Source organism: Streptomyces sp. NPDC055632 (genome assembly GCF_053618675.1).
Genome location: NZ_JBSHHY010000010.1, coordinates 1 through 56,488, shown reverse-complemented (window position 1 = coordinate 56,488; position 56,488 = coordinate 1). Strand labels below are relative to the sequence as shown.

Annotated in this window: 50 protein-coding genes, 1 pseudogene and 1 riboswitch (1 of these 52 cut by a window edge); of the genes and pseudogenes, 37 read left to right on the top strand and 14 right to left on the bottom strand. The window is 73.9% G+C overall.

What is annotated here, in order from left to right:
• From ACWGSR_RS15755 to ACWGSR_RS15730, 6 genes are all read left to right on the top strand, one after another.
• Positions 1-278, top strand: partial view of an ATP-binding protein gene (locus ACWGSR_RS15755; RefSeq protein WP_376238818.1) — the 3' portion only. Its footprint begins 157 nt before the window's first position; the window shows 278 of its 435 coding nt (coding positions 158-435); the start codon falls outside the window, past its left edge; its stop codon occupies positions 276-278.
• Between the two features lie 155 nt (positions 279-433).
• Positions 434-1,000, top strand: coding sequence for an ECF RNA polymerase sigma factor SigK (gene sigK, locus ACWGSR_RS15750; RefSeq protein WP_376238816.1), 567 nt, complete (start codon positions 434-436; stop codon positions 998-1,000).
• Positions 997-1,776 (top strand): anti-sigma factor, encoded by a 780-nt coding sequence (locus tag ACWGSR_RS15745; protein WP_453566864.1) that lies wholly within the window; start codon positions 997-999, stop codon positions 1,774-1,776. The genes sigK and ACWGSR_RS15745 overlap by 4 nt, the downstream gene beginning before the upstream one ends.
• A gap of 300 nt (positions 1,777-2,076) precedes the next feature.
• The gene (locus ACWGSR_RS15740; protein ID WP_376238811.1) at positions 2,077-2,748 is read left to right on the top strand and encodes a carbonic anhydrase; all 672 of its coding nucleotides are present in this window, start codon (positions 2,077-2,079) and stop codon (positions 2,746-2,748) included.
• A gap of 350 nt (positions 2,749-3,098) precedes the next feature.
• The gene (locus ACWGSR_RS15735; RefSeq protein WP_453566862.1) at positions 3,099-3,452 is read left to right on the top strand and encodes a hypothetical protein; all 354 of its coding nucleotides are present in this window, start codon (positions 3,099-3,101) and stop codon (positions 3,450-3,452) included.
• A gap of 66 nt (positions 3,453-3,518) precedes the next feature.
• Complete coding sequence (locus ACWGSR_RS15730; RefSeq protein ID WP_453566860.1) at positions 3,519-4,199, top strand: DUF3710 domain-containing protein; 681 nt, start codon at positions 3,519-3,521, stop codon at positions 4,197-4,199.
• Between the two features lie 192 nt (positions 4,200-4,391).
• Here the strand turns inward: ACWGSR_RS15730 and ACWGSR_RS15725 are convergent, their stop codons facing one another.
• On the bottom strand, positions 4,392-6,128 hold the full coding sequence (locus tag ACWGSR_RS15725; protein WP_453566858.1) for an amidase: 1,737 nt from the start codon (positions 6,126-6,128) through the stop codon (positions 4,392-4,394).
• A 178-nt stretch (positions 6,129-6,306) separates the two neighbouring features.
• Between ACWGSR_RS15725 and ACWGSR_RS15720 the strand changes: the two genes are divergently transcribed.
• The gene (locus ACWGSR_RS15720; protein WP_453566856.1) at positions 6,307-7,032 is read left to right on the top strand and encodes a TetR/AcrR family transcriptional regulator; all 726 of its coding nucleotides are present in this window, start codon (positions 6,307-6,309) and stop codon (positions 7,030-7,032) included.
• A gap of 163 nt (positions 7,033-7,195) precedes the next feature.
• Here the strand turns inward: ACWGSR_RS15720 and ACWGSR_RS15715 are convergent, their stop codons facing one another.
• Both ACWGSR_RS15715 and ACWGSR_RS15710 read right to left on the bottom strand, forming a co-directional pair.
• The gene (locus tag ACWGSR_RS15715; protein ID WP_453566854.1) at positions 7,196-8,359 is read right to left on the bottom strand and encodes an agmatine deiminase family protein; all 1,164 of its coding nucleotides are present in this window, start codon (positions 8,357-8,359) and stop codon (positions 7,196-7,198) included.
• Between the two features lie 267 nt (positions 8,360-8,626).
• On the bottom strand, positions 8,627-9,208 hold the full coding sequence (locus ACWGSR_RS15710) for a TetR/AcrR family transcriptional regulator (RefSeq protein WP_376238795.1): 582 nt from the start codon (positions 9,206-9,208) through the stop codon (positions 8,627-8,629).
• Positions 9,209-9,439: 231 nt separating this feature from the next.
• Between ACWGSR_RS15710 and ACWGSR_RS15705 the strand changes: the two genes are divergently transcribed.
• The 17 genes from ACWGSR_RS15705 (at position 9,440) to ACWGSR_RS15625 (ending at position 27,430) form a co-directional block, all read left to right on the top strand.
• On the top strand, positions 9,440-10,972 hold the full coding sequence (locus tag ACWGSR_RS15705) for a serine/threonine-protein kinase (RefSeq protein ID WP_453566852.1): 1,533 nt from the start codon (positions 9,440-9,442) through the stop codon (positions 10,970-10,972).
• Between the two features lie 156 nt (positions 10,973-11,128).
• The gene (locus ACWGSR_RS15700; RefSeq protein WP_376238790.1) at positions 11,129-11,722 is read left to right on the top strand and encodes a TetR/AcrR family transcriptional regulator; all 594 of its coding nucleotides are present in this window, start codon (positions 11,129-11,131) and stop codon (positions 11,720-11,722) included.
• Between the two features lie 368 nt (positions 11,723-12,090).
• Positions 12,091-13,104 (top strand): agmatine deiminase family protein, encoded by a 1,014-nt coding sequence (locus ACWGSR_RS15695; protein WP_453566850.1) that lies wholly within the window; start codon positions 12,091-12,093, stop codon positions 13,102-13,104.
• A 77-nt stretch (positions 13,105-13,181) separates the two neighbouring features.
• On the top strand, positions 13,182-14,843 hold the full coding sequence (locus ACWGSR_RS15690; RefSeq protein WP_453566848.1) for an ABC transporter substrate-binding protein: 1,662 nt from the start codon (positions 13,182-13,184) through the stop codon (positions 14,841-14,843).
• Entirely contained in the window at positions 14,840-15,799 is a 960-nt protein-coding gene (locus ACWGSR_RS15685; protein ID WP_453566846.1) for an ABC transporter permease, read from the top strand. The genes ACWGSR_RS15690 and ACWGSR_RS15685 overlap by 4 nt, the downstream gene beginning before the upstream one ends.
• The gene (locus ACWGSR_RS15680; protein ID WP_453566844.1) at positions 15,796-16,650 is read left to right on the top strand and encodes an ABC transporter permease; all 855 of its coding nucleotides are present in this window, start codon (positions 15,796-15,798) and stop codon (positions 16,648-16,650) included. The genes ACWGSR_RS15685 and ACWGSR_RS15680 overlap by 4 nt, the downstream gene beginning before the upstream one ends.
• Positions 16,647-17,624 carry an ABC transporter ATP-binding protein gene (locus ACWGSR_RS15675; RefSeq protein WP_453566842.1) on the top strand — a complete coding sequence of 326 codons (978 nt, stop codon included), beginning with the start codon at positions 16,647-16,649 and terminating at the stop codon, positions 17,622-17,624. The genes ACWGSR_RS15680 and ACWGSR_RS15675 overlap by 4 nt, the downstream gene beginning before the upstream one ends.
• Positions 17,617-18,414, top strand: coding sequence for an ABC transporter ATP-binding protein (locus ACWGSR_RS15670; RefSeq protein ID WP_376238773.1), 798 nt, complete (start codon positions 17,617-17,619; stop codon positions 18,412-18,414). The genes ACWGSR_RS15675 and ACWGSR_RS15670 overlap by 8 nt, the downstream gene beginning before the upstream one ends.
• Positions 18,415-18,488: 74 nt before the next feature.
• Entirely contained in the window at positions 18,489-19,628 is a 1,140-nt protein-coding gene (locus ACWGSR_RS15665; RefSeq protein WP_453566839.1) for an agmatine deiminase family protein, read from the top strand.
• Between the two features lie 244 nt (positions 19,629-19,872).
• Complete coding sequence (locus ACWGSR_RS15660) at positions 19,873-20,535, top strand: hydrolase (RefSeq protein ID WP_376238768.1); 663 nt, start codon at positions 19,873-19,875, stop codon at positions 20,533-20,535.
• Between the two features lie 5 nt (positions 20,536-20,540).
• Positions 20,541-21,062 carry a DoxX family protein gene (locus ACWGSR_RS15655; RefSeq protein WP_376238766.1) on the top strand — a complete coding sequence of 174 codons (522 nt, stop codon included), beginning with the start codon at positions 20,541-20,543 and terminating at the stop codon, positions 21,060-21,062.
• A 135-nt stretch (positions 21,063-21,197) separates the two neighbouring features.
• Positions 21,198-21,776, top strand: a complete 579-nt coding sequence (locus ACWGSR_RS15650) for a Dps family protein (RefSeq protein ID WP_453566837.1) — start codon at positions 21,198-21,200, stop codon at positions 21,774-21,776.
• A gap of 89 nt (positions 21,777-21,865) precedes the next feature.
• Positions 21,866-22,027 carry a hypothetical protein gene (locus ACWGSR_RS15645; RefSeq protein ID WP_453566835.1) on the top strand — a complete coding sequence of 54 codons (162 nt, stop codon included), beginning with the start codon at positions 21,866-21,868 and terminating at the stop codon, positions 22,025-22,027.
• A gap of 17 nt (positions 22,028-22,044) precedes the next feature.
• Entirely contained in the window at positions 22,045-23,910 is a 1,866-nt protein-coding gene (locus ACWGSR_RS15640) for an amidohydrolase (protein WP_453567050.1), read from the top strand.
• Positions 23,911-23,946: 36 nt separating this feature from the next.
• Positions 23,947-24,684, top strand: a complete 738-nt coding sequence (locus ACWGSR_RS15635) for a GPR1/FUN34/YaaH family transporter (protein WP_376238758.1) — start codon at positions 23,947-23,949, stop codon at positions 24,682-24,684.
• A 40-nt stretch (positions 24,685-24,724) separates the two neighbouring features.
• Complete coding sequence (locus ACWGSR_RS15630; RefSeq protein WP_376238756.1) at positions 24,725-25,039, top strand: GNAT family N-acetyltransferase; 315 nt, start codon at positions 24,725-24,727, stop codon at positions 25,037-25,039.
• 132 nt (positions 25,040-25,171) lie between these two features.
• A complete protein-coding gene (locus ACWGSR_RS15625) occupies positions 25,172-27,430 on the top strand; it encodes an ATP-binding protein (RefSeq protein ID WP_453566832.1) in 2,259 nt (752 codons plus the stop codon).
• Positions 27,431-27,454: 24 nt separating this feature from the next.
• Here ACWGSR_RS15625 and ACWGSR_RS15620 read toward each other — a convergent pair whose 3' ends face one another.
• Together ACWGSR_RS15620 and ACWGSR_RS15615 are read right to left on the bottom strand one after the other, a co-directional pair.
• Complete coding sequence (locus ACWGSR_RS15620) at positions 27,455-28,450, bottom strand: alpha/beta hydrolase (protein WP_453566830.1); 996 nt, start codon at positions 28,448-28,450, stop codon at positions 27,455-27,457.
• A 47-nt stretch (positions 28,451-28,497) separates the two neighbouring features.
• Positions 28,498-29,505 carry an AraC-like ligand-binding domain-containing protein gene (locus tag ACWGSR_RS15615; RefSeq protein WP_453566828.1) on the bottom strand — a complete coding sequence of 336 codons (1,008 nt, stop codon included), beginning with the start codon at positions 29,503-29,505 and terminating at the stop codon, positions 28,498-28,500.
• Positions 29,506-29,899: 394 nt separating this feature from the next.
• On the opposite strand from ACWGSR_RS15615, the gene ACWGSR_RS15610 reads away from it, so the two are divergent.
• Positions 29,900-30,736: an alpha/beta fold hydrolase gene (locus ACWGSR_RS15610; RefSeq protein ID WP_376238746.1), complete on the top strand. Its 837-nt coding sequence runs from the start codon at positions 29,900-29,902 to the stop codon at positions 30,734-30,736.
• Between the two features lie 282 nt (positions 30,737-31,018).
• Positions 31,019-33,274 (top strand): ATP-binding protein, encoded by a 2,256-nt coding sequence (locus ACWGSR_RS15605; protein ID WP_453566825.1) that lies wholly within the window; start codon positions 31,019-31,021, stop codon positions 33,272-33,274.
• A gap of 301 nt (positions 33,275-33,575) precedes the next feature.
• Here the strand turns inward: ACWGSR_RS15605 and ACWGSR_RS15600 are convergent, their stop codons facing one another.
• A complete protein-coding gene (locus tag ACWGSR_RS15600) occupies positions 33,576-34,994 on the bottom strand; it encodes a DUF2252 domain-containing protein (RefSeq protein WP_453566823.1) in 1,419 nt (472 codons plus the stop codon).
• Between the two features lie 389 nt (positions 34,995-35,383).
• Here ACWGSR_RS15600 and ACWGSR_RS15595 point away from each other — a divergent pair, with 389 nt between their 5' ends.
• The 3 genes from ACWGSR_RS15595 (at position 35,384) to ACWGSR_RS15585 (ending at position 36,519) form a co-directional block, all read left to right on the top strand.
• The gene (locus ACWGSR_RS15595; protein WP_376238738.1) at positions 35,384-35,854 is read left to right on the top strand and encodes a DUF6325 family protein; all 471 of its coding nucleotides are present in this window, start codon (positions 35,384-35,386) and stop codon (positions 35,852-35,854) included.
• 107 nt (positions 35,855-35,961) lie between these two features.
• Positions 35,962-36,240: an SHOCT domain-containing protein gene (locus ACWGSR_RS15590; protein ID WP_376238736.1), complete on the top strand. Its 279-nt coding sequence runs from the start codon at positions 35,962-35,964 to the stop codon at positions 36,238-36,240.
• 93 nt (positions 36,241-36,333) lie between these two features.
• A complete protein-coding gene (locus ACWGSR_RS15585; protein ID WP_376238733.1) occupies positions 36,334-36,519 on the top strand; it encodes a CsbD family protein in 186 nt (61 codons plus the stop codon).
• Here the strand turns inward: ACWGSR_RS15585 and ACWGSR_RS15580 are convergent.
• Both ACWGSR_RS15580 and ACWGSR_RS15575 read right to left on the bottom strand, forming a co-directional pair.
• Positions 36,500-37,873 carry a chloride channel protein gene (locus ACWGSR_RS15580; protein WP_453566820.1) on the bottom strand — a complete coding sequence of 458 codons (1,374 nt, stop codon included), beginning with the start codon at positions 37,871-37,873 and terminating at the stop codon, positions 36,500-36,502. The two genes, ACWGSR_RS15585 and ACWGSR_RS15580, sit on opposite strands and share 20 nt — an antisense overlap.
• 542 nt (positions 37,874-38,415) lie before the next feature.
• Positions 38,416-38,604, bottom strand: coding sequence for a hypothetical protein (locus ACWGSR_RS15575; RefSeq protein ID WP_453566818.1), 189 nt, complete (start codon positions 38,602-38,604; stop codon positions 38,416-38,418).
• A gap of 385 nt (positions 38,605-38,989) precedes the next feature.
• Here ACWGSR_RS15575 and ACWGSR_RS15570 point away from each other — a divergent pair, with 385 nt between their 5' ends.
• From ACWGSR_RS15570 to ACWGSR_RS15560, 3 genes and pseudogenes are all read left to right on the top strand, one after another.
• Positions 38,990-39,547, top strand: a complete 558-nt coding sequence (locus ACWGSR_RS15570) for an isochorismatase family cysteine hydrolase (RefSeq protein WP_453566816.1) — start codon at positions 38,990-38,992, stop codon at positions 39,545-39,547.
• 183 nt (positions 39,548-39,730) lie between these two features.
• Positions 39,731-42,004 (top strand): catalase, encoded by a 2,274-nt coding sequence (locus tag ACWGSR_RS15565; protein WP_453566814.1) that lies wholly within the window; start codon positions 39,731-39,733, stop codon positions 42,002-42,004.
• Between the two features lie 255 nt (positions 42,005-42,259).
• A pseudogene (locus ACWGSR_RS15560) lies at positions 42,260-42,457 on the top strand (potassium-transporting ATPase subunit C); the annotation flags it as partial.
• A 24-nt stretch (positions 42,458-42,481) separates the two neighbouring features.
• Here ACWGSR_RS15560 and ACWGSR_RS15555 read toward each other — a convergent pair.
• Both ACWGSR_RS15555 and ACWGSR_RS15550 read right to left on the bottom strand, forming a co-directional pair.
• On the bottom strand, positions 42,482-44,041 hold the full coding sequence (locus ACWGSR_RS15555) for a glycerol-3-phosphate dehydrogenase/oxidase (RefSeq protein WP_376238717.1): 1,560 nt from the start codon (positions 44,039-44,041) through the stop codon (positions 42,482-42,484).
• Positions 44,038-44,676, bottom strand: coding sequence for a TetR/AcrR family transcriptional regulator (locus ACWGSR_RS15550; RefSeq protein ID WP_376238714.1), 639 nt, complete (start codon positions 44,674-44,676; stop codon positions 44,038-44,040). The genes ACWGSR_RS15555 and ACWGSR_RS15550 overlap by 4 nt, the downstream gene beginning before the upstream one ends.
• 74 nt (positions 44,677-44,750) lie before the next feature.
• Between ACWGSR_RS15550 and ACWGSR_RS15545 the strand changes: the two genes are divergently transcribed.
• The 3 genes from ACWGSR_RS15545 to ACWGSR_RS15535 all read left to right on the top strand — a co-directional run bounded on the left by ACWGSR_RS15545 (position 44,751) and on the right by ACWGSR_RS15535 (position 49,822).
• On the top strand, positions 44,751-46,346 hold the full coding sequence (locus ACWGSR_RS15545; RefSeq protein WP_376238711.1) for an FAD-binding oxidoreductase: 1,596 nt from the start codon (positions 44,751-44,753) through the stop codon (positions 46,344-46,346).
• A gap of 170 nt (positions 46,347-46,516) precedes the next feature.
• Positions 46,517-47,410, top strand: a complete 894-nt coding sequence (locus ACWGSR_RS15540) for a diacylglycerol/lipid kinase family protein (protein ID WP_376238709.1) — start codon at positions 46,517-46,519, stop codon at positions 47,408-47,410.
• A gap of 24 nt (positions 47,411-47,434) precedes the next feature.
• Positions 47,435-49,822 (top strand): ATP-binding protein, encoded by a 2,388-nt coding sequence (locus tag ACWGSR_RS15535; protein WP_453566811.1) that lies wholly within the window; start codon positions 47,435-47,437, stop codon positions 49,820-49,822.
• Here the strand turns inward: ACWGSR_RS15535 and ACWGSR_RS15530 are convergent.
• The 4 genes from ACWGSR_RS15530 to ACWGSR_RS15515 all read right to left on the bottom strand — a co-directional run bounded on the left by ACWGSR_RS15530 (position 49,783) and on the right by ACWGSR_RS15515 (position 54,793).
• On the bottom strand, positions 49,783-50,235 hold the full coding sequence (locus ACWGSR_RS15530) for a response regulator (RefSeq protein WP_453567048.1): 453 nt from the start codon (positions 50,233-50,235) through the stop codon (positions 49,783-49,785). The two genes, ACWGSR_RS15535 and ACWGSR_RS15530, sit on opposite strands and share 40 nt — an antisense overlap.
• A 5-nt stretch (positions 50,236-50,240) precedes the next feature.
• On the bottom strand, positions 50,241-52,067 hold the full coding sequence (locus ACWGSR_RS15525) for a PP2C family protein-serine/threonine phosphatase (RefSeq protein ID WP_453566809.1): 1,827 nt from the start codon (positions 52,065-52,067) through the stop codon (positions 50,241-50,243).
• 166 nt (positions 52,068-52,233) lie between these two features.
• Positions 52,234-53,649 (bottom strand): NAD-dependent succinate-semialdehyde dehydrogenase, encoded by a 1,416-nt coding sequence (locus ACWGSR_RS15520; RefSeq protein WP_453566807.1) that lies wholly within the window; start codon positions 53,647-53,649, stop codon positions 52,234-52,236.
• Positions 53,650-53,836: 187 nt separating this feature from the next.
• A complete protein-coding gene (locus ACWGSR_RS15515; RefSeq protein ID WP_453566805.1) occupies positions 53,837-54,793 on the bottom strand; it encodes a GlxA family transcriptional regulator in 957 nt (318 codons plus the stop codon).
• 82 nt (positions 54,794-54,875) lie between these two features.
• Between ACWGSR_RS15515 and ACWGSR_RS15510 the strand changes: the two genes are divergently transcribed.
• Together ACWGSR_RS15510 and ACWGSR_RS15505 are read left to right on the top strand one after the other, a co-directional pair.
• Positions 54,876-55,469, top strand: a complete 594-nt coding sequence (locus ACWGSR_RS15510; RefSeq protein ID WP_453566803.1) for an MBL fold metallo-hydrolase — start codon at positions 54,876-54,878, stop codon at positions 55,467-55,469.
• Positions 55,470-55,654: 185 nt separating this feature from the next.
• Positions 55,655-55,771: riboswitch (cobalamin riboswitch) on the top strand.
• A 136-nt stretch (positions 55,772-55,907) separates the two neighbouring features.
• The gene (locus ACWGSR_RS15505; RefSeq protein WP_453566801.1) at positions 55,908-56,393 is read left to right on the top strand and encodes a DUF4430 domain-containing protein; all 486 of its coding nucleotides are present in this window, start codon (positions 55,908-55,910) and stop codon (positions 56,391-56,393) included.
• Positions 56,394-56,488: the final 95 nt, after the last annotated feature.

Sequence of the window (56,488 nt, the reverse complement as noted above, 5' to 3'; positions counted from 1 at the left end):
CCGAGCTGGTCACGAACGTCGTCCGTCACGTGCGCGGTCCCTGCGTACTGACGCTGACGGTCCGCGGCCCGCTGCTCGACATCGCCGTCGCCGACCGGAGCGAGGAGCTTCCCTGGACGTCGCGGGAGGCGCCCGGTGACGAGCGGGGCGGTTTCGGCTTCCCCCTCATCCGCGGGCTCGGCGGCCGGATCAAGGTGGTCCCCGCCCTCGGAGGCAAGTCCCTGCACGTCGCACTCGATCTGGACTCCGGCGGGATCGGGCCGGACGGACCGCGATGACTCCCCCCTCCCTCCGCCGGGGTCCTCACCCGATTGCCCTTGCCGTACGGCGTCCCCACGGGATCACGGGCAGAGTCGGACGAGGACGACCCCCGTGCACCGAGGCCATGTCGCCAGCACAGCGGCCGGCCTACACAGAGGACGGTGAGCAGCGCGTGCCGCAGGCACACGAGCACGACACGAAGGTGGAGGAGCTGCTGATCCGCTCGGCCGGAGGGGACCAGGAGGCCTTCGCCGGCGTGTACGACGCCCTGGTCGGCTCGGTCCTGGGCCTGACCCGCCGCATCCTGCGGAACCCCGCGCAGGCCGAGGAGGTGACGCAGGACGTCATGATCGAGGTCTGGCGCACCGCCGACCGCTACCGGTCCGAGCGGGGCACGGCCAGGACGTGGGTCCTCACCCTCGCCCACCGCCGGGCCGTCGACCGGGTACGCGCCTCGCAGGCGAGCGCCGACCGGGAGCGGCGCGTCGCGATGCTGTCCTCCGGGCGCCCCTTCGACGAGGTCGCCGAGACGGTCGAGGGCCGGGACGAGTACCAGCGCGTGTACCGCTGCCTGAGAGGACTCACCGGCGTCCACCGGGTCCCGCTCGTGCTCGCCTACTACGAGGGACTCACCTGCCTCGAGGTGGCCCAGTCCCTGTCGACCCCGATGGGCACGGTGAAGTCGAGGATGCGCGCGGGCCTGCGGAAGCTCCGTGCCTGTCTGGAGGGCGAGTCATGAGGCCGGACGGGAATCCGTACGACGCCGGGGCACACGACGCCCCCGGAGCGCACGACGACGTCGGGGCGTACGTCCTCCACGCCCTCTCCCCGGCCGAGGAGGCCGCCTTCGAGAACCACCTCGCGGGCTGCGAAGCCTGTCGCGACGAGCTCGGGGAACTCCGGCGGGCGACGACCCTGCTCGCGTCCGCGGAGAGCGCCGACCCGCCCCCCGAACTGCGGCAGCGGATCCTCGAACGCGTCGGAAGCGTCCGCCAGGAGCACGCCTCCCGTCCGCCGCGGCCCCGCAGGCGCGTGCTGGACATGGCGCTGGCCGCGTCCCTCGCCGCGGCCGTCGCCCTCGGCGGCATCACCGTGTGGCAGCACTCCCGGGCCGAGGACGCCCGCGCCGGGCTCGCCCGGGCCGAGGAGCGGGCACGCGGCTACGGCTCGGCCTTCGCCGGTGTCCTCACCGCCTCCGACGCCACCCTCCACACGGAGAGGCTGGACGACGGGACGTCCGTCGCCGTCGTCGTCTCCCGCAGCCAGGACCGGGCGGCCTTCACCGCCGGTGGCCTGCCGGCCCTGACCGCCGACCAGGTCTACGAACTCTGGTACGCCGCCGAGGCGGGCGACCTGCGTCCCGCCGGCCTGCTCCCCGGCACCGGCGAGGCGGCGACCCGTCTGCTCGAAGGCCCCCTCGGCGACGCCGTCGCCGTCGGCATCACCGTCGAACCCGCGGGGGGTTCCGAGCAGCCCACCACCGAGCCCCTGGGCCTCGTCCCCATCGAGGCGTGAGCCGGGGCGGTCGGCGCCGGTCGCGCGGGAGGGCGACGCCGACGACCCGGCGGGCCGCCGGGAAGCCACCGACGAGGGGGGCCTTTCCGGTGAGGAGGCCGACCTCGGGGAAGCGCTGCCCGCCGCCGGTGATCCAGGGCCGCGAAGCCATGGTCCGTCCCGGTCCGTCCCGTCGAGGCCGTTGCCGGCGTACGCCGCCGCCGTGACGCCCGGGGCCGTGGAGGGAGGCACGGTGAGGCGGAGCACACATCTCCCCTCGTCCTGCGCCGGTCCGTCGACGCCGGGCCGTAAGGTAAGGCCATGCCTAGAACTTCTCCTTCCGTCGCTCTCGACGCCCTCTTGGCCGGCAACAAGCGTTTCGTCTCGGGTGCGCCCGAGCATCCGAACCAGGACGCGGCCCGCCGCGCGGAGCTGGCTCCTGGACAAGATCCGTTCGCCGTCGTTCTCGGCTGCTCCGATTCGCGGCTCGCCGCCGAGATCATCTTCGACCAGGGCCTCGGGGACCTGTTCATGGTGCGGACCGCGGGACACGTGCTCGGCTCCGAGGTCCTTGGGAGCATCGAGTACGCCACCAGCGTCCTCGGGGCCCGTCTCGTCGTCGTGCTCGGGCACGACTCGTGCGGTGCGGTCGCCGCCGCCCGTGCGGCGGTCGAGGACGGTTTCGCGGCGAGCGGCTTCGTCCGCGACGTCGTGGAACGCGTCACGCCGAGCATCCTGGCCGCGCGCACCGCCGGCCTCACCTCGGACGGCGACGTGATCGACGAGCACATCCGTCACACCGTGGACCTGCTGCTCGACCGGTCCCGCCTGCTCTCCGACCAGGTCGCGGCCGGTGAGATCGCCGTCGTCGGCCTGGGCTACGCGCTCGCCGAGGGAAGCGCCCGCCTCGTGACCGCTCGGGGCGTCGAAGCACCGGAAGCGGTCCCGGCCGGGGCGGCGGCCCGGGCCGGGGAGGAAGCTCCCACCCCGTAACCCTCTCCGGTCCACCTGATCGATGCGCTGATTCCCGGCCGTGCGGCCCGTCGCCCCTCCTGCTCCTCGGGCCCGCGCATCCCGTCACCGGCACCGGTCGGCGAACAGTCGGCCCGGCCCCTCCACCGGCCGCGGCGTCCGTTCGCCGACCGGGCCACGACCGCGGCAAGCGCCCGCGGAGACCGGGCCGACGACCTTCCGGTGCTCGCGTCCGTCGGTACGGGCAGGGTGATCGGGTGCCCCGATCGAACCCCGCCCGGCGGCCTTCGTCTTCGCGGCGTCGGGCGGGGGAGCGGCTCGCGACACACGACGAACGCCGACGCGCACCGCGTCCGAGCGACGGGGGGCCGATGAAGTCCGCGCGCTCCCGCCGGTCCGGCGTGCGCCGGATCCTCGCCACCGTGCCGCGCCGCAGCCGGCTGCTCCTCGGTTCGGTCACGGCGGTCAACGTGGCGAACCAGATGTACCTCATCGCGATCGCCCCGTACGTGACCAAGGACCTGCGCCTGTCGGCGTCCCTGGTCGGGGTGATGGCCGGCGCGCCCACCGGCGCGGTCGCCGCGCGGGCGGGCTACCGCAGCGTCTTCTGGACCTGCGCGGGCCTGTGCGCGCTCGCCGTCGTCCTGCTCCTCTTCCGGACGGCACTCTCCCGACGTCCCGCCGGAAGCCCCCCGACCGGACGGACCTGGACGGGGAAGGACTGACGTGACGATTCGCTTGGAGACCTGAGAGCCGCCCTGCTCGGCGACGTCGAGGCGGCCCGCGCGGTCATGGGAGGTGAAGGCTTCGACCCGGGCGAGGTGTTGGCCCTCCTGTGCGCGGAGATCGAGCGGCGGGGGCTGACGGCCTCACAGGTGGATCGACTGCTCGAAGAAGCCGAAACCGTTTCGCTCCAGGTCCTGGACGCCCAGGACCCACTCGCGCCGGTCGAGCGGGGCAGGAACACCGGGCCGTGGGACGCGGGTGAGGAAGGCGGCGCGGGCACCGAGCTGCTGGACCTCGGAGGGCTCAGGATCCCCGTCCCGTCACGTGCGGACGACGTCCGGATGGAAGCCGGAGCCGACGGAACACCGGTCGCCGTGACCGTGGTCCACGGGAGCACCGCCCTTCAGCTCCAGGCCTTTCGGCGTTCCGAGGAGAGGAACTGGACCTCGGTGCGCAGCGCGTTGCGTACCGGCATCGAGGCGAGCGGCGGGGAAGCCGGGGAGTGGGCAGGCCCAGCGGGTGTCGAACTCCGCGTCGTACTGTCCGTGGCCCGGTCGTCCACACGGATGAGGGTCAGGATGCTGGGCTGCGACGGGCCTGGCTGGCTCCTCCGCGGCATCGTCTCGGGCGAGGGGGCCGCACCCGACAGCCAGGACACCTGGGCCTACGACCTCTTCTTGAACACGGTCGTCTCCCCGGCCGCCGGCGAGGGCGGACTCGTCGTCCTGAGAGCACCAGGGTGCTAGGGCGTGTCCGGCGGATCAGGGTCGGACAGGCCCCAGCGGCCGGACACGGAGCCTTCCGGGGTCGGCCGGGCAGTTCCCCGGCGGACGTGGTGGGGGCTCCCCGGAGCCGGTCCGGGGCGGCGGACCGGCTGCCGGCCGTCTCGTCGGCGTCCCGGTGCCGGCCGTCGAGGTCCGCCCGGGGCCTCCGTCGGGTCATTCCGCCGGCAGGCGCGGCGTGCGCGGCGGCGGCGTGCGTCGGCTGCCGGTCTTCTCGAAGGCCGCCGCGAGGGACAGCAGGGCGTTGTCGTCGTAGGCGCGGCCCGCGAAGGTCAGACCGACGGGCATGCCGGTGTCCGTCATGGTGCCCATGGGCACGGTCACGGTCGGGATGCCGAGGTGGCGGGGGATCAGATTGCCGTTGGCCACCCAGACGCCGTTGCGCCAGCCGAGGTCGGCGGACGCCACGTCGACGTCCATGTCGGCGGGGCCCACGTCGGCCACCGCGGGGAAGACCACCGCGTCCAGGCCCAGCCCGTCCATCCACAGCTCCAGGTCGACGCGCCGCGTCTCCTCCAGGCCGCGCAGTCCCTCCTCCAGGAGCGGCATGTCGGTGAGGGACGCGTACGGGCGCTCGCGCACGAAGCGGGGGTACTCGCCGATCGTGTCGTCGAAGCCCTCGTACCGGTCGGGCAGTTCGCCCTCCTGCTTGGGCCAGATGCGGTCCCCGTCGACGTCGGCCAGGGTGGAGAGCGCCGGGTCGCCGTTGGCGCGCAGGAAGTCGTCCCAGGCCCAGGCGGACAGGTCCTCGATCTCGAAGGCGAGGTACTCGCGGCCGACCAGTCCGCGGGTGAGGAGCGAGGGGGCTCCGGGGCGGTCGGACTCGTAGCGGGACACCACGGGGAAGTCGACCTCGACCACCTCGGCTCCGGCGGCCTCCAGGTCGCGGCGGGCGGCCTCCCACAGGGCGATCACCGAGGGGCGCGTGTCGATGCGCTGCCCGGTCTGGCCGCCGATGCCCCCGTCGGGGTTCGTTCCGGCGTCGGGGTCGGCGTTGATGTACATCCGGGGCACGCCGACGCGCTTGCCGGCGAGCGCCTCGGACGCGGCCCCGGCGTCGGCGGGCGCGAGGGCCGGGTAGGAGGCGGGGCGTACCCGCGACGCCGGGGGCAGCGCCACCCACGGCTGCGCGCGCCACAGGTCCCCGCGCGTGTGCGGGTCGTCGGCGACGACGACGTCGAGCAGTTCGAGCAGGTCGGCCATGGTGCGGGTGTGCGGGACCACGACGTCCATGGTCGGTACGAGGGGCCAGTTGCCGCGGACCGAGATCACGCCGCGGCTCGGGGTGTAGGCGCACAGCGCGTTGTTCGAGGCGGGGGCGCGGCCCGAGGACCAGGTCTCCTCGCCGAGGCCGAACGCGCCGAAGGACGCCGCCGTCGCCGTGCCGGAGCCGTTGGAGGAGCCGGAGCCGTAGGCGCTGGTGAGCCAGTCGGCGCTGTAGGGGCTCTCCGCGCGCCCGTACACGCCGCGCTGCATGCCGCCGTTCGCCATCGGCGGCATGTTGGTCAGGCCGATGAGGACCGCGCCGTTCGCACGCAGCCGCTCGATGGCGAAGGCGTCGTGCTGGGCGACGAGGTGCTCGAACGCCGGAGAGCCGGACGCGGCCGTGAGCCCCTTGGCGAGGTAGCTGTTCTTGGCGGTGTACGGGATGCCGTCCAGCGGGCCCGACGTCTCGCCGCGGGCGCGGCGGGCGTCGGACGCCTCCGCTTCGGCCCGGGCGTGCGGATTCATCACGACCATCGCGTTCAGGGCGGTGGCCGTACCGGGCCGGTCGTACGCCTCGATCCGCGCGAGGTAGGCGTCGAGCAGCTCCACTGCGGTCGTCTCGCCCTTTTCCAGCGCCGCGCGCAGGTCGGCGATACAGGTTTCCACGACATCGAATCCGCGCGTCATGCGGGTGTCTCCCGGGTGGTGAGGGGGGCAGGCGGGCCGCCGGCCGTCGGGGGGCGACCGCGGACGGAACCGGCCGTCGCGCCCTCGTCGATCTAACTAGATTTTCAGTCTAGAGTAAAAGTCTAGGATACTGGAACCTAGACTGGGGACCTGAATTTCCGGAACCGAGAGTGAGCTCATGCCGACGTCAGAGACCGGGCCCGCATCGCCCGACCGCCTTCCCCCGTCGAGCGGCGCGGTCGGGTCGGCGGGCGGCGGGACCGGCGCCGCCTCGCGGCCCGCCGCCCGGGTCCCGATCGACAGGAAGCGCCAGCCCAGCGGGGACGAGGCGCGGGAACGGGCCATGCGGGCCGCCATCGGCGTCATCGCCGAGAAGGGCGCGGCGGCCGCGCGCATGTCGGACATCGCCGCGCGGGCCGGGATGAGCACCGGGCACATCCTCTACCACTTCGGCAGGAAGGACCGGCTCCTGCTCGAAGTCCTCGCATGGAGCCAGGCGGACCTCTGGACCCGGTTCCGGCAGGCCGCCGACCGGGCGGCGTCTCCCGACGAGAAGCTGGACCTGTTCGTCCGCTTCTACCTGCCCCGCCACCAGGGCGACGAACGCTACGCGCTGTGGACGCAGGTGCTGGCCCAGCGCCATGACGAAGCGGGCCGGCAGATCCTCACCGAGCTGCTGGACGGCTGGGACGAACGGCTGGAAGCCATCCTCCGCGAGGGCCGGGACTCGGGGCACTTCACCGACGTGGACCTCCCCGAGTTCACCATCCGTGCCGTGGCCATGCTGAGCGGGCTCTCCGAGGACGTGATGTTCGGACGGTCCCGCTGGCGGCACACCTCCGCACACGCGTTCGCCCTGTCCGCCCTCCGGCGCGAACTGCGTCCTGCCGGTCGGGGGCGATGACGGGGGAGCCGATCGGCCGTGTGTCCGGGGACGTGGCGCGGAAGGCCGCCGGGGCGAAGAGGGCGGCGGCCGCCCGGCCGAGGGCCGGCGCGGAGGATTCTTGGCCGGCTCGGCCCGGTTCGCGGCGCTGGACGGCGGACACGGAGGGCTCCTCGGGTCGTGCTCAGTCGACCGGCTTGCCGGGCTGGTCGTGGGTGGCGCAGTGGATTCCGCCGCCGCCGGTGGCGATGGTGTCGATGTTCACCTGCACGACGTCCCGCTCGGGGAAGTGCTCCCGCAGGATTCCCCGTGCCCGGTCGTCGGCCTTTCTGTCGCCGAACTTGGGCACGTAGACCGCGTCGTTGCCGATGTAGAAGTTCGCGTAGGTCGACAGGAAGTCGTCGCTGTAGCCGGTGATCCGGTCGGGGTCGGGCTGCGGCAGGTCGATGACCTCGAAGGGGCGGCCCCGCGCGTCGGTCGCCTCGCTCAGCACGGACATGGCCTGGTCCGAGGAGCGGGACCAGGAGTCGGCGGGCATCCCCGGGAAGGCCCGGTCCAGCAGGATCACCCCGGGGGCCGTGAACCGCACGAGACTGTCGACGTGGGCGTCGGTGATGTCCTCGCCGCGCACGCCCTTCAGCCAGATCACCTTCTCCATGCCCAGGAGCTCCTTGAGCTCGGCCTCGATCCGGTCGCGGCTCTTGCCGCGGTTGCGGTTGTCGTTGACGATCGAGCTCTCGGTGATCAGCAGGGTCCCCTCGCCGTCGGTCTCGAACGAGCCGCCCTCGGCGACGAGGGGCGCCTCGACGCGGGGAATCCCGTACTTCGCGAGCAGGGCCTCGCCGACCCGGCCGTCGTTCGTGTGCACCTGCTTGCCGCCCCAGCCGTTGAAGTGGAAGTCGACGCCGACGACCTCCCCCTCCTCCTCGACGAACACCGGGACGGTGTCGCGGGCCCACAGGTCGTCGACGGGCAGCGGAATCACCTCGACGCCGGAACCGCACTGCTTCTGGGCCGCGGCCTGCTGGTCCGGCCGCGCCATCATCACGACGTACTCGTACTCCGCGATGGCCCGTGCGACGCGCGCGATGTCCTGCCGTACGTAGAGGAGGTCGTCCTCCCAGACGGACTCCAGGGCTGGCCAGGACATGAAGGTGCGGGCGTGGCTCTCCCACTCGGCCCCCAGGCGGCGGTCTCCGCCCGTCCGGTCGGCGCTGCTCGTGGTGGGGGAGGAGCCGGCCGACCTGCCGGGACCGCCGGGCCCGCAGGCCGCGGCACCGAAGGCGAGCGCGCCGACTCCGAGGATCGCTCGCAGGGCCGAGCGGCGGGAGGAGAGGAAGTCGGACATCGGGGTCTCCGATCGTGAACGTGTGCGGCGGGGCGTCCGGTGACGACGGGCGTCGTGCGAGATGAGGGGGGTGTTGATCGAGGCCCGTCACCGGGGCGGGTTCACGCGCTGTCTATGGACAGGGTGCATCCGGCGCCTTGGAAATCGCCTCCACCGCAAGGGCGGATACGGCCTTCGTGTCGCCACTCTGACACTGACTGATAATTCAGTCAAACTCTGTCGCCATCCGGCCCACCAGGGGGTGTGCGGTCCGCTCTTCGGCTCCCGTCAGCGGCTCAGGCGCTCGATCTCGACGGAGACGGCCTCCCTCACCAGCTCGTGGGCGTGGGGGAGGGGCAGGGCGCCGCTCAGCCAGCGGGTGCTGAGCCCTTCCAGCAGGCCGGTGAGCCGTTCCGCGGAAGCCGTGAGCGCCGGCGCCGGGGCCGTGGGGCGGACGCAGCCCAGCAGGTCCGCGACGTCGTGGATCCACGTCAGGGTGGCCCGGGCGAGGTCTCCGCGCAGTTCGGGTTCGAAGATCGCGCTGGCCCGCAGCTCCCCCCAGGCGATGCTGTTCTCGCGGACCTCGGGGACGTCCTGGAACTCCAGGAGGAGGGACTGCTCCAGCTCCTGCCGGGCGTCGCGGGGACCGGTGGCGCCGTCCTCGTCGCAGGTGTACCGGTCGGCCCGGTCGCTGATGAACTCGAGGGTGTGGCGAAGGGCGCCGGCCCGGTCCTTGAAGTGGTAGTAGATCAGCGCGGTGGACACCCCGGCCTCGGCCGCCAGCGTCTCCATGCGCAGTCCGCGCACCCCGTGCCGGGCTATGACCCGGGCGGCGCCCTCCAGGATGGCCCTTCTGCGGTCGGTCGCCACGCGTTCCCCTCCTGAAGCGGTCTGAATCGACAGTGTCGCATATTGGCTGAATCTTTAGTTAGAGTCACTGTGTGCGGATCCGATCGGCCGCCCTGCCCTCGGCCGCCCTGCCCTCGGCCGCCCTGCGTCGGCCGCCCTGCGTCGGCCGCCCTGCGTCGGCCGCCCTGCCCCCGGCCGCCCCGCGTCGGCCGCCCTGCCTCGGCCGCTCCGTATCGTCGAAAGAGTCCTCACATGTCCGCTCAGCCTTCCGGTGACCGGCCCGCCCACGCGGCGCTGTCGGCCGACGACCCCCGTGAGATCGGCGGCTACCGACTCCACGCCCGACTGGGCTCGGGCGGCATGGGCGTCGTGTACCTGGCCCACACCCCCGGCGGTCGCCCGATCGCGCTGAAGGCGGTGCGGGAGGACTTCGCGGGCGATCCCGCGTTCCGGCAGCGCTTCGCCCAGGAGGTGGCCAGCGCGCGGCGCATCCACGGCCTCTTCACCGCCCAGGTGGTCGATTCGGGCGTGGACGCCCCGACCCCGTGGCTCGCCACCGCCTATGTCCCCGGGCCGTCCCTGCACCAGGTGGTCCAGCGCCACGGCCCGCTGCCGGTGCGAACCGTCCTGCTCCTGGTGGCCGGCATCGCCGAGGCCCTGGAGGCGATCCACCGGGCCGGCGTCGTCCACCGCGACCTCAAGCCGGCCAACGTGCTCATCGCCGAGGACGGACCCCGCGTCATCGACTTCGGCATCGCGCGCGCGGCCGACGCCGCCGCGTTGACCGGTACGGGGCTGCGGATCGGGACCGCGGCGTTCATGGCGCCCGAGCAGGCGCTGGGGCGACCGGTGTCGTCGGCGACCGACGTCTTCGCACTCGGGGCGCTCGTCGCGTATGTGTCGAGCGGGGAGGCCCCCTTCGGTACGGGGCCGGAGTCGACGGCGCTCTACCGGGTGGTCCACGAGCAGCCCGACCTCACCCGCGTGCCCCACGATCTGCGGGACCTCGTCGCCCGGTGTCTGGCGAAGCGGCCGGAGGACCGCCCCGGGACGGCGGACCTGATCGCGGCCGTCCACGCGCATTCCCTGGTGGGGCCCCGGCCGGAGTTCACCGACGGCTGGCTGCCCCGATCGATCAGCGGTGAGGTGACGGGGCGTGCGGAGCCACTGGTGCAGATGCCGGTGCACGCGCACGCCACCCTCACCGCCCCGGAACCCTCCCCTTCTCCCGCCGCTCCCGCAGCCGAGGCCGTTTCCTCTCCGCGTCGGGCGAGGAGGCGCGGGCGGCGTCCGGTCCTGGTGCTTCCGGCGGCGTTCGCGGTCCTCGCCCTCGTCGGCGGTGCCGTTCATCTGCTCGCTCCCTCTCGGGGGGCGAGCGGATCGGCCGGGGGGAAGGAGGGCGGTCCCGCCCGGCCGGTTTCGTACGCGTTCGGCGACGAGGTCGAACTGACCTCGCCCGACGGCACGTACGAGTTCGACCTGAAGGCCGGGAAGGTGGTTCCCGCGGACACGGCCTCCTGGTACCTGGCGCGCGACGCCTCGGAGTTCGTGCTGCCCGAGGACGGCGACGCCTTCGTCCCGGCGGGGCACGAGCTCGGTCCGGCCGACTGCGTACGGGGCATCGAGACGGGTCCGGTCACCCGGATCGCCTACGCGGACCTTGCCGACGAGCGTCCCTTCTGCGTCCGCAGCCCCGACGAGCGGGACATCGTCATCGTGCGGCTGGTGGAGGCTCGGCCCGACGGGCCGGTCACCGCGTCGTTCGAGCGCCATCACCGCGAGTAGCGTTCCGTGACCGTGACCGTGACCGCGACCGCGCTCACCGCCCTGCTCGACCGGTACGACGTCCGGTACGACGTCCGGCGTGTGCGAACCCGGCCTCCTCCGTCACTGGTCAGGGCCGTGATCCCGCGGGCGAGGGGGCCCGGTAGGGTTCGGGCCATGGCGTCTCGCAGCACTCAGATTCTCGAAGCCGCCGCCCGGGTGATCGCCCGGCGCGGGGTCCGTGGCCTGCGCGTGGAGGAACTGGCCGCCGAGGCGGGTGTGTCCACCGCGCTCATCTACTACCACTTCAAGGACCGCACCGGGATCCTGCTCAAGACGCTGGAGTTCATCAACGACCGCGCCGAGCGCTACACCACCCACCGCGATCCGGACGCCGAGCCGCTCGGCCCCCGCGAGGAACTGGACCAGACGCTCCTGCTGGAGCTCCAGGACACCACCGAGGTCAGGGAGAACAGCAGCGCCTGGGGCGAGTTGCGGGCCAGCGCCGTCTTCGACGAGGTCCTGCGCGAAGACCTGGCACGCGCCACCCTGGTCTGGATCCAGGAGGTGGCGGCCCTGCTGGGCGGTGTCCGCCCGACGGCCCCGGCGGCCGCCCTCGCGGCCTCCGCCGAACGGCTCACCGCCCTCCTGGAGGGGCTGAGCATGCGCTGGCTCAGCGGCACTCTCCAGATCTCCCACGCCCGGACCCTGATGAGCGAGGCCATCGAGGCCGAGGTCGAACGACTGGGCCGCCCGGACGCCTCCCGCTGACCGGACCGGACCTGATCTGACCCGACCGGATCCGGTCCGGACCCGACCAGACCCGACCGGCCGACCCGACCGAACGGGTGCTCACCCGTAGCCGGTTCGCGAGCTGACCAGAATTTCAATAATCGCGCCACCGAAGCCGCCCTCCCGGGTCCCCCCGCCGGGAGAGCGGCCTTTTCGTTGCCCCAAAAGGCCCATAAACACCCAAAGGCGAGCTGCCCGGCAGGGGAAATCTTGCCATCGCGACCCTTGACTGAATTTTCAGTCGGGGGCAGGATTCTGTTCACACCGCGTACCCGTCCCCGCGCCCCGGCCGGAGCGAGCCGGCCACTGCCGACGGGTGCTTCTGGCGAGACGAAGAGAGACCCGTGATGACTGCGTTCCGTATGCCCGCCGAGTGGTCCGAGCACGAGGGGTGTCTGATGGCCTGGCCCGTCCGTGAGGACCTGTGGGGCGGCGTGCTCGACGACGCCAAGGAGGAGTACGCGAACGTCGCCCGGGCCGTCGCCGCGTTCGAGCCGGTGACCATGGTCGCGCCCCCCGGCCACGGCGAGGAGGCCGCGAAGCGGTGCGGCCCGGAGGTCGCGGTGGTGGAGATGGCACAGGACGACTCCTGGTTCCGCGACTCCGCCCCGCTCTTCGTGCTCGACGGCCACGGCAACCGCGCCGGAGTGGACTTCCGCTTCAACGCCTGGGGCCGCAAGCACCACCCCTACGACTCCGACGACCGGATCGGCGCCCTCCTCCTGGAGCACCTCGGGATCGAGCGCGTCCACTCCGGCATGGTCCTGGAGGGCGGGGCGATCACCGTCGACGGCGAAGGCACGCTGATCACCACCGAGCAGTGCCTGCTGCACCCCAACCGCAACCCGGGAATGGACCGGAGCGGGATCGAGGCGGAGCTGAAGTCCCGGCTCGGCGTCGAGAAGGTGGTGTGGCTCCCGTACGGAGGCCTGCTCGACACGGAGACCGACGGGCACGTCGACGGCGTCTGCGCCTTCGCCGCCCCCGGCAGGGTCGTCGTCTCCCTGCCCGCCGATCCCGACCACCCCGACCACGCCCGCATGCGGGCCAACCGCGCGGTCCTGGAGGCCACCACCGACGCCCGCGGCCGGCGGTTCGAGATCGTCGACGTCCCGCAGACCGCGTTCGCCCACATCGACGGCGCCGAGGTCGAGGTGTCCTACCTGAACCACTACGTGGCCAACGGCGGCGTCGTCGTCCCGGTCGCCGGCCTGCCCCAGGACGACGACGCCCTCGCGGTCATCGCCGCGGCGTACCCCGGACGGAAGGTCGTCGGGGTGCGGGCGCCCGCCATCGCCTTCGGCGGCGGCGGGGTCCACTGCATCACCCAGCAGATCCCCGCCGCGACCGCCACCGCCTGAACCGACGCCGGACCGCTCCGGGAAGGCCGCACCCACGGCCTTCCCCGCCGCACCCCTCACGGAAAGAGAGCGCGACGATGACCCCACCCCGGCCCCCCGGCGGACGGCGCCCGCCCGGCAGACGCGGACGGATCACCGCGACGACGGCCGCCCTGACCTGCCTCGCCGCCCTCGCGGCCTGCTCCGGTCCCCCCAAGGACCCGGGCGTCACCGGAAAGGAGGTCGCACTCTCCACCTCCACCCCCCGGGCCCGCGGCGAGATCGACTCCTTCACCTGGGCCGTGTACGCCGAACCGCCCACCCTCGACCACACGGTGGCCTTCGACTACCCGCAGAACACGATCCTGTCCAACGTGTGCGAGAGCCTCATGCGCTGGACACCGGGACTCACCCTCGAACCGGGCCTGGCCCGCAAGGCGTCGAACCCCGCCCCCACCACCTGGGTCTACGACCTGCGTCCCGGCGTGCGCTTCCACGACGGCAGGACGATGACCGCCGACGACGCGGTCCACAGCCTGAACCGGCAGCGGGACCCGGACAACGCCGCCGCCTGGGCGCAGAGCTTCCAGAACGTCGCCTCCGTACGCAAGACCGGCCCGCTCCAGATCACGGTCGACCTGAAGAGGCCCGACTCCCAGTTCCCCCAGTACATGGCCACCGCCGCGGGCGTGATCGCCTCCAAGGCCGGCGTCGAGGCGGCGGGCAAGGACTACGGCACCACCGGCGGCCTCGCCTGCACCGGCCCGTTCGAGCTCGGCACGTGGCGCAAGGGCCAGTCGATCGAGCTCGAACGCTTCGACGGCTACTGGGGGACCCGGGCCAAGGCGAAGAAGGCCGTCTTCCGGATCCTCACCGACCCCTCGGCCCGCACCAACGCCCTGCTCAGCGGCGAGGCCGACGGCGGCTACCTCATCCCCACCGAGAGCTACGGCCGCCTGCGCGAGAGCGGGGTGGGCACGCTGTACTTCGGGGAGGGCCTGAGCACGGTCAACGTCAACATCACGAACATGCGGGGCCCGCTCGGCGACGTACGCGTACGCCGCGCGCTGTCCCTGGCCCTCGACCGGTCCGGATTCGTGAAGGCCGGCCTCGGCGGCGCGGGCACCGCCACCGGCTCCCTCACCACCCGCGCCGCCTGGGCGAGCGCCTCGGAGCAGACCCGGCGGGCCGCCTTCGCGTCGCTGCCGCCCACCGCGCCGGACATCCGGAAGGCCGAGGCGCTGATAGAGGAGGCCGGCGCCAGGGGCAAGACCCTGACCGTCGCCACCAGCGCCATCGGCCAGGACGTCTCCCTCCTGGCCACGGCGGTCCAGGCCGCCGGCACCCGGATCGGCCTCGACATACGCCTCAGGACCGTCGCCCCCAACGCCTTCACCGCCCTGTTCACCGATCCCCGGGCCCGCGAGGGCATCGACATGTTCCCGCTCACCTACTACGACTCGATCACCGACCCGCTGGACCTGCTGACGAGCTTCAAGACCGGCGCCTACCTGAACTTCGCCGGCTACAGCGACAAGCGCTACGACACCCTCGTCGACCGGGCCGTCTCCGCCTACCAGCCCGAACAGCGCATGAGGATCGAGGTCGAGCTGCAGAAGCACGCCGCACAGCAACTGCTGTGGATCCCGGTCGCCGAGTGGCCCACCGCCCTCTTCCTCAACAAGAGGATCACCGGAGCCCCCGCCACCATCGCCTACATGTACTACCCGTGGGCCGCCGACGTGGGGGCCGCGCGGTGAGCTTCACCAGATTCGCCGTACGGCGCGTCGCGGAGATGGCGGCCACCCTGCTCACCGCCTCGTTCGTGGTCTTCGGCGCCATGTACCTCGCACCGGGCAGTCCGGCGAGCTTCCTGCTCTCGGGACGGTCCGCCTCGCCGGAGGCGCTCGCCGCGATCAACGCCCAGTACCACCTGGACGATCCGTTCCTCGTCCGCTACCTCCACTGGCTCGGCGACGTCGTCCAGGGGGACTTCGGGCGCTCCCTCACCTACCGCACCGACGTCTCCCGGCTCCTCGCCGACCGCCTCCCCACCACCCTGCTGCTCGTCGCGATGGCGCTGGTCGTGGTCGTGGTGATCGGCCTGGTCCTCGGCTGGATCGGCGCCGTACGCGGCGGAGCCACCGATTCCACGATCCTCGTCGGGACCACGCTCGCCGTCGGCACCCCGTCCTTCGTCGCGGCCGTGCTCCTCCAGGCACTGTTCGCGGTCGAGCTGGGATGGTTCCCCAGCAGCGGCGCCGGAGACGGCTTCCCGGACAGGATCCGGCACCTGACGCTGCCCGCGATCGCCCTCGCCCTCTACCTGATCGGCATGCTCGCCCGCGTCACCCGCTCCGCCATGCTCGAAGCGCTCGACGGCGAACACGTCACGGTCGCCCGCAGCCGGGGCGTGCCCGAGGGACAGGTCGTCCGCCGCCACGTCTTCCGCAACGCGCTCGGCACCGTCCTCACCACCGGCGGACTGATCGTCTCCACCCTGCTGGTCTGCACGATCCTCGTCGAGACCGCCTTCAGCGTCGGAGGCGTCGGCCAGCTCCTGGAACTGTCCACCACCACCAAGGACTTCCCGACCGTCCAGGCCGTCTCCCTCGTCGTCGTGGCCCTGTTCATGACGGTGAACCTGATCGTCGACCTCCTCCTGCCCCTGGTCGACCCGCGCGTCACCCTCGGATCGAGGAGTTCCTCCCCATGACCGCCGTCCTGACCCGCCGGCCCGGCCTCGCCAGGATCCGCACGGCCGGGTCCCCGCTGTACCTGATCTGTCTCGGCCTGGTCGTGCTCGTCACCGCCGCCGCCCTCCTCGCGCCCTGGGTGGCGCCCCACGACCCCAACGCGGTCGACCTCGGCGACGCCCTGGCCGGCCCCTCCGCCGAGCACGCGCTCGGCATGGACGCGGCCGGCCGCGACACCCTCTCCCGGCTGCTCCTCGGAGCCCGCACCTCACTCCTCGGACCCCTCGGAGTCGTGGTCTTCTCCACCCTCGCCGGAGTCGTCGTCGGCACCGCGGCCGCCTGGCGCGGCGGATGGCTGGACTCCGTCCTGTCCCGCAGCACCGAACTCGTCTTCGCGTTCCCCGGCATGCTCCTGGCGATCCTGATCATCTCGGTGTACGGCGAGGGCCTGCTCGCCCCCGTCCTCGCGCTCTCCGTCGCCTACCTGCCGTACGTCAGCCGGCTCACCCGCTCCCTGGTCCTGGCCGAACGCGAACGCCCGTACGTCAGCGCCTACCGGGTCCAGGGCCACTCGGCCCTCCAGATCTGCCTGCGCCACGTCCTGCCCAACATCGCGCCCGTCGTCCTCGCCCAGTCCACCATCAACTTCGGCTACGCGCTCATGGACCTCGCCGGACTGTCCTTCCTCGGCCTCGGCGTGCCCGCGCTCACCCCCGACTGGGGCCGCATGGTCTTCGACGGCCAGACCGCGGTCCAGCACGGCTACCCGCTGTCCGCGATCCTGCCCTGCGTCCTCGTCGTGCTGACCGTCGTCGCCTTCAACGTGGTCGGAGAACGCTGGGCCGACCGCGTCGCCAGGAGGGACCGATGAACACACTCGACATCCAGGGGCTGCGCGTCACGCTGCCCGGCACGGCCCGCCCGGTGCTCGACGGCGTCGACCTGCACGTCGCCGCCGGCGAGACCGTCGCCCTCGTCGGCGAGTCCGGCTCCGGCAAGAGCCTCACCTCGCGCAGCGCCCTGGGCCTGCTGCCGCCCGGAGCCGCGGTCGAGGGCGCCGTCCGCGTCCACGGACGGGACGTGTTCACCCTGGACGCCAGGGAACTGCGGGCCCTGCGCACCGGCACGGTGTCCATGGTCTTCCAGGACCCGCGCGCCGCCCTCAACCCGCTGCGCCGCATCGGCGACTTCCTCACCGAGAGCGTGACCCTCACCGGGACCATGGGCCGGCCCGAAGCCACCGCGCGGGCCGTCGAACTCCTCGAAGCGGTCGGCCTCGACGCCTCCGCGCTGCGCAAGTACCCCGGCCAGGTCTCCGGGGGCATGCTGCAACGCGTCATGATCGCGGCCTCGCTCATGGGCGACCCCGCCCTCCTGCTCGCCGACGAACCGACCACCGCGCTCGACGTCACCACCCAGGCCGAGGTCGTCGCCCTCCTCGCGGAACTGCGCGAACGCTTCGGCACCGGCCTCCTCTTCGTCACCCACGACCTCGACCTGGCCGCCGCCATCAGCGACCGCGTCTACGTCATGTACGCCGGCCGGATCGCGGAGAGCGGCCCCGCCGAAGCCCTCTTCGCCCGCCCCCGGCACCCCTACACCTCGGCGCTGCTCGCCTCCACCCCCCGCCTGGACGCCCCCCGGGGCAGGCTCACCGCCATCCACGGCCAACCCCCCGACCTGCGCCGGGAACTCACCGGCTGCCCGTTCGCCGTCCGCTGCCCGCTGGCCACGGAGATCTGCGACCTGAGCGCTCCCGACCCGAGCCCCGCCGCCGGGCTGCCGCTCCACCGGGCCGCCTGCCACCACGGCGACCTGCTCGAAGGGAGACACGCCGATGCCTGAGAACGTACTGGAGGCCGTCGGACTCCACCGCGCCTTCGGCGGCGTCCGAGCCGTGGACGACGTGTCGTTCACCCTCCCCGAAGGCGGCTCCCTGGGCATCGTCGGCGAATCGGGCTCCGGCAAGACCACCACCGCCCGGATCGTCGTCGGCCTGGAACGGGCCGACGCGGGCGAGGTCCGCGTACGGGGCCGGGCCCGCGACGCGCGAAGCCGGGGCCGGGCCGGGCGCCTGGCCCGCGCCCGGGAGGTCCAGATGGTCTTCCAGGACCCGTACCTCTCCCTCGACCCCAGGACCAGCGTCGAGGACGTCCTGCGCGAAACCCTCCGCCTGCACTTCCCCGGAACCGACCACGACCGGCGCGTCCGCGAACTCCTCGACCAGGTCGGCCTGGGGACCCGCGCCGCCGACGCGCGGCCGCGGCAGCTCTCCGGCGGTCAGCGCCAGCGGGTCGCCCTCGCCCGCGCCCTCGCCGTCGAACCGGCCGTCCTCGTCCTGGACGAGGCCGTCGCCGCCCTCGACGTGTCCGTACAGGCGCAGATCCTCAACCTGCTCGCCGACATCCGCGAGGAGACCCGGGTCGGCTACCTGTTCATCACCCACGACCTCGGCGTGGTCCGGTGCGTCACCGACGAGATCGTCGTCATGCGCCGGGGCGCCGTCGTCGAGGCCGGCCCCACCGCCGAGGTGCTCGCCGCGCCACGACACCCCTACACACGGCTCCTGCTGGAGTCCGTGCCCCGCCCCGGCTGGGATCCCCGGGCGATCGCCGCCGCCCGCCGGGCCCTCTGACGACCCGGCCCGGCCGGGTCCACGTCGCTCGCCCGCGATCCGCCCGCGAGCGCCCGCCGAAACAGGAGGTCACCATGAACGATCACCCCACACGCCGCCCCTCGCGCGGAGGCCCGAGCAGACGAGGATTCCTGACCGCCGCCGGAGCGACCGCCATCGGCGCGGCCCTCGCGGCGTCCCTCCCGGGAAGGGCCGGCGCGGCCGCGGGCGCCTTCCGCGTCCCGGTGGAGGACGTCCGCCACACCCGTACGTGGATGGCCTGGCCCGACAGCACCGCGATCTGGGCCGGCAAGCTGGCCGGAGTGCAGGCGGACATCGCCCTCATCGCCCGCACGATCGCGAAGTACGAACCGGTCGTCATGTGCGCCAACTCCGGCAGCGCCGCCAAGGCCCGCTCGCTGTGCGGCCCCTCGGTCACCGTCATCGGCTCCATCCCCGTCGACGACTGCTGGATGCGCGACACCGGACCCGTCTTCCGGACCGACGGCCGGGGCGGCCTCGACGCCGTCGGCCTCAACTTCAACGGCTGGGGCGACAAACAGACCCACGCCAGGGACAACCTCGTCGCCGGACGGATCGCCTCCTACGTCGGCGTGCCCATCACCTACGCCGGCCTCGTCGGCGAGGGCGGCGCCATCGAACAGGACGGCGCCGGCACCCTCATGGCCACCCGCAGCAGCCTCGTGAACCGCAACCGCAACCCCGGAATGACCGAACGCCAGGTGGAGTCCGCCATGCTGGCGGCGTACGGCGCCTCCAAGGTCATCTGGTTCGACGGCGTCCGCGGCCAGGACATCACCGACGACCACGTCGACGCCACGTCCCGCTTCCTCGCCCCCGGCGAGGCCCTGGTCCAGATGCCCCTCGCGTCCGACGACGACGCCTACGCCCGCGACGCGCGCCGGCAGTACGCCGTCCTGTCCGCCTCGACGTCCGCCGACGGCATCCCGATGGACACGATGCGCCTCCAGGGCCCGGACTACGAGAAGATCCGCTCCACCAACCCGGACTTCCTCGCCTCCTACGCCAACTTCTACCTCTGCAACGACGCCGTCATCAGCGCCCACTTCGGCGACCAGCGCGCGGACGCGGCCGCGAAGGCGACCCTGGCCGGCCTCTACCCGGACCGCGTGATCGAGCAGCTGAACATCGACCGCCTCGGCACGGGCGGCGGCGGCATCCACTGCGTCACCCAGCAGCAGCCGGTCCGCTGACGCCCCGCACGACCACCGGTGCGGCGACGACCCGCGTCGCCGCACCGGCCCTTCAGCAGGCGTCCGGCACCGGCCGATACGCGAAGCGACCCCGCGCGGTCCCGGCCCCCGACCGGTTGTGCGCTGTCGTGCCAGCCCCCGGGCGCGGGAAGTCAACGCGGTCGGCCGGGTCGCTCGTAGCTTCGAGGAGTGCCGAGCCGCGGACGCGGCGGGCACGTCACCGAACGCTCCGAGAGGACCCCTCATGTTCGACGTCGACAAGGTGCAGGCCGCCCCGAGCAAGGATCTGCTCACGCCCGACAACGCGGTCATGCTCTTCGTGGACCACCAGCCGCAGATGTTCTTCGGCACCGGCAGCGGCGACCGCGCCGCGATCATCAACAGCACCGTGGGCCTCGCCAAGGCGGCGCGGGCGTTCGACGTCCCGGCCGTCCTGACCACGGTCGCCGCCGAATCCTTCTCCGGGCCCCTGCTGCCGCAGCTCGCCGAGGTGTTCCCCAAGAACGAGATCATCGACCGCACCACCATGAACGCCTGGGAGGACGAGGCGCTCGTCGCGGCGGTCAGGGCGACCGGACGCAAGAAGATCGTCCTGTCGGGCCTGTGGACCGAGGTCTGCCTCGTGCTGCCCGCGCTCTCGGCCCTTGAGCAGGGGTACGAGGTGTACGTCGTGACCGACGCCTCCGGCGGCGTCAGCCCGGCCGCCCACGAGCACGCGCTGCAGCGGATGATCGCCGCCGGCGCGGTGCCGGTGACCTGGGTCCAGGTCCTCCTGGAGCTCCAGCGCGACTGGGCGCGTCAGGAGACGTACGGAGCGGTCATGGAGATCGTCAAGGCCCACGCGGGCGCGTACGGCCTGGGCGTCGTGTACGCGCAGAGCGTCATCGGCGCGCACGCGGCCGGCTGACCCCCTTGGACACCGGCCTTCTAATCCTGCGTCTGCTGGTGGGACTGCTCGTCGCCGGCCACGGTGTGCAGAAGGTCAGCTCGCACCTGGGCGGCAGGGGACTCGCGGGCGGCACGGAGGAGTTCCGCGCCGACGGCTTCCGGGGCGGTGCCCTCACCGCCCTGGCGGCAGGCGGCGGCCAGATCGGATCGGGCCTGCTGCTCGCGGCCGGCCTCCTGACCCCGCTCGCCGCCACCGGGGTCATCGGGGTGATGACGGTCGCGCTCACCGTGAAGTGGCGCCACGGGCTCTGGGTGCAGAACGACGGCTACGAGTACCCGCTCGTCCTCATCGGCACCGCCGCCGCCCTCGCCGCCACCGGCCCCGGCACCCGTTCCCTCGACGCGGCCCTCGGCCTCACGCCGTACCCGCTGTGGTGGGCCGCCCTCGCGCTCGCCGCCGGTCTCGGCAGCGGTCTGCTCACCCGGCTCCTCCTGCACCGGCCGGCCCCGGCGGCGCCGCACGCCGCCGCCTCCGACGGACGCTGAGCGCTCGGCCCGGACCGAGCCCGCCCGCCCGCGCACCCCCGCCCGGCCGCCCGCGCACCCCCGCCCGGCCGTCCGCGCACTCCCGGCCGGGCGGCCGGGCCCTCCCCTTTGCCCTCTCCCGAACAGGAGCACCCGATGGACGTCCTCACGACCCCGCACGGCGGCGGCCAGCCGCTGCTGCACCAGAAGGGCGCCGAGATCCAGGCGTTCGGCACGCTCAAGCAGTTGCCGATCGGTCTCGGACACGACACCCGCATGTACGCCTGCCAGCGGCTGAACCGGGTCCTCGCCGACACGCAGATCCTCCACTCCCTCTACAAGAAGCACCACTGGCTCATGCGCGGGGCGACCTTCTACTCGCTCCACCTGATGCTGGACAAGCACGCGGAGGCCCAGCTGGCCATCGTGGACGCGCTGGCCGAGCGGGTCCAGAGCCTCGGCGGCGTCGCCGTCGGAGACCCGCGCCACGTCGCGGAGCTGACGGCGATCCCCCGCCCGCCGGACGGCGTCGAGCCGGTGCCCGTCATGCTGTCGCGGCTGCTCGACGCGCACGAGCGCATCCTGATCGACGCCCGTGACGCCGCCGCCCGGCTGTCCGGGGAGGGCGACGAGGGCAGCGCCGACCTGCTCGTCTCCGACGTCGTCCGCACCGGCGAGGCGCAGGTGTGGTTCCTGGCCGAACACCTCGTGGACACCCCCCTGGTGCGCGGCTGACGGACACGTACGCCGTCGGCTCCGCGCCCCCTCGTCCATCCCGGACACCCCTCGTCCCTCCCGGAAAGACCAGAAGGAGAACAAACCCCATGAAGAACCGTCCGGTCCTCGAACCCGCCGCCCAGGCCACCACCGAGCGGCTCACCGGCCTGCCGCCCGCCCTCGTCGTGCTGGACGCGCCGCGCGAGACGCGGGCCGCGGAACTCGCCGTCGGTCTCGCCACCGACACCCTCCGCAAGGCACTCGCGTGACCGGGCCGTCGACGAGCATGCCGGTGGCGGGCCTCGTCCCCGCCGCCCGGCGGGAACCCGCGCACGCCGACCTCCTCGTCCGCAACGCCAAGGTGTTCACCGGCGACCCCGCCCGCCCCGAGGCCCGAGCCGTCGCGATCCGCGACGGCCGGGTCACCGCCCTCGGCGACGACCACGACCTCGCCCCCCTCGTCGGGCCGGGAACGAGGGTCGTGGACGCGCTGGGCCGCCGGGTGATACCCGGCCTCAACGACTCGCACCTGCACGTCATCCGGGGCGGCCTCAACTACGTCCTGGAGCTGCGCTGGGACGGTGTGCGCAGCCTCCGCCACGCCCTCGCCATGCTGCGCGAGCAGGCCGGCCGCACGCCCAGGGGGCAGTGGATCCGGGTGGTCGGCGGCTGGACCGCCGAGCAGTTCGCCGAACGCAGGATGCCGACCGTCGCCGAGCTGAACGCCGCCGCTCCCGACACCCCGGTCTTCGTCCTGCACCTGTACCAGTCGGCGCTGATGAACCGGGCCGCCGTCAAGGCCGCGGGATTCACCCGGGAGACCCCCGACCCCCGGGGCGGGCAGATCGTCCGGGGCCGGGACGGCGAACCGAACGGGGTCCTCCTCGCCGCGCCGGGCGCCCTGATCCTCTACTCGACCCTGGCCAAGGCCCCGGCCCTGGACGAGGACGGCAAACGCACGTCGACACGTCACTTCCTGCGTGAGCTCAACCGCTTCGGGCTCACCTCGGCGGTCGACGCGGCCGGCGGGTTCCAGAACTTCCCCGGCGACTACGCCACGGTCGCCGACCTGGCCCGGTCGGGGGAGCTGTCGCTGCGGATCGCCTACCACCTGTTCCCGCAGACGGCCGGGCAGGAGCTCGCCGACCTCAAGCGCTGGACCGAGACGGTCAAGCCGGGGGAAGGCGACGAGTGGCTCCGGCTCAACGGCGCGGGCGAGAACCTGACCTGGGCCGCCGCCGACTTCGAGAACTTCTCCGAGCCGCGGCCCGCACTCGCCGACGGCTACGAGGCCGAGTTCGAGAAGGCGGTCCGGCTCCTGCTCGAGAACGGCTGGGGATTCAGGCTCCACGCGACCTACGACGAGACGATCCGGCGCGACCTGGCCGTCTTCGAGAAGCTCAGCGCGGAGGGGCTCTTCCCCGGCGGCAACCGCTGGCTCTTCGACCACGCGGAGACCGTCTCGGCCGACAGCCTCGACCGGATCGCCGCCCTCGGCGGCGCCGTCTCGGTCCAGAACCGGATGTCCTTCCAGGGCACCGCGTTCCTCGGCCGCTACGGCGCCGAGGCCGCCGCGCACACCCCTCCGGTCCGGGCCATGCTCGACCGCGGCCTGACCGTCGCCGCCGGAACCGACGCGACCCGCGTCTCCTCGTACAACCCGTGGGTCGCCCTCCACTGGCTCGTCACCGGGCGCACCGTCGGCGGCACCGCGCTCTACCCGGCCGGGAACCTGATCGACCGGGAGACCGCGCTCGGCCTCTACACCCGGGGCGGAGCGCGGCTCACCGGCGAACAGGACGTCAAGGGGACCCTGCGGGAGGGCTGCTACGGCGACCTCGCGATCCTGTCCGACGACTTCCTCTCCGTGCCCGAGGACGTCATCCCCGGCATCGAGTCCGTCCTCACCGTCGTCGGCGGCCGGATCGTCTACGCGACCGCGGAGTACGAGGGGCTCGACGAGGCCGTCCCGCCGGTCACCCCGGAGTGGAGCCCGGTGGCCCACTTCGGCGGCTACCGGAGCGGCGCCCTCCAGGCGTCGCTCGTGGCCGAGGCCGCCGCCGAGTCCGAGCGGCACCGCCGCTGGCGCGTCGCGCGCGGCTCCGCCCCCGAGGCGGCGCCGTCCTTCGTCGATCCCTGCTTCGAGCACTGAATCCCTGCTTCGAGCACTGAAGGAGAGCCCCACCCGATGTCCGCAGCCTCCCCCGCCGCCGACGGCGGCGACCTCCCGGCACCCCCGCCGGACACGCCCCCGGGACGCCGTTTCGAACCGGACCTCCGGTCGATGACACGGATCAACCTGCGCCCCATCGCCTCGCCCATGCCGCTCGGCTTCTTCACGATCGCCATCGCGTCCGTGATGACGGGCTGCCTCCAGCTCGGGCTCCTCGACGAGTCGGCCCGCGCCGCCGTCGCCCTCACCGTGCTGCCGGCCTTCGTCCTCCAGCTCCTGGTGAGCGTCCTGGCCTTCGGCGCCCGTGACGTGATCGCGGCGACGCTGATGGCGGTGTTCGCCGGCAGCTGGCTGCCCTACTCGCTCATCGTGCTCAGCGGCGCGGCCGACGGCCCGGAGGTCCTCGGCGTCCTCAACCTGGCGCTCCTCTGCTTCGGGGCCCTGATGACCGCCGTGACCCGGCCCAAGCGCGCGCTGTGGCTCGTCCTCGCGGTCTCCCTCCCTCGCTGGGCGGCCACCGGCCTCGCGGGCGTCACCGGCGCCGCATGGCTGACGCGCACGTCCGGTGCGCTCGGCCTCGTGGTCGCGCTCGTCGCGATGTACACCGCGTTCGCCCTGATGATCGAGGACATGCGCAGCGAGCAGGTCCTGCCCATCGGCCGCAGCGGCCCCGCCCACCTCGCCGTGGAGGGCGACCTGTCCGTCCAGCTCCGCAACCTGGAACGCCAGGCGGGCGTGCGCCGCACGCTCTGACCGCACCCGCCCACCCCACCACGACCGCACAGGAGTCAGCATGGAACCGCAGGTGACGGACCGGCCCGAGAAGTCCCGGTACGAGATCCTCGCCGGCGACGACGGCACCGAGACCGCGGGCTTCGCCGAGTACCACCTCTCGGAGGGCGAGATCGCCTTCATCCACACCGAGATCGACGGCCGGTTCGCCGGCCGGGGCCTGGGCGGTCTCCTCGCCCGGGGCGCGCTCGACGACGCGCGGGCCCGGGGGCTGCGCGTCCTGCCGTACTGCCCCTTCGTCCGGGGCTGGATCGGCAAGCACCCCGAGTACACCGACCTGGTGCCCGAGGAGAGGCGGGCCCGCTTCGGTCTGTGAGGCACCGCACGCCCTCCTCGTGCCCCCGGCTCACCCCCCGCCCCCTCCCCGTCACGACCTGACGCCCCGGCCTGCGGCTTCGCCCGAACGAGCGCCGTATTCTTCCCCCGGGGGCGGGAGGAACGAGGGGTTGTGTCCGGGGAGAAGCCGTTCGGGGAGGTTCTGCGCGGTCTGCGGCAGCGAGGCCGTCTGACGATCGAGCAGCTGGCCGGGACGTCGGGTGTGAGCGTCCGGGCCATCGGCGACATGGAGCGGGGGCGCAGCCGGGCTCCCCAACGGCGCACGGCGGTGGCACTGGCGGAGGGGCTGGGGCTCGCGGACACGGAGCGGACGGCGCTGCTGGCCGCGGCGCGAGCGGCGCGTCCGGCGCCCGCGGTCGCGGCCGCGGGGTTCGCCGTGCCACCGGTACCCGTCGGGGACTTCACGGGGCGCGAACCGGAGCTGGCCTTCCTGCGGGCGGCGGCCGAACGGGCCCGCGCCCGCGGGGAGGGGCGGGTCTGCGTCGTCTCGGGTCCTCCGGGGTGCGGGAAGACGACGCTGGTGCTGAAGGCGGTGGCGGACCTGGCGCCCGGGTTTCCCGGCGGGTGCTTCATGGTGGACCTCCACGGAGTGGACGGCGCCGTGGACACGGGCGAGGCGCTGCTCCAGCTCCTGAAGGCCCTCGGCGTGTCGGACCGCCGCTTGGCGCAGGAGGATCCACGGGGCCGCGCGGGCCTGCTGCGGGCGCTGCTGGCCGACCGCCGGTGCGTGGTGGTGCTGGACAACGCGCGCGACGAGGGGCAGGTCCGTGCCCTGCTGCCCGCGGGCGGCCGGAGCCTGGTGCTGATCACCAGCCGGCGGCCGCTGACCGGTCTCGAGGACGTCGACCGCCTGGCGCTGTCGGAGATGACGCGGGACGAGGCGGTCGAACTGCTGCGCCGGATCCTGGGCGAGGACCGGGCGGACGCGGAATCCGACGCGGTGGCGCGGGTGGCGGACCTGTGCGGAAGGCTGCCGCTGGCCCTGCGGGTGGCGGCGAACTGGCTGACGGCCCGCTCCGGATGGACCGTCGGCCACCTGGCCCGGCGCCTGGCCGACGAGGAACGCAGACTCGGCGCGCTCGCCGTCGGCGACGTGCGGGTGGAGGCGGCGTTCGAACTGTCCTACCGCCGGCTGACGGACCAGGCCGCCCGGATGCTGCGGCTGCTCGGTCTCGTTCCGGGCCCGGACATGACCGCGGCCTACGGCGCCGCTCTGACCGCGACCGGCGTCTTCGAGGCCGAGGACGTGATGGAGGAGCTGGTCGAGGCCGGTCTGCTGCAGGCCGCCTTCACCGGCCGGTACCAGCTCCACGACCTGATACGGCTGTTCGGCCGCGACCGGCTGTCCCGTGAGGAGGAGCCCGCCGAGCGGGAGGCGGCCGAGGACCGGCTGCGCGCGTGGCTCCTTGAGACGGCCGCGGTCGCCGGCCGCTGGTACGAGCCCGGGTACGGGGCGCCCCCGCCCTCCTGGCAGGGCCCGGTGGCCCTTGAGAGCGCCGAGGAAGCCCATGCCTGGCTCCGGAGCGAAGGCGCCGCCTGGCTCGCCGCGCTGCGCGACGCCGCCCGCAGGGGCGAGCACACCCGGGTCGTGGAGACCGCCTCCGCCATGGAATGGTTCTGCAACCTGTGGGTCCACTGGGGCCACTGGCCCGAGGTCTTCCGCCTGGCCGCGGAGGCCGCCGCCGCGCTGGACGACCCGTACGCGCGGGCCTTCCACCTCAACTGCCTCTCCTGGGCCCTGAACACCTGCGACCAGCGCTACCACGAGGCCGCCGAGCAGGCGGTCGAGGCGCTGGAACACGCCCGCCGCGCGCAGGACGTCCACCAGCAGACCTCGGCCCTGATGCACGAGGCGAGCGCGCACCTGCAACTCGGCGAAGCCCGGAAGGCCGCGGACCGCTCCCTCGCCGCCGTCGCCCTGTCGGAAGAAGCCGGTCACTACGCGGTCTGGCCCCAGGCCGTGCGGCTCCACGGAGCCTCCCTGCGCCTGCTGGGCCGTGCCGAGGAGGCCCTGACCCGGCACATGAGCGTCATGGCCTTCCTCGACGCGCCCGACTGCCCGGTGAGCGGACGGGCCGCCGACATCTTCCGGGCGCGCACGACGCAGGCGCTCGGCCTCGACCACGCCGCGCTGGGACAGTGGAGGCAGGCGTCCGACCACTACCGCAGCGCCCGGATCCAGTCGAACCGCATCGGCATCTTCCACAGGGAGGCCGAGCAGCTGCTCCACCTGGGAGAGGCCCTGACCGCGCTGGGAGAGACCGAGGAGGCCCGCTACTGCCTGCGCCAGATCCTGGAGCTCGGCGACGCCGCGGACGACAAGGAGCTCACGGCCGCACGGAAGCTCCTGGACACGCTCCTCGCCGAGTGAGCGGCACCCGTCCCCGGCGCGGGTTCACCCGGAGTGCCGGTGCAGGGCGACGTGCACGGTGTCGAGCGTCTGGACGAGGGCGGCGCGGGCGGCGTCCGTGTCGCGGAGCGGGTCGAGCACCATGAAACCGTGGACCGTCCCGTGGTAGCGCACGGAGACCACCGGCACGCCGGCCGCGCGGAGCTTCTCCGCGTACGCCTCGCCCTCGTCGCGCAGCACGTCGGCCTCGCCGGTGACCACGAGGGCCGGGGGGAGTCCGGCGAGCTGTTCCGGGGACGCCCGCAGCGGTGACGCGGTGGCCCGGCCTCGTTGCCGCACGTCGGGCAGGTACTGGTCCCAGAACCAGCGCATCGTCTCGCCGGTGAGGAAGTAGCCGTCGGCGAACTCCCGGTACGAGGGGGTGTCGAAGCCCGCGTCGGTGACCGGGCAGAGCAGCACCTGCTGCAGCAGCCGCACCTCTCCCCGCTCCTTGGCGAGCAGGGTCAGCGCCGCCACCAGGTTGCCGCCCGCCGAGTCGCCGACGGCGGCCATCCGGCTGCCGTCCAGACCGATCTCGCCGCCCCGCTCGCAGATCCACTTCGCGACCGCGTAGCACTGCTCGACGGCGATCGGATACCGCGCCTCGGGGGAGCGCTCGTACTCGACGAAGACCACGGCCGCGTCCGTGCCGAGGGCGAACGTCCGCACCAGGCGCCCATGGGTGGCGGCGTCGCCGAGGGCCCAGCCCAGCCCGTGCAGGAACAGCACGACGGGCATCTCGCCGACGCTGCCGGCGGGCCTGACCACCTGCACCCGTACGTGGCCGGTCGGCCCGCCCGGCAGTGCGAACCACTCCGCGGAGGTGTCCTCCTCGTCGAGAGGGTCGGGGGTGCTCCGCGCCTGGAGCCGTACGAGGTCCAGACGAGCCCGTTCCGGGTCCGGGGCGTGGGCCGACGGGGGACAGGAGTGCCGGGCCACGAACGCCCGCGTGGCGCGGTCCAGAACGGGGGGCCGGACGGACGAGGGGGTGAAGTCGGTCACGCACGGTCTCCTGCCGGGAGGGCCTGAAGCGGAAGGGCGGGTTCGCGTCACCGGACGCCTCGTGGCGCGACGCGGAGCGGTGGAGTCGGGCCGGGACCGTCCTGGGCGTTGCGCAGGCCGTGCCATTCACGGGGAGAGACGCCGTAGGCCGCCCGGAAGGCCCGGCTGAAGTGGGCGGGGTTGACGAAGCCCCACCTCTGGGCGACGGCGGACACGGTGGGGGCCGCGCCGCCGCGGCGGGCCAGTTCGCGGCCGCACTCCTCCAGGCGCCGTTGCCTGATGAACCGGCTGACGGTGATCCCCTCGCCTTCGAACAGCCGGTGCAGGTACCGGACCGAGATGCGGTGCTTCCGGGCGATGCGCTCCGGTGACAGGTCCGGGTCGCCCAGATTCCGGTTGATGTGGTCGAGGACGCGCGGCATCAGATGGCTCCGCGCGGCCGCGTCCGTGCCGCCCGGCCGGGCCCGCTCCGTGATCAGGGTGGCGAACAGGTCGACGACGTGGCCGGCCAGCCGGTTCGCGACGGCCGGCGGGTAGCCGTCGGCCGAGGAGGAGGCCAGAGAGGTCAGGAAGGGGGACAGCATCGCGCCGAATCCGTCCCTGGTGCCGATGGCGTTGCCCGTGACCCGCCGGATCTCGCCGTCCGGCACGCCCAGCGCGTGGCGCGGAAGCTGGAAGACGTGTGCGGCGAACCGCCGCGGATAGTCGAAGGAGTACGGGCGGGTCGTGTCGTACACCACCAGGTCGCCCTCGCCCACCTCCGCCCGCCGGCCGTCCTGCGCGAAGGTGGCCGTGCCGGACACCTGGACGGAGACCGCCATCAGCGCCTCGGACGAACCGGCTATCAGTTCCGGCGTGCGGCTGGCCGACTTCGCGTCGGCCTCCACGGTGGCGACCTGAAGGTATCCGAGGCGGTCGGTGGTGATCCGCCCGTCGAACGACCCGTCGCTCCTGGGGACGACGGTCATCGGCACCAGTGTCCTGCTCACCGCGTCGTTCCAGTACGTGACCTTGTCCCGGTCGGGTACGGATGCGGTCGTCAACACGACGCTCAAATTTCTCTCCGGTCGGGGGAAGTGGCTTCGGGGCCGCGACGGGCGGCGACAGGACGCCGCGCGCCCGGTGTACGGCGGCCGGTGCCCGGCAGGGCGGGGCGGGCCGTCGTGCGGCGGGCGAGCGCGCCGGAGCGCGACCGGACCACTTCCGCGGGGCCCGGGGTCCGCCCTCTCCGAACAGCCAATCAGCGGGCCGCGTCCGCCTCCAGGCAGAACCGCAGGCAGGAATGGCGCGGGACGAGAGGGCCGGTGCCGTCGTCGGCCACCGGCTGCGCTCATGGGCAAGACGTCGTGCGTGACGCGACAACAGGCGTCACCGCCCGGGCCGTAGCGTGACGGCGTTCCGTGGCGCACAGAGGCACGGACCAGCTGTTCCGGAGCAGAGGAGAGAACCATGCCGTACATCACCGTGGGCCAGGAGAACACCACCGCCGTCGACCTGTACTACGAGGACCACGGAACCGGGCAGCCGGTCGTCCTCATCCACGGCTTCCCGCTCGACGGCCATTCCTGGGAGCGGCAGAGCGCCGCCCTCCTGAAGGCCGGCCACCGCGTGATCACCTACGACCGCCGCGGATTCGGGCAGTCCTCCCAGCCGACGGCCGGCTACGACTACGACACCTTCGCGGCCGACCTGAACACCGTGATGGAGACCCTCGACCTGAACGACGCCGTCCTCGTCGGCTTCTCCATGGGCACCGGCGAGGTCGCCCGCTACGTGTCCACGTACGGCTCCGCGCGCGTCGCCAAGGTCGCCTTCCTGGCCTCGCTGGAGCCCTGCCTGCTCAAGACCGACGACAACCCGGACGGCGTGGCCCCGAAGGAGTTCTTCGACGGCGTCGTCGCCGCCGTCGAGGCCGACCGCTACGCCTACTACACCGCCTTCTTCGAGGACTTCTACAACCTCGACGAGAACCTGGGCACCCGCATCAGCGAGGAAGCGGTCCGCAACAGCTGGAACACCGCGGCCGGCGGCGGCTCCTTCGCCGCCTCCGCGGCGCCGTCGACCTGGTACACCGACTTCCGCGCCGACATCCCGTCCGTCGACGTGCCCGCCCTGATCCTGCACGGTACGGCCGACCGCATCCTGCCCGTCGAGGGGACCGCGCGTCCCTTCCACAAGGCGCTGCCCGCCGCCGACTACGTCGAGATCGAGGGCGCCCCGCACGGTCTGCTGTGGACCCACGCGGAGGAGGTCAACACCGCCCTCCTCGCCTTCCTGGCGAAGTGACACCCCGCCCGCCGTTCCCCACGGAGTGAGGCGTCGCCGCGCGGCAGCCGGGGGACCGGCCCGGCTGCCGCGGTGGCCGACGCCGGGATTCCGGCTCCACCCCGCCTCCCGCGGCCACCGCCGCGGGCCGCCCCCGTCGGCAGACGCCCGCGCGTCCGGTGCCATGTCACCTTCCTGACCAGGTGGTTTCTCGTCCTCGTCGCCTTCCCGGCGGGGGCTCCTCCGTCTCACCGGCCGCGTGCCGAGGCATATCCTTCGCTTCTGGAAAGAGCAGGGAGAAGCATGTCCGGGGAGATACCGTTCGGGGCCGTTCTGCGTGACCTGCGGCAGCGGGCCCGTCTGACGATGGAGGAGCTGGCCGCGGCGTCGGGCGTGAGTGTCCGGGCGATCGGCGACATGGAACGCGGACGCAGCCGGGTCCCGCAGCGGCGCACGGCGATGGCGCTGGCAGCGGGGCTGGGGCTCTCCGACGCGGCACGAGAGGGCCTGCTCGCGGCGGGCCGGGCCGGGCGTCCCACCCGTGCCGTGGCGGTCGAGGGCACGGCGGTGTTGCCGCGATCGGTCGGGGACTTCACCGGTCGCCGTCACCAACTGGACTGGATCGAGGAGAGGGCCGGACGGACGGGCACCGGTGGCGGCGGGCCGGTGGCGGTCGTCTCGGGTCCCCCGGGGTGCGGCAAGACGACGCTGGCGCTCAAGGCGGCGACGGACCTGGCGGAGGAGTTTCCCGACGGGTGTTTCATGGTGGACCTCCACGGGGTGGACGGAGCCGTCGACCCCGGCGAGGCGCTGCTGAAGCTGCTGAAGGCCCTGGGCGTCTCGGACCGTCGGCTGCGGCAGGAGGGCACGGCCGGGCACGCGGGGCTGCTGCGGGCGCTGCTGGGCGAGCGGCGCTGTCTGGTGGTGCTGGACAACGCGCGCGACGAAGGGCAGGTCGGTCCCCTGCTGCCCGCGGGCGGGCGGAGTCTGGTGCTGGTGACCAGTCGGAGGCCGCTGGCCGGCCTCCGGGGAGTGGACCGGCTGGCGCTGTCGGAGATGACGCGGGACGAGGCGGTCGAACTGCTGCGCCGGATCCTGGGCGAGGACCGGGCGGACGCCGAAGCCGACGCGGTGGCGCGGGTGGCGGAGCTCTGCGGCCGCCTGCCGCTGGCCCTTCGAGTGGCGGGGAACTGGCTGGCGGTCAGGTCCGCGTGGAGCGTCGACCACCTGGTCCGTCGCCTGTCCGACGAGGAGCGCCGTCTGAGCGCGCTCTCCGCGGGCGACGTACGCGTGGAGGCCGCGTTCGCACTCTCCTACCGGGAGCTCACTCCCGAGGCGGCCCGCATGATGCGGCTGCTGAGCCTGGTCCCGGTGCCGGACATGACCGCCGCCTACGGCGCCTCGCTGACGGGCGTCGGCCTCTTCGAGGCCGGGGACGTGATGGAGGAGCTGGTCGAGGCCGGACTCCTCCAGGTCTTCGCCGGCCGCTACCGGCTGCACGACCTGCTGCGGCTGTTCGCCCGCGCCCGCACGGTCCGCGAGGAGAGTCCCGACGAGCGGGAAGCGGCCGAGGAACGCCTCCGGGCCTGGCTGCTGGAGACCACGGTGACGGCAGGCCGCTGGTACAAGCTCAAGTACGGTGCGCCGCCACCCTCCTGGCAGGGCCTGGTGGCCCTGGAGAGCGCAGAGGAGGCCCGGACCTGGATCCAGGGCGAGGCCCCCGCCTGGCTCGCGGCGCTGCGCAGCGCGGCGGACAAGGGCGAACACACCCGGGTCGTGGAGACCGCCGACGCCATGGAATGGTTCTGCGACCTCTGGGTCTTCTGGGGACACTGGTCCGAGGTCTACGAGCTGTCCAGCCGGGCCGCCGCGGCCCTCGACGACCCGGACCTCCAGGCGTTCCACCACAACATGCACGCCTGGGCCCTGATCGAGTGCGACCACCGGTACCGCGAGGCCGTCGAACGCGCCGACGAGGGTCTGCGCTGCGCACGCCGTGCCGGGAACGTGCCCCAGCAGGCGTCCGCCCTGTCGCACGCGGCGGTCGCCCACCGCAAGCTCGGCGAGGCCCGGGCCGCCGCCGACAAGGCCCGCGCCTCCGTCGAACTGTACGAGGAGGCCGACGACCGCGAAGGCTGGTTGGGAGCCATGGTGACCTACGGGTCCACCCTGCGCTTCCTCGGGCGCGTCGAGGAGGCGCAGACGCAGCACCGGCGCGTCATCGCGTTCCTCGACGCCCCCGACCGCCCCGTGAGCGCACACGTGGCCGGCATGACCCGCGCCCACAGCACGTACGCCCTCGGCCTCGACCATGCGCTCCTGGGTCTGTGGAGCGAGGCCGCCGACCACCATCGCGCGGCGGTGGCCCAGTTCCGGCGCATCGACATGCCCCACATGCAGGGGAGCGCACTCGTGGGACTGGGCGAAGCCCTCAAGGAACTGGGAGACGGAGAGGAGGCCCGCACCTGCCTCCGCCGGGTCGTCGAACTCGGCGACGCCGTCGACGGCGTGGTCCTCGGCCGTGCGCGCGAGCTCCTGGACACCCTTCCCGCCGAGTGAGGACCGCGACAGCCGGGCCTCCGGACCTCCGGGACTTTCCCTGCCGAGTGGACCGGGGGAACCGCGGGAGGCGACGCCGCCACGGGGGCGCACAGGAGCCATGTCCGATGTGACTCTTCGGTGCGGTGCTCCTCGGCCCGACGCCCGAACACCCGAGCCGGCGGCTCGTCGGCTCGTCGGCTACGCGGTGCTCAGCCCGACCGTCGTCCGGATGCTGCCGGCGGCCGTCGCGCTCGCCGACCGCTACGGCCGCCGGATCGAGAGGACCACGGCCGGGGGCACGGCAGCATACGACGCCTTCTCAGGCGGCCTCGGCCGGCAGCCGTCCCGCGCCGACGGCGTCCACGAGCGCCCTGTGGTCCCGCTCGTTCTGATCGGCGTAGAGCTCGGCGAACGTCACCAGCGCCCGGTCGAAGACGTCCCCGCCGCCCAGATAGGCGGCGATGGCGACGCGGTCGCCCGACCTGGCGTGGGCGCGGGCCAGCGTCGCGCCGCACAGGGCGCCGAACGTGCGCATGCCCCGCGGCACCATGTCCTCGGCGACGGCGACGCCCTTCCAGTCCCGCAACTGCCGGACGTAGAAGTCCCGCCGCCGGCCGTCCGTCCCCTCGACCCGCTCCCAGCCCAGGAAGATGTCGCTGGTGGCCTGCATCAGCCGCTGCCCGGAGACGACCCGCTCGCCCTGCGTCGCGCACGCGGTGGCCCCGACGTGGGGTGCGAGCACCGACTCGCCGGCCTCCTTGGCCTGGAGGAAGAGCGGGTCCCCGTCGTCCCGCCCCAGCAGGAGCACGATCCAGCAGCGGGTGCCCACGCTGCCGACCCCGACGACCTTGCGCGCCATGTCGGCCACCCGGTACTGCTCGAGGAGGAACCGCCGGTCCGACTGCAGGGTCTTGCCGTACCGCTTGATCAGCCGGCGGAGCTGCCGCTCCGGCCGGTCGCGCCGATCGGCCGGCAGCAGGTCCGCGAGAGGGGTGACGAGCGGCGGATCGGGGGTGATCCGGCGCTCGCCGTCGACGACCCGGGTGAGTTTGTCGAAGACCTGGAGGGTGTCGTGCGAACGCGCCTTGGCGGCGGCCCGCGCCCAGCGCTCGCGGCCCCGGGCCGACAGCTCCGCCCCGAAGTGCTCCCGCACCCACGCCTGGTCGAACCCGGCGTACCAGACGGCCAGGTTGCCGCTGCCGGCGAAGGCGCGCATGCTCTCGCGGTAGGACCGCACGGCGGCCCTCACGATCCCGGCGCGCTCCCCGGTGCCGAAGCCGTTCGCCCGGCCGGCGATGACGAGGCTGGCGGCCAGGCGCTTGACGTCCCACTCCCAGGGGCCCGGCAGCGTCTCGTCGAAGTCGTTGATGTCGAACACGAGACGGCGCTCGGGCGAGGCCAGCAGCCGGAAGTTCAGCATGTGGGCGTCCCCGCACAGCTGGGTGCGGAACCCCGTCCTCGGCGTCTCCGCGAGGTCGGACGCCATGACGGCGGCGGCCCCCCGGTAGAACCGGAACGGCGACTCGGACATCCTTCCGTAGCGGATCGGCACGAGCTCGGGCAGCCGCGTCGCCGACTGCCTCTCGATGATGTCCAGCGGGTCCGGCCGCCGGGGCCCCGGCGCGAACTCCGCGTGGCTCGAACGGGGCACGGCGGCCCGCGCGGCCTTGCCCAGCGCGGCACGCTCCCGAGGAGTGCGGTGCCGCGATCCGCGGCCGTCCATGGGGTTCTCGGTCATGACAGCGGCTCCGGGGGGACGGCTGCTCGCCTCCGCCGACGGGTGACGGCGGCCGTCAAGACGGATGTGGAGGAGGAAGGGACCGCTCCGGCGCGCGGCGGGCCCGGAGCCCGTCGCGGTCACCGCCACGGCCGGGGCCCGCGCCGACGGAAGGGCCGGCGCGCGGGCCTCCTCGTCCAACGTATCCCCGGAGGGGGACCGCGACGACCGGCTCGGTCGCGGGTCGCACCGGCCCGGGAGCCGCCGGATCCCCCGGCACACGCTCCGGCCGCCACCCGGGTGCGCGTACGGGTCCCCGGTGCTGCAATGGAGGGTGACGCGCCACTCGGCCGGTACGGCGCGGGACCACCGGTCACCGGAGGCGGAGGACCGCCCGACGAGGAGCCGCCATGAGCACCGACGACGTTTCCGAGATGGGTCCCATCGACTACCTGGTCCTGGAGTTCCCCGGCAACCGCATGACCGGCGAGGGGTTGTCCCGTCTGCTCGACCTGGTCGACCGGCACGTCATCCGCGTCCTCGACCTGTCCTTCATCCGCAAGGACGCGGACGGCTCCGTCACCGCGCTGGAGATCGCGGACCTGGACGGCGACGGCGAACTCGACCTCGCCGTCTTCGACGGAGCCTCCTCCGGACTGCTCGACGAGGACGACCTGCGGGAGGCCGCCGCCGCTCTGCGGCCGGACAACTCGGCGGGCGTCATCGTGTACGAGAACCTCTGGGCCGCGCCCCTGGCGGCGGCGCTGCGACGTGGCGGCGCCCGCATGGTCGCCGGCGGGCGGATCCCCGCCGAGGCCTTCCTGGCGAGCCTGGAGGCCGTCGAAGCCGAAGAGGGCTCCTCCTCCGCTTCCTCCCCCTGACGACGCCCCGACCCGACGACGCCCCGACCCGACCCGACGACACGACGACCCGACTCCCCGCCCCGAGGACCCGACGCCCCGACGGCCCCGACGACAAGGACCCCGCCATGCCCGGACTTCTGCGCGGCGTCGCCCGTACCGCGGTCATCTCCGGTACGGCCACCGCCGTCTCCAACCGCGTCTCGCGCCGGCAGGCCGGCCGCTGGGCGCAACAGGACGAGCAGCGGTACGCACCTCCGCAGACCCACGAAGCGGCGCAGCCCCCGGCCGCGGTACCGATGGACGCCAAGATCTCCCAGCTGCACGAACTCGGCCGGCTGAGGGACCAGGGAGTGCTCACCGATGAGGAGTTCGAGGCGCAGAAGCGCCGCATCCTCGCATCCTGAAACCGCACGCCCCGTGAACAGGGGCCCTGGGCCGGGGCGGGAACTCCGGGAGCGAGGGCACGGCAAGGGCGGGCAGCGGAAGGAGACCCGGTCATGAGCAGCGCCATGGACAGGGCCAAGGGCAGGATCAAGGAGATCACCGGCAGGATCAGCGGGAACGAGAGGCTCGAGACCGAGGGCAGGACCGATCAGACGAAGGCCAGGGCCCGCGAAGCGTTGAAGGACGTCCGCGAGCGGGCCAGGGGCGTCAGGGACTCGCTCAGGCGGGGCCGCTCCTGACACGCGCCCCGCGCCGACGGCGCGGCGTGAGCGGCGGGCCCGGAGGAAGCAGTTCGGCGACGACGAAGGAGGTCACCGCCGCCAGGATCACCACCGGGATCGTCTCGGAGTTGCCGAGCACCAGGACCACCAGGACCACGCTGCTGACCGGGAGCCGCAGAGCGGCCGCCGAGGCCGCGGCCATGCCCGCGGCGGCGCCGGGGATCACCCCGAGGCCGGGCAGCGGCGCGAGCAGCACGCCCGCGGCCGCGCCCAGGAAGAGCACGGGGAACACCAGTCCGCCGCGGAGGCTGCCCAGGCACAGGGCGTACGCGGCGCCCTTGAACAGCAGGAGGGCGAGGAGCACGCCCACGCTCCAGGCGTGGGGGTCGGCGGCGAGTTCGACCAGCGTGGCCTGACCGGACGAGGCGACCTCCACGGGGGTGCGCCCCGTGACGACCGCGTAGAGGGCGGCGCAGCCTCCGGCGCCGACCGCGCAGACCACCGTCCGTACGAGGGGGGAGGCCGCCACGAAGGCGGCGGTCAGCCGGCCGCCGATGACCACCAGGTGCACCAGCGCGCCGACCCCCGCCGCCAGCACGATCGACCACACCACGTCCCCGGTGTCCAGGCGCGGGGGCGCGGTGGGGAAGTGGGCGGTGAGACCGCCCGTCTCCAGACCGGTCCAGTGTCCGAAGCCGGTGAACACCACGGCCCCGACGCCGCTGGACAGCAGGGCGGGCAGCATGACGACGAACAGCTGCGGACCGCCCACGCCCGCCACCTCGATCAGCAGGACGGCGGCGACGAGGGGGTTGCCGAAGATCGCGGCGATGGCCGCCGCCGCACCGGCCGCACCCAGCAGCGCGGTGCTCTGCGGGGTGGCCGGGGCATGGGCGAGGTGCCGGAAGAGCAGGGCCAGACCGCCGCCGAGCGCGATCAGGGGCGCCTCGGGGCCGAGGACGGCACCGAGCGGCAGGCTCGCGACCGCGGCGACGACGACCCCCGGCAGGGCGGCCGCCGAGGACCCTCCCGCGTGCAGACCGCCGGCGGGGACGTGACCGCCCGCGCCGGGCAGCCGGGTCACCACCAGACCCACGACGACCCCGGCGACGGCGAGCAGCGGCAGCGGCCACCAGGCCGGAGGAGCACCCAGGCCGAGCGCCTTCGGCAGGTCCGCCCACAGCACGTGCTCCAGCTGGTGCAGACCGACGAGGAACCAGAAGGCGGCCAGGGAGACGGGAACGCCGATCAGGGCGCTGAAGAGCAGGGCCTTGAGGTACGCGGGGGTCCGCAGGAGGACCCGCAGCCGGTCGGCCTCCGAGACCTCCCCGGACTCCGGGGCGGACGCCGGAACTGCTTTCGGATCGGTCAACGGATTCCGTCCTTCCGGATCAGGCGGTACGGGCGTCACGGCTCGGGCCGTACGAGCGCCGCGGGGGACCGCTCTGCCGCCCGGGCGGTCCGGAGAAGGACCGCCCTTCCCCGCTCCCGCGCGTACAGGAAGCAGAGGGTCGCGAACAGCGGCGGGAAGAGGGGGATCGCGGTGGTCGGGGCCCCGACGGCGCGCAGCCGGGGGGGCGTGGCGGACGGATGACGCGGACCGCCTGCGGGGCCGGCAGGTTCGGCTCGCGCTCCATACGGCTCTCCTGCGGAACACTTCGCGGTCGGTTGCGCGCGGCGAAGCGCCCGCCGCAAGTCCAGCAAAAGTGCTTCTCCCGGATCGCGCGACCGGAACCGCGCCGGACGCCGCCGTCCGGCAGACGGCGCCTTCACGACGCCGGCGTCGGCGGGGCACTGCGGGGAATCGCGTCGAGAGCCGTCACGGAGAACGGCGTCGCGCTCCGGCCGCTCGACGATCGGCGCAACCGGACCCGGGACGGCTCCTCGCGGCGCGGATGCGGCGTCTATGCGCGTCTACGCGCTCTCGTCGTCCTCGTCGTCCTCGTCGTCCTCGTCGTCCTCGTCGTCCTCGTCGGGCTCCCGCTCGCCCTCGGCCTGGGACGGCGTCGTGCGTTCGGGCTGGACGTCCCGGCGGCCCCGCTCTTCCGAAGGGGTGTCGTCGGTGCGCTCGCCCTCCGCCTGTGACGGGGTGCTCTCCTGCATGGATCCGCTCCTTTCCCGGTGGTGTCCACGGACGCGCGGCCCGAAGCCGAAGCGCCGCTCCGCGCGGAGCACCACCCCCTTCAGCATCCCCCGGCCCCGCCCCGGCGGCAGAAGTCGGCCGTGGATCGCGGTGGCGAGCGGTCCGTCCCCGGCGGGCCGGGACGGCTCCGGTGTTACGAACGCGTCGCCCGGGGCAGGCGCCTCCATCGGGACCGGCGACACGGTCTTCGCCCCCGCCGGTCTCCGGACGGACGACCACGCGTGGAGTCCCGCCGCCCGGCCCTGCGCGGTCGGGCCCTCGCCGACGCGAGCACGGCACCCGCCGACCACGGTCCGTCCGGGAGCGGGGCCCGGCGGGAGGAGCGGAAGAAGAGAGGTGGCCACCGTGGCACAGACCGCGCTCGTCGTGATCGACATGCTGAACGCCTACGAGCACCAGGACGCCGAGGCCCTCGTCCCTTCCGTGCGGGAGGCGCTACCGGGCGTGGAAGAGCTCCTGAGGCGTGCTCGCGAGGCCGGCGCCCCGGTGATCTACGTCAACGACAACTTCGGCCGGTGGCGTTCCCACCACGGTGAGATCCTCGAGGCGGCGCTCGCCGGCCGTCACCCGGACCTGGTCAAGACCATCGCCCCCGACGAGAAGTCGCTCTTCGTCGTCAAGGCCCGGCATTCGGCCTTCTTCGAAACCCCCCTGGCCTACCTCCTGGGGCAGCTGGGGGTCCGGCGAGTGGTCCTGTGCGGGCAGGTCACCGAACAGTGCATCCTCTACTCGGCGCTGGACGCCCACATCCGGCACTTCGACGTCAGCCTCGCCCCCGAAGCCGTCGCCCACATCGACGCGGACCTCGCCGACGCGGCCCTGCGCATGATGGAGCACAACATGTCGGCCCACATCCGCCCGCTGGACGCCCTCACCTTCGACTCCGGCGAGCCGGACGCGTAACGCTCCCGCGCCGCGCGTCCGTCGCCGGGGCGCCGACGCCCGGCCGCGGCGGCGCAGGGGCACCCGTGTGCAGAGGTTGTGCCGTTGGGCGGACGGCGGCGGCGCATCCGTTACGGCGCGGGCAACGGCGGTCATGGCTGTGGCAGTCCCGCACCGTCCCTGCTTCGAGCTCGAAGGAAAAGCATGCCCCACGAGAACCCGCTGAAAGCAGCCGTCGAGAAGCTGACCGAACCCTTCCGGGAGAACGGGCCCGCCGAAGGCGTTCCCGGCGTGCCCTCCTCGGCGCCCGCGTCGCTGGAGGAGCCCACCGAGCCGCACGGACCGCTGCCGCCGAAGCCGGACCAGACCGGGCCGGAGACGGTCAGTCCCACCGGTCAGCCCACCGGCGCCGACCAGGCGCGGGTCGCGCAGAGCGGCTCCTACCTGACCACCGCGCAGGGCACCCGGCTGTACGACACCGACCACTCGCTCAAGGCGGGCCCGCGCGGCCCGGTCCTGCTCCAGGACCACCACCTGCGCGAGAAGATCATGCACTTCGACCACGAGCGCATCCCGGAGCGCGTGGTCCACGCGCGCGGCGCCGGCGCGCACGGCGTCTTCCGGTCGTACGGCACGGCGGAGGGCGTGACGAAGGCGGCCTTCCTCGCCGCCGACGCCGAGACCCCGGTGTTCGTCCGCTTCTCGACCGTGCTCGGTTCGCGCGGCTCGGCCGACACGGTCCGCGACACCCGGGGCTTCGCGACGAAGTTCTACACGGAGGAGGGGGTATTCGACCTGGTCGGGAACAACATCCCGGTCTTCTTCATCCAGGACGCCATCAAGTTCCCCGACGTCATCCACGCCGGCAAGCCCCACCCCGACCGGGAGATCCCGCAGGCCCAGAGCGCCCACGACACCTTCTGGGACTTCGTGTCGCTCCACACCGAGGCCCAGCACCACACCATCTGGAACATGTCCGACCGGGGCATCCCCCGCTCCTACCGGACGATGGAGGGCTTCGGCGTCCACACCTTCCGGCTCGTGAACGCCGAGGGCGCGACGACCCTGGTGAAGTTCCACTGGAAGCCCAAGCTGGGCGTGCACTCGCTGGTGTGGGAGGAGGCGCAGATCGCGTGCGGCGTGGACCCCGACTTCCACCGCCGCGACCTGGCCGACGCCATCGAGGCCGGCGCGTACCCGCAGTGGGAGCTCGGCATCCAGACCTTCCCCGACACCCCCGATCAGACCTTCGAGGGCATCGACCTGCTCGACGCGACGAAGATCGTCCCCGAGGAACTCGCCCCGGTCCGGCCGATCGGCCTGCTCACCCTCGACCGCAACCCGTCCAACTACTTCGCCGAGACCGAGCAGGTCGCCTTCCACACCGGCCACCTGGTCCCCGGCATCGACGTCACCGACGATCCGCTGCTCGCCGGACGCCTCTTCTCCTACCTGGACACCCAGATCACCCGCCTGGCCGGGCCCAACTTCAACCAGATCCCGATCAACCGGCCGCACGCCCCCGTCAACGACATGCTCCGCGACGGCTTCCACCAGCAGGCCGTGCACACCGGCGTCGCGCCCTACAAGCCGAACTCGCTGGACGGCGGCTGCCCGTTCTTCGCGGGCGCGGACACCGGCGCCTTCGTCGAGGTCCCCGTGGAGGTCCCGGCCGGACGCAAGGTCCGCGAGGCGCCCGCCTCCTTCGCCGACCACTTCAGCCAGGTGCGGCTGTTCTGGCTGAGCATGACCCCGGTCGAGCGCGAGCACATCATCGCGGCCTACACCTTCGAACTCGGCAAGTGCTGGGACCGGGCCGTCAAGGAGCGCCAGCTCCAGGCACTGGCCAACATCGACACCGAGCTGTGCACCCAGGTCGCCACCGGCCTCGGCCTGCCGGTGCCCCGGGCCGTCGAACCCGCGCCCGACAGCGACCCCAGCCCCGCGCTCTCCCAGGTCGGCCGCGAATGGCCGGCCGACGGACGGATCATCGGCGTCGTCACCGACGGATCCGCCGACGCCGACGGCGTACGCGCCCTGCGCCGGGCGGTCCTCGACGCGGGCATGGTCCCGCTGGTGATCGCGCCCGCGGGCGGCACGATCGGCGGCGACGCCGACCCGATCACGGTCCAGCGCACCTTCGCCACCGCCCGTTCGATCGAGTTCGACGCCCTGGTCCTCGCCGGCACCCCCGCCCCGGGCGCCGACGCCCAGGGCGCCCGCGACGCCAAGGCCGGCGAACCCGGGCAGGGCACGGCGCCGGTCGACCCGCGCCTGGCGCTCCTGGTCTCCGAAGCGTTCCGGCACGCCAAGGCCATCGGCGGCTGGGCCGGCGCCGAGACCGTCCTGCAAGCGGCCGCGATCCCCACCGGCGCCCCCGGTGTCGTCCTCGCCGACAGCGGCGAGGCGGTCCTGGCCGACCTGACCCCCCTCCTGGCCAAGCACCGGGTCTGGGACCGCTTCCCGCCGGCGATCTGACCCGTTTCCCGTCCCTCCGCCCCGCCGGCCGCCCGAGGCCGGCGGGGCGGACGGGCGAGGACGCCCTCCCTCCCCGCCGACGCCGGACGCCTGAGGACCACCGGCCACCACGGCTACGACGTCCTGTCGAGTGCCGGTCATCCGCCCCCGCTCCTGTACGGGACGGCCCTGCCGCCCGGCGTCGTCCGACTCGACCCGGACCCCCTGCTCGGCATCGACCCCGACGCGGCCCGCCCGCTCACCGTCCTGCCCCTGCTGGACCCGCACATCTCCCCGGAGTACGCCAGGCTCCAGGTCCACCGCGTCGCGGCGAAGAACCACCTGCCCGTCGCGACGGTGGACGCGCTGGTCGCGGACCACACCGACGGTCGCGTCCTCGGCTTCGTCGGCGAGCCCCGCGTCGACGCCCTGAAGCTCAACACCGCGCTCAAGGCCCTGGTGGCCGGGGGCTGACGGCCCCCGGCCGGCCCGCCGTCGTCACGCCGTCCGTGTCAGCGCCTCGTCCGCCGCCGCCACCGCCACCGCCCGGTCCTCGGTGACGAGGCCGATGCGGGTGCGGCGGTCGAGGAGGTCGGAGGCGTCGAGCGCGCCCTCGTGGCGGACCGCCCACAGGAGCTCGGCGCGCGTGACGGGGTGGCCGGGGACGACGGGACGGGCGAGGTCCGGTTCCCGGAGCCCGAGGGCGTGCACGGCGGTGGCCTCGGTGCCGTAGCGGCGTACGAGCCGCGCCGGGACGTCGAGGCCGGCGAGGGCCTGCGGCCGGGCGGCACCCACCAGGGGCACCGAGGCGGTGCGGCAGGGGCCCGCGGTCAGGCCGCGGGCGGCCACGGCGGCGTCGAGGGCGTCCTGCGCCATCCGGCGGTAGGTCGTCAGCTTGCCGCCGACGACGGTCACGACCCCGTCGGGCGAGGTGAGGACCGCGTGCCTGCGGGAGATGTCGGCGGTACGGCCTCCCGCGTCGCGCGTGTCCAGGAGCGGGCGCAGACCGGCGAAGGCGCCGACGACGTCCTCGCGGCGGAGGGTGACGTCGAGGGCGGAGCCGAGGACGTCGAGGAGGAAGCCGATGTCGGTCTCGGGGACGTCCGGCACGTCGGGGACCTCGCCGTCGACGGGCTCGTCGGTGAGTCCCACGTACACCCGGCCGTCGCCCTGGGGGAGGACCAGGACGAAGCGGTTGGCCTCGCCCGGGATCGGGATGTGCAGTCCCGCGGAGAGCCGGCCGAGGTCCTGTTCGCGCAGGACGAGGTGGGTGCCGCGGGAGGGCCGCAGCCGGACGTCGTCGACGAGGCCGCCCGCCCACACCCCGGCCGCGTTGACGACCACGCGGGCGCGGACGCGCAGCTCCTCGCCGCTCGTCTCGTCGCGGACCAGCGCGCCGTCGCCGGTGAGTTCGAGGGCGCGGACGCGGGTGAGGATCCGTGCGCCGTGGGCCGCCGCGGTGCGGGCGATCGCGGTCACCAGGCGCGCGTCGTCGGTGAGCCGGCCGTCCCAGGACAGGAGGCCACCGCGCAGGCCGGTCGGGCGCAGGGCCGGAGCGAGGTGGCGGGTCTCGACCGCGGACAGGGTGCGCGGGGCGGGCAGCGTGCGGCGCGACGTACGGGCCGAGGCCCGCAGCGCGTCGCCCGCGAGGAAGCCGGCCCGGGCGAGCGCGGCCTGACCGCGGCTGACGAGCGGGGTGAGGGGGAGGACGAACGGCTGGGCGCGGACCAGGTGGGGCGCCGTCCGCTCCATCAGCACGCCGCGTTCGACGGCGCTCTCGTGGGCGACGTCCAGCTGCCCGGTGGCGAGGTAGCGCAGTCCGCCGTGGATCAGCTTCGAGCTCCAGCGGGACGTGCCGAACGCGAGGTCGTGCGCGTCGATCGCGGCGACGTCGAGTCCGCGCGTGGCCGCGTCGAGCGCGGCGCCCGCGCCGGTCGCGCCGAGTCCGACGACGAGGACGTCGACCTCGGCGCCGTCGGCGAGTGCGCCGAGTTCGCGGCCGCGGCGTTCGGCGCTCAGCGAGGAACCGGGCAGGGCGGGGCCGCTCGTGGAGGTCATGGGGTGAGGGTCCTCTCCAGCAGGGTGCGCAGTTCGCCCAGGAAGGCGTCCTGGTTCAGTTCGGGATCGGTCTCGTCGGTCATGGTGCGCAGCGAGAGCGTGAAGGACTGCACGACGAGCAGCAGGGACCGGGCCTGGAGGTCCACCGGCGCCCGGCGCACGGACCCGTCCTCGTGGCCCGCCCCGATCGCGGCGACGAGCAGCCCGAGGAAGGCCTCCTGGCTGGCTCCCCTGCGGTCGAGGACGTAGGGCAGCAGCAGTTCGGGGTCCACGTCGAGGATCTTGTGGAAGAGCGGATGGGCCCGGAACGCGGCGGCGCCCGCGACGAGTCCGTCCACGATCCGCGCCCGGACGGGCCGGTCCTCGGAGGCGGTCGGCATGGCTCCGGCCGCCACGGCGGTCCACTCACGGGTCATCAGGTCGCCGACGAGGCTGCGGACGTCGGGCCACCGCCGGTACAGCGTCATCCGGGACACGCCCGCGCGCCGGGCGACGTCGGTCAGGGTCGTCCGGCGCACGCCGACGGCCAGGACGCAGTCGCGTGCCGCGTCCAGGACGAGGTCGGTGTCCGAGCGCCTGCGCTCCGGCCGGCCGGGTTCCGTGGGGTCCGAGTGGTTGTGACGAATGGGCGTCATCTGTCACAGTGTAATGCCAGTACGGGCCGAGCGGCAGCACCGTCCGTGGAACAGACCGAGAGGAAACCCTCGCAGTGGACATGTTGTGGAGCGGCTGGGGCGACCCGGCCAAGGCGGCCCCCCTGCCCGACGCGGTGACGGGCCTGCTGCGTGACCTGCTCGGCGTCACCCCCCGCCCGAGCGGACCGGCGACCCTCGACGCCCTCGACCTCCCGCCCTCCCCCCTCACCGACGAGGCGCGCACCGCGCTCGCCGGGGCGCTCGCCGCCGGGGACGCCCTGCGGGAGGACGCCGAGAGCCGCGTCCGGCACACCCGGGGCAAGTCCACTCCCGACCTCCTGCGCATCCGCGCGGGCGAGGTCGACGACGTCCCGGCCGCCGTCGTGCTCCCGGGCGGCCACGACGAGGTGGTCGCCGTCCTGCGCGTCTGCGCCGCGCACGGCCTGTCGGCCGTCCCGTTCGGGGGCGGCACCTCCGTCGTCGGCGGCCTGGCGCCCGAGACGAAGCGGCCCTTCGTCGCCCTCGACCTGCGCCGCCTCGACCGGCTCGTGAGCGTGGACGAGGTCTCCCGCACCGCCGTCCTCGAACCCGGACTGCGCGGCCCGCGGGTCGAGGAGCTCCTGAACGCGAAGGGCTGGACCCTCGGGCACTTCCCGCAGTCCTTCGAGTGGGCGTCCGTCGGAGGCTTCGCCGCCGCCCGCTCCAGCGGCCAGGCCTCGGCCGGATACGGCCGCTTCGACGAGATGGTCCTCGCGCTCACCGTCGCCACCCCCGAGGGCACCCTCGAAACCGGACGCGCGCCCCGCTCGGCCGCCGGCCCCGACCTGCGCCAGCTGATCCTCGGCTCGGAGGGCAGCCTCGGCGTCATCACGGCCGTCACCGTGCGCATCCGCCCCCTGCCCCGCAGGCGCGTCTACGAGGGCTGGCGCTTCGCCTCCTTCGAGGCGGGCACCGCCGCCCTCCGCCGCCTCGCGCAGGACGGCCCGCGCCCCACCGTGCTGCGCCTCTCCGACGAGACGGAGACCTTCGTCGGGCTCGCCCAGCCGGACGCGATCGGCGCCTCCGACGTCCCGCAGGGCGGGGGCTGCATGGCCATCGCCGGCTACGAGGGCACCGAGGCCGAGACCGGGGCCCGCCGCGCCGCCGCCCGCGAGATCCTGCTCGACGCCGGCGGCGAGTACGTCGGCGAGGAGCCCGGCGACCGCTGGGCGCACGGCCGCTACGACGCGCCGTACCTGCGCGACGCGCTGCTCGACGCCGGCGCCTTCGCCGAGACCCTGGAGACCGCGGCCTTCTGGTCCGCGCTGCCCGGCCTCTACACGGCGGTGCGCGACGCCCTGACGAACGGCCTCACCGAGGCCGGCACCCCGCCGCTCGTCATGTGCCACGTCTCCCACACCTACGAGAACGGCGCCTCGCTGTACTTCACCGTCGTCTCGGCGCAGGGCGAGGACCCGGTCGCGCACTGGGAGCCCGTGAAGCACGCCGCGAACGACGCGATCCTGGCGGCGGGCGGCACGATCAGCCACCACCACGGCGTCGGCACCGACCACCGCGACTGGTACGCCCGCGAGATCGGCCCCCTGGGCGTCCGCATGCTCCAGGCCGTCAAGGCCGAGGTCGACCCCTCCGGCGTCCTCAGCCCCGGCGTCCTCGTCCCCGTCCGCTGAACCCCGTTCCCCGCCGGTCCGCGGACGACGCACCCCGCGGACCGGCGGCCTCGGGGGCTCCCGCCCGCCGACCGGGTCCGCGTACGGTGCCCGGGAGCCGACCGTCCGACGGTCCGTCCGTCGCCCCGCCCGTCCCTCGCTCCCTTCTCTCCCGCTCGGAGGCCCGACCCATGCGACAGTTCACCGCCGTCGTCAACCCCACCGCAGGGGGATCCAGCGGCACGGCGGCCCTGCTCCCGCTGGCCCGGCTGTTGCGGGAAGCGGGTGCGCGGCTCGACACCGTGTACAGCCGGAGCCTGGAACACGCGCGGGAGATCGCCCGAGGCGCGGGCGAGCGGGGGCACGTGGTGCTCGCGGTCGGCGGCGACGGGATGGCCGGCTGCGTCGGCGGCGCGCTCAGCGGCACGGACACGGTCTTCGGCCTGGTCCCCGCCGGCCGGGGCAACGACTTCGCCCGCGCCCTCGGCCTGCCCGCGGACGCCCCGGACCTCGCGCGGGTGCTGCTCGACGGCGATCCGCGCCCGGTGGACACGATCGAGGTGGAGTCCGCCGCGCACGCGCGGATCTCCGTCCTGGGGAGCGTGTACGCGGGCGTCGACGCGGTGGCCAACCACCACGCGAACGCCTCGCGGCTGCTGCGGGGAGCGGCGTCGTACTACGCGGGCGGCCTGCGGGCCGTCCTCGCGTGGAAGCCCGCGGCCTACCGCGTCACCGTCGACGGCGTGACGCACGAGCGCACCGGCTACACGGTCGTGGCGGCGAACTCCGGCTTCTACGGCTTCGGCAGGAACGTCGCCCCCGGCGCCCGGCTCGACGACGGACTCCTGGACGTCGTCGTCATCGGCGACGCCCCCAAGCACCACTTCTTCGCGACGATGAACGAACTGAAGACCGGGGCGCACGTGCGGCGTCCGCAGGTGGAGATCCTGCGCGGCGAGGAGATACGCATCGAGGCGGACCGGACGCTTCCGTACGGTGCCGACGGCGAGGTCGACGCGACCCTGCCCGTGACGGCCCGGGTGCAGCCGGGGGCGCTCCACGTCCTGGCCCCTCCTCCGAGGTGAGCCGTCACCGGCGAACGGGGGAGGATGGGACCGGGTCCGGGGCCGGAGGTTCCGGCCGGGTCCCGGGAGAGCGGTGAACCAGTGGAACAGCGATGGCTGTCGCGGCGGGCGCAGGAGGCCGAAGGGGCCGCGGAAGGGGGCTTCGACCTCACGCGGTGCGTACGCGAACCGATCCACCTGCTCGGCGGCGTGCAGTCCTGCGGTTCGCTGGTGGCGGTCGACCCGGAGACCGGCGTGGTCGAGGTCGCCGCGCGCAACACGGGAGCCCTCCTCGGCGTGGAGGCGGTGGACCTGGTCGGCGGGCCGGTGACGCGCCTGGTGTCCGCCGCCGCCTTCGAGGAGGCGGTGGAGGCGGCCGGCGACGAGGGAGGGGTGCCCGCCGCGCTCGCCCTGTCGGACGACGTGACGGCCCAGGGCCGCCGGTTCGACGTGTCCGCCCACCGCCGGGACGGGCTGCTCGTCATGGAGTTCGAGCCGCGCGGCGCCGACGGCCCCGAGGCGCGCGGGTTCTACCAGGGGGTGCGCCGGGCGCTGGCCCGGCTGCGGTCGGCGGAGAACACCGAGGAATGCTGCCGGGTGGCGGTGCGCGAGGTACGGGCGCTGACCGGCTTCGACCGGGTGGTCGCCTACCGCTTCGACGGCGAGGACGGTCCGGGCGAAGTGGTCGCCGAGGACGTCCGGGAGGGCTGGGAACCGTGGCTGGGACTGTGGTTCCCGGCGACCGACATCCCGCCGCAGGCCCGGCGGCTGTACCGGGAGAACTGGATCCGGGTGATCGGGGACGTGGACGACGTCGCCGTCGGACTGCACCCGCCCGTGCGGGAGGCCACCGGCGCGCCCCTGGACCTGTCGCAGGCCGCGCTGCGCACCGTCTCCGGGTTCCACCTGGAGTACCTGCGCAACATCGGCGTGCGCTCCTCCATGTCGGTGTCGGTGCTGCGCGAGGGGCGCCTGTGGGGGCTGATCGCCTGCCACGGGGCGGAGCCCGCGCGGATCACCCCGGAAGTGCGCTCGGCGTGCGAGATGTTCGGCGCCGCGTTCTCGCTCCAGCTGTCCGCGATCGAGGAGCGCGAGCGCGCGGACGCGCACGTGGAGTCCACCGCCCGCTCCGCGGCGGTGGCCGAGGCGCTCGAACGGGAACGCCTCGAAGAGGGCCTCGGCGACGGCGGCGGCCCGCTCATGGAGCTGCTTGACGCGGACGGGGTGGTGCTGCGGCGGGCCGAGCGCACCCTGGGCGCGGGCGAGGCGTTCGCACCCGGCCTGCTCCGGGCGCTGGAGGAGCGGGCCCGGACGCTGACGCCGGGCGTGCCCTGGTGCACCGACCGGCTGGCCGAGGAGGACGGGCCGGGCGGCGGCGCGGAGGCGGCGGGCGGAGGACCGGCCGGGGTGCTGATGGTGCCGCTGTCCGGGGTGGGGGAGTACGTCGCCTGGCGCCGCCCGGAGCGCCCGATGCCCCGGCAGTGGGCGGCCGACCCCTCGGTGCCGGTACGGGTCGGGCCGCACGGCGAGCGCCTGACGCCGCGCGGCTCGGGAGCCGTCTTCCGGGCCACCGTGCGCGGCCGGAGCCTGCCCTGGACCGTCCGCGACCGGGTGGCGGCCAAGGAGCTGTGGCGGCTCCTCACGGGCCTGGTCCTGCGGCACGCCGAGGTCCTGGACGCGATCAACGACGAGCTGCGGATGCGCAACGTCGACCTCGACTCCTTCGCCCACGCCGCCGCCCACGACCTCAAGGAGCCGCTGCGCGGCATCTCCAACGCGGCGACGTTCGCCATGGAGGACGCCGGGGACGGGCTCGACGAGGTCACGCTGCACCGGCTGCGGACCATGCAGCGGCTCGCCGGACGCATGGACGAGCTGCTCAACTCGCTGCTGCACTACGCCCGGCTCGGCCGCGCCGGGCTGCGGGTGCGCGAGGTGGAGCTCGGCGGCGCCCTGGACGCGGCCCTGGAGGTGGCCGGGCCCCGGCTGGCCGAGCAGCGGGTGACCGTGCTCCGCGGGACGCTGCCCCGGGTCCGGGCGGACGCCGACCGGCTGGACGAGATCCTGGTCAACCTGCTGGTCAACGCGGCCAAGTACGCCCGGCCGGACGGGGAGCGCCGGGTCGAGGTCACCGTGGAGCGCCACCCGGTCCCGCCCGCCGGGGACGCCCCGGGGACGCCCGCGGGACCGGAGCAGGTCGTCGTCGTCAGGGACAACGGCATCGGTATCCCGGCGGGCCGGCGCGACGACGTCTTCGACCTGTTCCGCCGCCTCCACGGACCGGCCGAGCACGGCGGGGGGACGGGGGTCGGCCTCGCCCTGGTCAAGCGGATCGTCGAACGGCACGGGGGCCGCATCTGGCTGGACGCCGTCCCCGGCGGGGGAACGGCGTTCTACTTCACGCTCGGGGGCTCCGAGCCGGACCCGGCCTGACGCCAGTAGTCGACGGCGCCCTTCAGGACGGTCTGGAAGAGCGCGAAGTTGACCGGCTTGTAGACGTAGCTGTCCGCCCCCGCCGCGTAGCAGGCGTCGACCTCGGCGGGGGCGGTGGAGGAGGTGAAGACCACCACCGTCACCGCGCCCAGTTCCGGCCGGGAGCGGATCCGCTCCAGCACCGCGTGCCCGCCGGCACCGGGCATGTTGAGGTCCAGCAGGATCAGCCCGGGAAGTTCCTCGCGGGCGAGCAGCGCGTCCACCAGGCCCTCCCCGTGGTCGGTGAACTCGAGGACCAGGTCGGGGTGGGTGCGGCGCAGTGCGCGCTCGATCGCCTCGGCGTCCTCCGGACTGTCCTCCACGACCAGGATCCGGTCGGGGGCCAGGCGCCGCTCGTCCGTCGTCTCCGGCATGCGATTCATCGCGCGTCCTCCACCCGTTCCTCCTCCACCCGTTCCTGCGTCACCCGGGCGACCAGTACCGCGGTGTCGTCGTCGCCCAGGGCCCGGAAGGCGGTCGCGCGGGCGATCAGCCCGGCGGCGTCGCTCCCGTCGCCGCAGCTCTCCCGGACCGCCCCGGGCAGTACGTCCTCGAACATCGTCCCGTCCGCCGAGCGCGCCTCCGACAGGCCGTCGGTGAACATCACCAGCGCGTCGCCCGGCTCCAGCACGGTCCTCCCCGGCTCGTACAGGGCGTCCGGCACCACCCCCAGCAGCATCCCGGACGCCCGGACCTCCTCGACCCGCCCGTCCGCGCGGCGGATCAGCGGACGCGGATGCCCGGCCGAGGCCGCCTCGACGGCGTACCCGTCGCCGGCCGGGGTGAGCACGCCGACGAACGCGGTGACGAACCGGGCGGCCTGCTGGCCGGTCAGCACGCCGTTGAGGCGGCTCAGCGCCTCGCCCGGCGGCGCCTTGTCCTCCAGCAGGACGCGCAGGGTGTGCCGGGCCAGACCGGCCAGGGCCGCGGCCTCGGCGCCCCGGCCGCACACGTCCCCGACGAAGAGGGCCAGCGCGCCGTCCCGGCGCACCACGGCGTCGTAGAAGTCGCCGCCCACCTCCAGGGAGTCGTCGGCCACCTCGTAGGCCGCGGTCAGCCCGACGCCGGGCCAGTCGGGCAGGGTGCCCGGCAGCAGGTGCCGCTGGAGCTGCTCGGTGTTGCGGCGGCGCTGCTCGTAGGCGGTGGTGGTGTCGATGGCCAGCGCCGCCCGGCCGGCCAGGTCGTCAAGGACCCGCAGGTCGACGATCTCCCGCTCGGGACGGTGGTAGACGAACGTCAGCGTGCCGAGCAGCTTCCCGCGCGCCCGCAGCGGGCTGATGCTCACGGCCCGCACGGCCCGGCCCGGCCCCTCGCCGTGCGGCCCGAACGCGGACGTCCCCAGGGCCTCGCCCGTGAGCAGGGTGCCGTGCGGCAGGCCCGCCGCGGCCCGCAGGGCCCCGTCCAGCCACGGGTCGTCCGCCGCCACGCCGCGCAGCCAGGGCTGCACGGCCGCCGCCACGTGCACGACGGCCACCGGGGACAGCAGGTCGCCCGGCCGGCACAGGTGCACCACGCAGGCCTCCGCCACCGCCGGAACGGCGAGCCGGGCGACGCGCTCCAGCGTCTCCCGCGCGTCGAGGCTGGCGTCCATCTGCAGGGACGCCTCCGCCAGGAACGCCTCCTCCACCCGGCGGCGCTCCGCGGCCCTGTGTTCGAGGACTCGCCGGTTGCCTGCCACCAGGACCTCGCTCAGCTGGAGCAGCCGCGTCGGCAGGAAGGGATCGGCCTCCTCCCGCCCGCCCAGCCCCAGCGAGAAGGCCGCCCAGTCGTCGCCCCCGAGCGAGAAGCGGGCCTCCAGGGCCCGGCGCGCCCCCGCCTCGGCCAGCAGGGCCGCCTCGGGCGCGAACCCCTCGTCGTCCGCCGTGAGGTCGTGCTCGTACAGGTGCACCGGCGCGCGGTTCCCGGCGTCCTTCCCGCCCCCGGCGGGCAGCCGGTCGGGCACGGTCCGCACGCTGTCGGGACGGGGGGTCGTGGTGGCCGCCGACGCGCCGCCGCCGGCCGTCAGCCGCCGCACGTACCGCAGGCTGCGGCCGTCCCAGCGGCTTCCCGCGACGGCGACCACGCCCCGCTCCGCCAGCATCAGGGAGTAGACGTGCCGGGCCATGTCCGTGATGTCCTGGGCGTCCTGCGCGGCCAGCCACATGCGGTGCAGGCCGGCGGACCAGGCCTCCGGATCCGTACCGGTCGCGCCCTCGACTCGCCTCACGCTCTCCTCGATCATGTCGGCTGTACCGGCCGGAACTCCCGCCCCGCCGCCCCGGGGCCGGATGTCGGGAGTCTCCGGGCGGGCCGCACGTCCCAGCGTACGTCGCCGCCGTCGGCCGGCCGGTCGTGGAGGCGGCGGCCCGGGCCCGGACCGCCGGACCGGGGGTTCAGCCGGCGATGCCGCCCAGCTCCGCGTCGGCGGGCAGGACGCGCACCAGCTTGCGGTTGACGAACTCCCGCATGCCGAGCGCGGACAGCTCGCGTCCGTAACCGGAGCGCTTGATGCCGCCGAAGGGCAGGTCGGGCTGGGTGGAGGTCGGGTGGTTGACCCACACCATGCCGGTCTCCACCCGCTCGGCGACCCGGCGGCCGCGTTCCGCGTCCGCGCAGAAGACGGAGCCGCCGAGGCCGTACTGGCTGTCGTTGGCGAGGGCGATCGCCTCGTCCTCGTCGGCCACCCGGTGGATCACGGCGGCGGGGCCGAAGAGCTCCTCCGCGTAGGCGCGCATCCCGGGCTTGACGCCGGTGAGGATCGTGGGCTCGACGAAGGCGCCCGGGCGGTCGATCCGGTGGCCGCCGGTGACGAGCTCGGCCCCCTGGTCCACCGTCTCGCGGATCTGCTCGGCCAGGCCGGCGGCCGCCTGCTCCGACGAGAGGGGGCCGAGCGTGGTCGCCCCGTCCGCCGGGTCGCCGGGCACCAGGGCCTCGAACGCGCGGCGCATCCCCGCGACGAAGTCGTCGTAGACCTCGTCGAGGACGATGAACCGCTTCGACGCCACGCAGCTCTGCCCGGTGTTCGCCATCCGGCCGGCCACCGCGGCGCCGACCGTGCGTTCCAGGTTCTCGCCGTCCAGGACGATGAAGGCGTCGCTGCCGCCCAGTTCCAGCAGGCTCGGCTTCATGTTGCGTCCGGCCCGCTCGGCGACCTGGGCCCCCGCGCGCTCGCTGCCGGTCAGCGACACTCCCCGTACGACCGGGTCGTCGATGATGCGCGAGATCTCGTCGTGGCTCACGAACAGGTTGGCGTACACGCCCTCGGGCGCCCCCGCGTCGCGGAACAGCTTCTCCAGGGCCAGTGCTGACTGCGGACAGATCCCGGCGTGCTTGACCAGGACGGTGTTGCCGAGGACCAGGTTCGGCCCGGCGAAGCGCACCACCTGGTAGTACGGGAAGTTCCACGGCATTACGCCGAGGAGGACGCCCAGCGGCTCGTCGACGAGGTACGCCTCTCCCTCCTCGACCTCCAGCGGCTCGTTCGCCGCGAAGCCGGGTCCGTGTTCGGCGTAGTACGACAGGATCGAGGCCGCGAGGTCCACCTCGCCGCGGGCCTCCGCGATCAGCTTGCCCATCTCCTCGGTGAGGAGGCGGGCCAGCGGCTCCTTGCGCTCCCTCATCAGCCCGGCCGCGCGTCCGAGCACCGCGGCGCGATCCCCGATCGGCCGCCTCCGCCACGCCTCGAAGGCGTGGCCTGCGGTTTCGAGGACGGAGTCGACCTCCTCGCCCTCGATCACCGGAAACTCCGCGAGGGTCTCCCCGGTGTACGGGCTGACGGTGGCGAACGGGCTCTTGCGCTGCTCCGGCATGGAAGCTCCAGTACGGGACGTATCGGGGTACGGGGGAGGCGGCGGTCCACGCGGAACGCCGCGTTCCTTCACCTCCGCCCCGGTACCCGGAAGCGGGACCGGAAAACAGCGCAAAACGGATTAAAGGCTCTCCGTTTTCGGAGGAGATGATCGTGGAGGGGTGTCGTGGCTCTCCCGGCCCGCTCCGTCACGGCGTGTTCGTGAAGGCGCGGCGGTAGGCGCGGGGCGGCACTCCCCGGCGGCGCACGAACTGTTCGCGCAGGACGGTCGCGCTCCCGTACCCGACGCGGCGGGCGATCTCCTCGACCGGCAGGTCCGTGGTCTCCAGGAGTTCCTCGGCGCCGCTCAGCCGCAGGCTCCGCACCCAGGCGTGGGGGGTGGTGCCGGTCGCGGCGGCGAAGCGGCGGGCGAAGGAGCGCTTGCTCATCAGGGCGCGCCCGGCCAGCTCCGCGACGGGAAGCGGCCGGTGGATGTTCTCGCGGGCCCACGCGAGCACCTCGGCGAGGCGCTCGTCGCGACAGTCCTCGGGGACGGGGGCGGCCAGGTACTGCGCCTGCCCGCCGTCGCGGTGGGAGGGCAGCACCACGTCCCGCGCGACGCCGTTGGCCCTCGCGGCCCCGTGCTCCCGCCGCAGCAGGTGCAGACAGAGGTCGAAGCCCGCGGCGGCTCCCGCGCCCGTGACGATGCTCCCTTCGTCGACGTAGAGGGCGTCGGGCTCGACGGCGACCTCGGGGTGGCGGTGGGCGAGCAGTGCGGCGAACCGCCAGTGGGTGGTGGCCCGCCGGCCGTCGAGCAGTCCGGCGGCGGCGAGCGCGAAGGTCCCGACGCAGTGGGCCGCGACCAGCGCGCCGCGCCCGTGCGCGGCCTTCAGCGCGTCGAGCACCGGGGGAGCGGGCGGTGTGCGGAAACCGGCCCACGGCAGGGCGATCACCAGATCGGCCGAGGCGAGCCGGTCCAGGCCGTGCGCGACGTCGAGCGGCACCCCGACGTCGGTGGGGACCGGTCCGGGCCGGTCGGCGCACAGGGCGAAGTCGAAGCCGGGCAGCCCCTCGCCGTGCGGGCCGAAGACCTCGGCGACGATGCCGACGGCGAGCATGCCGACACCGGGCGGGGCGTACGCGGCGACGGTCGTGAAGGGAGGCATGCGCGCAGTGTGGCACGAATCATGCGATCAGCGGCAGATGTGCCACTCGTGAACGGCCTTGCCCTCCACGAACATTGAGGCCATGACAGACGCACCGCTCGGCCGCAGCGCCGTGTACACCATCCTGACCACCGGATACGTCGGCTCCACCGGCCCCGGAGTCGCCGCCACCGTCTCCTACGTCTCCGACGCCGGCCGGCACGTGATCTTCGACCCGGGCATGGTGGCGAGCCCCGACCGGATCCTCGCCCCGCTCGCGGAGCTGGGCCTCGGCCCCGACGACATCACCGACGTGGTGCTCAGCCACCACCACCCGGACAACACCATGAACGTGGGCCTCTTCGGGCGGGCCCGGGTGCACGACCACAAGGTGGAGTACCGCGGCCACCAGTGGAAGAACCGGGACGCGGAGGGCTACGAACTCACCCCGTCGCTGCGGCTGATACGCACCCCGGGCCACAGCGCCGAGGACATCACCCTGCTCGCGGGCACGGAGTCGGGCGTGGTCGCCTTCGCCGGCGACCTGTGGTGGCACGCGGACGGCCCGGCGGACGACCCGGTGGCCCCCGACCGCGAACTGCTGCGCACCTCCCGGCTCCGGGTGCTGGCCGCCGCGGACCTGATCGTGCCCGGCCACGGAGCCCCGTTCGAGGGCGACGAGAACACGCCGCGCTGAGGGCCGTCCGTACGGGCGCGCCGAGGGCGTCGGTCCGTACGGGCGCGCCGAGAGCCGTCCGTACGGGCGCGCGAGGACCCGGCCGGGGGCGGGCCCCGGGGCCGGACCGGTCCCGGGCCGCCAACTGCCCCTGGCCACAGCGGTGATGCGACCGTACTATTCGTCTGCCCGGTCCGGCCGGGCGGACAACCGAATGGTCGCGCGACCTGGGGGAAGCCGGTGGGAATCCGGCGCTGACCTGCAACCGTGTGGGGCGCTTCCGCGCCCCGAGTCGGACCACCCGGCGCGCGCCCGTACCGCTTCCCCCTGTCACGGTCTGCAGAGCGAAGCCCCGAGTCGTCGGCCCGCCGACAGCCGTTCCCTCCCGGGAGGCCGTCGCGCGGGGTGCCGCGGCGTACAGGGCCGTGCCGCGCACCCGTCCCGTACGAAAGGCACCGCATGCGCCCGAACCTCGCACGCCACGCTCTGGTCACCGCCGCCCTGGGCCTCGCGCTCACCGCGGCACCGACCGTCGCCCACGCCAAGCCCCTCCCGAACACCAACGCCCCGGTGAAGGTCGGCCTCACCGTGCAGGGCCCGAACGGACTGCTGTTCAAGGGCAAGATCAAGACCAAGGGGCACGACGTGACCACCGCCACCGGCGGAACCCACAAGTGCGACGGCACCAACGGCTCGGCACACCCGACCCCCGTGCCCACCCCGACCGCGGCCCTGGACGACGCCGCCAAGAAGAAGGACTTCACCTGGGACGGCACCTGGTACGCCTCGTTCGACGACTTCTCCGTCGACACGATCAAGAACGTCAGCGGCGGCGGCTCGGCCTACTGGAGCATCTCCGTCAACGGCACCCCCACCCCGGTCGGCGGCTGCCAGTTCAAGCTGAAGGCCGGTGACCAGGTGTCCTTCACCTGGACCTCCTTCTAGCGGACGGGGCCGGGGCCCGGCGGCGGGGTGTCCTCCGTCGCCGGGGGCTGGGGCTCGTACGGGTGGGTGGGGGGGGGACGGGGCGGGGGTACGGA

Bases quoted from the DNA above. Each gene is read 5' to 3' on its own strand.
- ACWGSR_RS15520 (WP_453566807.1), bottom strand. From the start codon at position 53,649: ATGCCGGAGCAGCGCAAGAGCCCGTTCGCCACCGTCAGCCCGTACACC.
- ACWGSR_RS15745 (WP_453566864.1), top strand. From the start codon at position 997: ATGAGGCCGGACGGGAATCCGTACGACGCCGGGGCACACGACGCCCCC.
- ACWGSR_RS15595 (WP_376238738.1), top strand. From the start codon at position 35,384: ATGAGCACCGACGACGTTTCCGAGATGGGTCCCATCGACTACCTGGTC.
- ACWGSR_RS15725 (WP_453566858.1), bottom strand. From the start codon at position 6,128: ATGACGCGCGGATTCGATGTCGTGGAAACCTGTATCGCCGACCTGCGC.
- ACWGSR_RS15650 (WP_453566837.1), top strand. From the start codon at position 21,198: ATGGACGTCCTCACGACCCCGCACGGCGGCGGCCAGCCGCTGCTGCAC.
- ACWGSR_RS15670 (WP_376238773.1), top strand. From the start codon at position 17,617: ATGCCTGAGAACGTACTGGAGGCCGTCGGACTCCACCGCGCCTTCGGC.
- ACWGSR_RS15540 (WP_376238709.1), top strand. From the start codon at position 46,517: ATGCGACAGTTCACCGCCGTCGTCAACCCCACCGCAGGGGGATCCAGC.
- ACWGSR_RS15730 (WP_453566860.1), top strand. From the start codon at position 3,519: ATGGGAGGTGAAGGCTTCGACCCGGGCGAGGTGTTGGCCCTCCTGTGC.
- ACWGSR_RS15640 (WP_453567050.1), top strand. From the start codon at position 22,045: ATGCCGGTGGCGGGCCTCGTCCCCGCCGCCCGGCGGGAACCCGCGCAC.
- ACWGSR_RS15610 (WP_376238746.1), top strand. From the start codon at position 29,900: ATGCCGTACATCACCGTGGGCCAGGAGAACACCACCGCCGTCGACCTG.
- ACWGSR_RS15510 (WP_453566803.1), top strand. From the start codon at position 54,876: ATGACAGACGCACCGCTCGGCCGCAGCGCCGTGTACACCATCCTGACC.
- ACWGSR_RS15600 (WP_453566823.1), bottom strand. From the start codon at position 34,994: ATGACCGAGAACCCCATGGACGGCCGCGGATCGCGGCACCGCACTCCT.
- ACWGSR_RS15635 (WP_376238758.1), top strand. From the start codon at position 23,947: ATGTCCGCAGCCTCCCCCGCCGCCGACGGCGGCGACCTCCCGGCACCC.
- ACWGSR_RS15735 (WP_453566862.1), top strand. From the start codon at position 3,099: ATGAAGTCCGCGCGCTCCCGCCGGTCCGGCGTGCGCCGGATCCTCGCC.
- ACWGSR_RS15530 (WP_453567048.1), bottom strand. From the start codon at position 50,235: ATGCCGGAGACGACGGACGAGCGGCGCCTGGCCCCCGACCGGATCCTG.
- ACWGSR_RS15505 (WP_453566801.1), top strand. From the start codon at position 55,908: ATGCGCCCGAACCTCGCACGCCACGCTCTGGTCACCGCCGCCCTGGGC.
- ACWGSR_RS15720 (WP_453566856.1), top strand. From the start codon at position 6,307: ATGCCGACGTCAGAGACCGGGCCCGCATCGCCCGACCGCCTTCCCCCG.
- ACWGSR_RS15550 (WP_376238714.1), bottom strand. From the start codon at position 44,676: ATGACGCCCATTCGTCACAACCACTCGGACCCCACGGAACCCGGCCGG.
- ACWGSR_RS15630 (WP_376238756.1), top strand. From the start codon at position 24,725: ATGGAACCGCAGGTGACGGACCGGCCCGAGAAGTCCCGGTACGAGATC.
- ACWGSR_RS15675 (WP_453566842.1), top strand. From the start codon at position 16,647: ATGAACACACTCGACATCCAGGGGCTGCGCGTCACGCTGCCCGGCACG.
- ACWGSR_RS15700 (WP_376238790.1), top strand. From the start codon at position 11,129: ATGGCGTCTCGCAGCACTCAGATTCTCGAAGCCGCCGCCCGGGTGATC.
- ACWGSR_RS15740 (WP_376238811.1), top strand. From the start codon at position 2,077: ATGCCTAGAACTTCTCCTTCCGTCGCTCTCGACGCCCTCTTGGCCGGC.
- ACWGSR_RS15695 (WP_453566850.1), top strand. From the start codon at position 12,091: ATGACTGCGTTCCGTATGCCCGCCGAGTGGTCCGAGCACGAGGGGTGT.
- ACWGSR_RS15515 (WP_453566805.1), bottom strand. From the start codon at position 54,793: ATGCCTCCCTTCACGACCGTCGCCGCGTACGCCCCGCCCGGTGTCGGC.
- ACWGSR_RS15705 (WP_453566852.1), top strand. From the start codon at position 9,440: ATGTCCGCTCAGCCTTCCGGTGACCGGCCCGCCCACGCGGCGCTGTCG.
- ACWGSR_RS15690 (WP_453566848.1), top strand. From the start codon at position 13,182: ATGACCCCACCCCGGCCCCCCGGCGGACGGCGCCCGCCCGGCAGACGC.
- ACWGSR_RS15575 (WP_453566818.1), bottom strand. From the start codon at position 38,604: ATGCAGGAGAGCACCCCGTCACAGGCGGAGGGCGAGCGCACCGACGAC.
- ACWGSR_RS15585 (WP_376238733.1), top strand. From the start codon at position 36,334: ATGAGCAGCGCCATGGACAGGGCCAAGGGCAGGATCAAGGAGATCACC.
- ACWGSR_RS15715 (WP_453566854.1), bottom strand. From the start codon at position 8,359: ATGTCCGACTTCCTCTCCTCCCGCCGCTCGGCCCTGCGAGCGATCCTC.
- ACWGSR_RS15535 (WP_453566811.1), top strand. From the start codon at position 47,435: ATGGGACCGGGTCCGGGGCCGGAGGTTCCGGCCGGGTCCCGGGAGAGC.
- ACWGSR_RS15680 (WP_453566844.1), top strand. From the start codon at position 15,796: ATGACCGCCGTCCTGACCCGCCGGCCCGGCCTCGCCAGGATCCGCACG.
- ACWGSR_RS15555 (WP_376238717.1), bottom strand. From the start codon at position 44,041: ATGACCTCCACGAGCGGCCCCGCCCTGCCCGGTTCCTCGCTGAGCGCC.
- ACWGSR_RS15605 (WP_453566825.1), top strand. From the start codon at position 31,019: ATGTCCGGGGAGATACCGTTCGGGGCCGTTCTGCGTGACCTGCGGCAG.
- ACWGSR_RS15665 (WP_453566839.1), top strand. From the start codon at position 18,489: ATGAACGATCACCCCACACGCCGCCCCTCGCGCGGAGGCCCGAGCAGA.
- ACWGSR_RS15660 (WP_376238768.1), top strand. From the start codon at position 19,873: ATGTTCGACGTCGACAAGGTGCAGGCCGCCCCGAGCAAGGATCTGCTC.
- ACWGSR_RS15565 (WP_453566814.1), top strand. From the start codon at position 39,731: ATGCCCCACGAGAACCCGCTGAAAGCAGCCGTCGAGAAGCTGACCGAA.
- ACWGSR_RS15645 (WP_453566835.1), top strand. From the start codon at position 21,866: ATGAAGAACCGTCCGGTCCTCGAACCCGCCGCCCAGGCCACCACCGAG.
- ACWGSR_RS15590 (WP_376238736.1), top strand. From the start codon at position 35,962: ATGCCCGGACTTCTGCGCGGCGTCGCCCGTACCGCGGTCATCTCCGGT.